At 59.8% G+C, this 56,951-nt stretch carries 51 protein-coding genes, 2 tRNA genes and 1 pseudogene (2 of these 54 cut by a window edge); 37 read left to right on the top strand and 17 right to left on the bottom strand.

Annotated elements, in window-relative coordinates; translation table 11 throughout:
• The 5 genes from rplT to AC2LD7_RS10890 all read right to left on the bottom strand — a co-directional run.
• Positions 1-27, bottom strand: the 5' portion of a protein-coding gene (rplT, locus tag AC2LD7_RS10910) for a 50S ribosomal protein L20 (RefSeq protein ID WP_019339387.1). Its footprint begins 330 nt before the window's first position; 27 of the gene's 357 nt are visible here — the first part of the coding sequence; its start codon is at positions 25-27; the stop codon falls past the left edge of the window.
• Between the two features lie 27 nt (positions 28-54).
• Complete coding sequence (gene rpmI / locus AC2LD7_RS10905; RefSeq protein WP_484597756.1) at positions 55-249, bottom strand: 50S ribosomal protein L35; 195 nt, start codon at positions 247-249, stop codon at positions 55-57.
• Between the two features lie 62 nt (positions 250-311).
• Positions 312-863, bottom strand: coding sequence for a translation initiation factor IF-3 (gene infC / locus AC2LD7_RS10900; RefSeq protein ID WP_484597755.1), 552 nt, complete (start codon positions 861-863; stop codon positions 312-314).
• The gene (gene thrS, locus AC2LD7_RS10895) at positions 863-2,785 is read right to left on the bottom strand and encodes a threonine--tRNA ligase (protein WP_484597754.1); all 1,923 of its coding nucleotides are present in this window, start codon (positions 2,783-2,785) and stop codon (positions 863-865) included. Before thrS ends, infC begins: the two co-directional genes overlap by 1 nt.
• Positions 2,786-3,012: 227 nt before the next feature.
• A tRNA-Val gene (locus AC2LD7_RS10890) sits at positions 3,013-3,089 on the bottom strand.
• Between the two features lie 170 nt (positions 3,090-3,259).
• Between AC2LD7_RS10890 and AC2LD7_RS10885 the strand changes: the two genes are divergently transcribed.
• Positions 3,260-4,543, top strand: coding sequence for an NAD(P)/FAD-dependent oxidoreductase (locus AC2LD7_RS10885; protein ID WP_484597759.1), 1,284 nt, complete (start codon positions 3,260-3,262; stop codon positions 4,541-4,543).
• A 6-nt stretch (positions 4,544-4,549) separates the two neighbouring features.
• On the opposite strand, the gene AC2LD7_RS10880 is transcribed toward AC2LD7_RS10885, so the two are convergent.
• Complete coding sequence (locus tag AC2LD7_RS10880) at positions 4,550-5,500, bottom strand: PA2778 family cysteine peptidase (protein ID WP_484597753.1); 951 nt, start codon at positions 5,498-5,500, stop codon at positions 4,550-4,552.
• Positions 5,497-5,898 carry a PA2779 family protein gene (locus AC2LD7_RS10875; RefSeq protein ID WP_484597752.1) on the bottom strand — a complete coding sequence of 134 codons (402 nt, stop codon included), beginning with the start codon at positions 5,896-5,898 and terminating at the stop codon, positions 5,497-5,499. The genes AC2LD7_RS10880 and AC2LD7_RS10875 overlap by 4 nt, the downstream gene beginning before the upstream one ends.
• Before the next feature lie 203 nt (positions 5,899-6,101).
• On the opposite strand from AC2LD7_RS10875, the gene AC2LD7_RS10870 reads away from it, so the two are divergent.
• Positions 6,102-6,407, top strand: a complete 306-nt coding sequence (locus AC2LD7_RS10870; RefSeq protein WP_484597751.1) for an I78 family peptidase inhibitor — start codon at positions 6,102-6,104, stop codon at positions 6,405-6,407.
• 137 nt (positions 6,408-6,544) lie between these two features.
• Here AC2LD7_RS10870 and AC2LD7_RS10865 read toward each other — a convergent pair whose 3' ends face one another.
• The 3 genes from AC2LD7_RS10865 to moaB all read right to left on the bottom strand — a co-directional run bounded on the left by AC2LD7_RS10865 (position 6,545) and on the right by moaB (position 9,532).
• Positions 6,545-7,576, bottom strand: a complete 1,032-nt coding sequence (locus tag AC2LD7_RS10865; protein WP_484597750.1) for an acyltransferase family protein — start codon at positions 7,574-7,576, stop codon at positions 6,545-6,547.
• Between the two features lie 205 nt (positions 7,577-7,781).
• Complete coding sequence (locus tag AC2LD7_RS10860; RefSeq protein WP_484597749.1) at positions 7,782-9,011, bottom strand: molybdopterin molybdotransferase MoeA; 1,230 nt, start codon at positions 9,009-9,011, stop codon at positions 7,782-7,784.
• Complete coding sequence (gene moaB, locus AC2LD7_RS10855; protein ID WP_484597748.1) at positions 8,993-9,532, bottom strand: molybdenum cofactor biosynthesis protein B; 540 nt, start codon at positions 9,530-9,532, stop codon at positions 8,993-8,995. Before moaB ends, AC2LD7_RS10860 begins: the two co-directional genes overlap by 19 nt.
• Before the next feature lie 64 nt (positions 9,533-9,596).
• Here moaB and mobA point away from each other — a divergent pair, with 64 nt between their 5' ends.
• From mobA to AC2LD7_RS10840, 3 genes are all read left to right on the top strand, one after another.
• The gene (mobA, locus tag AC2LD7_RS10850) at positions 9,597-10,172 is read left to right on the top strand and encodes a molybdenum cofactor guanylyltransferase MobA (RefSeq protein WP_484597747.1); all 576 of its coding nucleotides are present in this window, start codon (positions 9,597-9,599) and stop codon (positions 10,170-10,172) included.
• Between the two features lie 72 nt (positions 10,173-10,244).
• Entirely contained in the window at positions 10,245-10,466 is a 222-nt protein-coding gene (locus AC2LD7_RS10845; RefSeq protein ID WP_484597746.1) for a YgdI/YgdR family lipoprotein, read from the top strand.
• Positions 10,467-10,576: 110 nt separating this feature from the next.
• A tRNA-Pro gene (locus AC2LD7_RS10840) sits at positions 10,577-10,653 on the top strand.
• 199 nt (positions 10,654-10,852) lie between these two features.
• Here AC2LD7_RS10840 and AC2LD7_RS10835 read toward each other — a convergent pair.
• Positions 10,853-11,089 carry a glutaredoxin family protein gene (locus AC2LD7_RS10835; protein WP_484597745.1) on the bottom strand — a complete coding sequence of 79 codons (237 nt, stop codon included), beginning with the start codon at positions 11,087-11,089 and terminating at the stop codon, positions 10,853-10,855.
• A gap of 418 nt (positions 11,090-11,507) precedes the next feature.
• Between AC2LD7_RS10835 and AC2LD7_RS10830 the strand changes: the two genes are divergently transcribed.
• The 6 genes from AC2LD7_RS10830 to AC2LD7_RS10805 all read left to right on the top strand — a co-directional run bounded on the left by AC2LD7_RS10830 (position 11,508) and on the right by AC2LD7_RS10805 (position 16,711).
• Complete coding sequence (locus tag AC2LD7_RS10830; RefSeq protein WP_484597744.1) at positions 11,508-12,752, top strand: OprD family porin; 1,245 nt, start codon at positions 11,508-11,510, stop codon at positions 12,750-12,752.
• Positions 12,753-12,966: 214 nt separating this feature from the next.
• Complete coding sequence (locus tag AC2LD7_RS10825) at positions 12,967-13,380, top strand: ElaB/YgaM/YqjD family protein (RefSeq protein WP_484597743.1); 414 nt, start codon at positions 12,967-12,969, stop codon at positions 13,378-13,380.
• Positions 13,381-13,396: 16 nt separating this feature from the next.
• Positions 13,397-13,777 (top strand): phage holin family protein, encoded by a 381-nt coding sequence (locus AC2LD7_RS10820; protein ID WP_484597742.1) that lies wholly within the window; start codon positions 13,397-13,399, stop codon positions 13,775-13,777.
• Entirely contained in the window at positions 13,774-14,076 is a 303-nt protein-coding gene (locus AC2LD7_RS10815) for a hypothetical protein (protein ID WP_484597741.1), read from the top strand. The genes AC2LD7_RS10820 and AC2LD7_RS10815 overlap by 4 nt, the downstream gene beginning before the upstream one ends.
• A gap of 203 nt (positions 14,077-14,279) precedes the next feature.
• On the top strand, positions 14,280-15,611 hold the full coding sequence (locus AC2LD7_RS10810; protein WP_484597740.1) for a deoxyguanosinetriphosphate triphosphohydrolase: 1,332 nt from the start codon (positions 14,280-14,282) through the stop codon (positions 15,609-15,611).
• 5 nt (positions 15,612-15,616) lie between these two features.
• Positions 15,617-16,711 (top strand): FUSC family protein, encoded by a 1,095-nt coding sequence (locus AC2LD7_RS10805; protein WP_484597739.1) that lies wholly within the window; start codon positions 15,617-15,619, stop codon positions 16,709-16,711.
• Here AC2LD7_RS10805 and AC2LD7_RS10800 read toward each other — a convergent pair.
• Positions 16,701-17,045 carry a YggL 50S ribosome-binding family protein gene (locus AC2LD7_RS10800; RefSeq protein ID WP_484597738.1) on the bottom strand — a complete coding sequence of 115 codons (345 nt, stop codon included), beginning with the start codon at positions 17,043-17,045 and terminating at the stop codon, positions 16,701-16,703. The two genes, AC2LD7_RS10805 and AC2LD7_RS10800, sit on opposite strands and share 11 nt — an antisense overlap.
• Positions 17,046-17,280: 235 nt before the next feature.
• On the opposite strand from AC2LD7_RS10800, the gene dacB reads away from it, so the two are divergent.
• On the top strand, positions 17,281-18,789 hold the full coding sequence (gene dacB, locus AC2LD7_RS10795; RefSeq protein WP_484597737.1) for a D-alanyl-D-alanine carboxypeptidase/D-alanyl-D-alanine endopeptidase: 1,509 nt from the start codon (positions 17,281-17,283) through the stop codon (positions 18,787-18,789).
• A 93-nt stretch (positions 18,790-18,882) separates the two neighbouring features.
• Here dacB and rlmKL read toward each other — a convergent pair whose 3' ends face one another.
• On the bottom strand, positions 18,883-21,063 hold the full coding sequence (gene rlmKL, locus AC2LD7_RS10790) for a bifunctional 23S rRNA (guanine(2069)-N(7))-methyltransferase RlmK/23S rRNA (guanine(2445)-N(2))-methyltransferase RlmL (protein ID WP_484597736.1): 2,181 nt from the start codon (positions 21,061-21,063) through the stop codon (positions 18,883-18,885).
• 361 nt (positions 21,064-21,424) lie between these two features.
• Here rlmKL and rmf point away from each other — a divergent pair, with 361 nt between their 5' ends.
• The gene (gene rmf, locus AC2LD7_RS10785) at positions 21,425-21,640 is read left to right on the top strand and encodes a ribosome modulation factor (protein ID WP_021207445.1); all 216 of its coding nucleotides are present in this window, start codon (positions 21,425-21,427) and stop codon (positions 21,638-21,640) included.
• 92 nt (positions 21,641-21,732) lie between these two features.
• Here rmf and AC2LD7_RS10780 read toward each other — a convergent pair whose 3' ends face one another.
• A complete protein-coding gene (locus AC2LD7_RS10780; protein ID WP_484597735.1) occupies positions 21,733-22,773 on the bottom strand; it encodes a quinone-dependent dihydroorotate dehydrogenase in 1,041 nt (346 codons plus the stop codon).
• An 88-nt stretch (positions 22,774-22,861) separates the two neighbouring features.
• The gene (locus tag AC2LD7_RS10775; protein WP_484597734.1) at positions 22,862-23,083 is read right to left on the bottom strand and encodes a DUF2835 domain-containing protein; all 222 of its coding nucleotides are present in this window, start codon (positions 23,081-23,083) and stop codon (positions 22,862-22,864) included.
• Positions 23,084-23,259: 176 nt separating this feature from the next.
• On the opposite strand from AC2LD7_RS10775, the gene AC2LD7_RS10770 reads away from it, so the two are divergent.
• Positions 23,260-24,183, top strand: coding sequence for a DUF6685 family protein (locus tag AC2LD7_RS10770; protein WP_484597733.1), 924 nt, complete (start codon positions 23,260-23,262; stop codon positions 24,181-24,183).
• 151 nt (positions 24,184-24,334) lie between these two features.
• Here the strand turns inward: AC2LD7_RS10770 and AC2LD7_RS10765 are convergent, their stop codons facing one another.
• Complete coding sequence (locus AC2LD7_RS10765; protein WP_484597732.1) at positions 24,335-29,179, bottom strand: NAD-glutamate dehydrogenase; 4,845 nt, start codon at positions 29,177-29,179, stop codon at positions 24,335-24,337.
• Positions 29,180-29,488: 309 nt separating this feature from the next.
• Between AC2LD7_RS10765 and AC2LD7_RS10760 the strand changes: the two genes are divergently transcribed.
• The 16 genes from AC2LD7_RS10760 (at position 29,489) to AC2LD7_RS10685 (ending at position 47,788) form a co-directional block, all read left to right on the top strand.
• Positions 29,489-30,448 (top strand): AAA family ATPase, encoded by a 960-nt coding sequence (locus AC2LD7_RS10760; RefSeq protein ID WP_255959074.1) that lies wholly within the window; start codon positions 29,489-29,491, stop codon positions 30,446-30,448.
• Positions 30,448-31,419 carry a DUF58 domain-containing protein gene (locus tag AC2LD7_RS10755; RefSeq protein WP_484597731.1) on the top strand — a complete coding sequence of 324 codons (972 nt, stop codon included), beginning with the start codon at positions 30,448-30,450 and terminating at the stop codon, positions 31,417-31,419. The genes AC2LD7_RS10760 and AC2LD7_RS10755 overlap by 1 nt, the downstream gene beginning before the upstream one ends.
• The gene (locus AC2LD7_RS10750) at positions 31,416-31,913 is read left to right on the top strand and encodes a DUF4381 domain-containing protein (protein ID WP_484597730.1); all 498 of its coding nucleotides are present in this window, start codon (positions 31,416-31,418) and stop codon (positions 31,911-31,913) included. The genes AC2LD7_RS10755 and AC2LD7_RS10750 overlap by 4 nt, the downstream gene beginning before the upstream one ends.
• Complete coding sequence (locus tag AC2LD7_RS10745) at positions 31,906-32,922, top strand: vWA domain-containing protein (protein ID WP_484597729.1); 1,017 nt, start codon at positions 31,906-31,908, stop codon at positions 32,920-32,922. The genes AC2LD7_RS10750 and AC2LD7_RS10745 overlap by 8 nt, the downstream gene beginning before the upstream one ends.
• Positions 32,919-34,658: a VWA domain-containing protein gene (locus AC2LD7_RS10740; protein WP_484597728.1), complete on the top strand. Its 1,740-nt coding sequence runs from the start codon at positions 32,919-32,921 to the stop codon at positions 34,656-34,658. Before AC2LD7_RS10745 ends, AC2LD7_RS10740 begins: the two co-directional genes overlap by 4 nt.
• Entirely contained in the window at positions 34,655-36,277 is a 1,623-nt protein-coding gene (locus AC2LD7_RS10735) for a BatD family protein (protein WP_484597727.1), read from the top strand. The genes AC2LD7_RS10740 and AC2LD7_RS10735 overlap by 4 nt, the downstream gene beginning before the upstream one ends.
• 161 nt (positions 36,278-36,438) lie before the next feature.
• Positions 36,439-37,659 carry a CmpA/NrtA family ABC transporter substrate-binding protein gene (locus AC2LD7_RS10730; RefSeq protein ID WP_484597726.1) on the top strand — a complete coding sequence of 407 codons (1,221 nt, stop codon included), beginning with the start codon at positions 36,439-36,441 and terminating at the stop codon, positions 37,657-37,659.
• 14 nt (positions 37,660-37,673) lie between these two features.
• Positions 37,674-38,252 (top strand): ANTAR domain-containing response regulator, encoded by a 579-nt coding sequence (locus AC2LD7_RS10725; RefSeq protein WP_484597725.1) that lies wholly within the window; start codon positions 37,674-37,676, stop codon positions 38,250-38,252.
• Positions 38,253-38,777: 525 nt separating this feature from the next.
• Positions 38,778-40,151, top strand: a complete 1,374-nt coding sequence (locus AC2LD7_RS10720) for a CmpA/NrtA family ABC transporter substrate-binding protein (RefSeq protein ID WP_484597724.1) — start codon at positions 38,778-38,780, stop codon at positions 40,149-40,151.
• A 51-nt stretch (positions 40,152-40,202) separates the two neighbouring features.
• A complete protein-coding gene (locus AC2LD7_RS10715) occupies positions 40,203-41,192 on the top strand; it encodes an ABC transporter permease (RefSeq protein WP_484597723.1) in 990 nt (329 codons plus the stop codon).
• Positions 41,193-41,202: 10 nt separating this feature from the next.
• Entirely contained in the window at positions 41,203-41,997 is a 795-nt protein-coding gene (locus AC2LD7_RS10710) for an ABC transporter ATP-binding protein (RefSeq protein WP_484597722.1), read from the top strand.
• 39 nt (positions 41,998-42,036) lie between these two features.
• Positions 42,037-43,149, top strand: a complete 1,113-nt coding sequence (locus tag AC2LD7_RS10705) for a methyl-accepting chemotaxis protein (RefSeq protein ID WP_484597721.1) — start codon at positions 42,037-42,039, stop codon at positions 43,147-43,149.
• Between the two features lie 2 nt (positions 43,150-43,151).
• Positions 43,152-43,847: a hypothetical protein gene (locus AC2LD7_RS10700; protein ID WP_484597720.1), complete on the top strand. Its 696-nt coding sequence runs from the start codon at positions 43,152-43,154 to the stop codon at positions 43,845-43,847.
• A 123-nt stretch (positions 43,848-43,970) separates the two neighbouring features.
• Positions 43,971-44,414 (top strand): thioesterase family protein, encoded by a 444-nt coding sequence (locus AC2LD7_RS10695; protein ID WP_484597719.1) that lies wholly within the window; start codon positions 43,971-43,973, stop codon positions 44,412-44,414.
• A 360-nt stretch (positions 44,415-44,774) separates the two neighbouring features.
• Positions 44,775-45,986 (top strand): nitrate/nitrite transporter, encoded by a 1,212-nt coding sequence (locus AC2LD7_RS10690; protein WP_484597718.1) that lies wholly within the window; start codon positions 44,775-44,777, stop codon positions 45,984-45,986.
• A 128-nt stretch (positions 45,987-46,114) separates the two neighbouring features.
• Positions 46,115-47,788 (top strand): bifunctional protein-serine/threonine kinase/phosphatase, encoded by a 1,674-nt coding sequence (locus AC2LD7_RS10685; RefSeq protein ID WP_484597717.1) that lies wholly within the window; start codon positions 46,115-46,117, stop codon positions 47,786-47,788.
• Positions 47,789-47,856: 68 nt separating this feature from the next.
• Here AC2LD7_RS10685 and AC2LD7_RS10680 read toward each other — a convergent pair whose 3' ends face one another.
• Positions 47,857-48,168 (bottom strand): class I SAM-dependent methyltransferase, encoded by a 312-nt coding sequence (locus AC2LD7_RS10680; protein WP_484597716.1) that lies wholly within the window; start codon positions 48,166-48,168, stop codon positions 47,857-47,859.
• Between the two features lie 472 nt (positions 48,169-48,640).
• Between AC2LD7_RS10680 and AC2LD7_RS10675 the strand changes: the two are divergent.
• The 7 genes and pseudogenes from AC2LD7_RS10675 to nuoE form a co-directional block, all read left to right on the top strand.
• Positions 48,641-49,861 (top strand): annotated as a pseudogene (locus AC2LD7_RS10675) (NAD(P)/FAD-dependent oxidoreductase); the annotation flags it as partial.
• Positions 49,862-49,940: 79 nt separating this feature from the next.
• Positions 49,941-52,682 carry a nitrate reductase gene (locus tag AC2LD7_RS10670; RefSeq protein ID WP_484597715.1) on the top strand — a complete coding sequence of 914 codons (2,742 nt, stop codon included), beginning with the start codon at positions 49,941-49,943 and terminating at the stop codon, positions 52,680-52,682.
• Between the two features lie 75 nt (positions 52,683-52,757).
• On the top strand, positions 52,758-53,513 hold the full coding sequence (gene cobA, locus AC2LD7_RS10665) for a uroporphyrinogen-III C-methyltransferase (protein WP_484597714.1): 756 nt from the start codon (positions 52,758-52,760) through the stop codon (positions 53,511-53,513).
• A 284-nt stretch (positions 53,514-53,797) separates the two neighbouring features.
• Positions 53,798-54,205, top strand: a complete 408-nt coding sequence (locus AC2LD7_RS10660) for an NADH-quinone oxidoreductase subunit A (RefSeq protein ID WP_484597713.1) — start codon at positions 53,798-53,800, stop codon at positions 54,203-54,205.
• A 10-nt stretch (positions 54,206-54,215) separates the two neighbouring features.
• A complete protein-coding gene (locus AC2LD7_RS10655) occupies positions 54,216-54,890 on the top strand; it encodes a NuoB/complex I 20 kDa subunit family protein (RefSeq protein ID WP_484597712.1) in 675 nt (224 codons plus the stop codon).
• A 63-nt stretch (positions 54,891-54,953) separates the two neighbouring features.
• The gene (gene nuoC / locus AC2LD7_RS10650; protein ID WP_484597711.1) at positions 54,954-56,735 is read left to right on the top strand and encodes an NADH-quinone oxidoreductase subunit C/D; all 1,782 of its coding nucleotides are present in this window, start codon (positions 54,954-54,956) and stop codon (positions 56,733-56,735) included.
• 1 nt (position 56,736) lies between these two features.
• Positions 56,737-56,951, top strand: partial view of an NADH-quinone oxidoreductase subunit NuoE gene (nuoE, locus tag AC2LD7_RS10645; protein ID WP_484597710.1) — the start only. It continues 280 nt past the right edge of the window; the window shows 215 of its 495 coding nt (coding positions 1-215); it begins with the start codon at positions 56,737-56,739; its stop codon lies off the right edge, out of view.

Raw genomic sequence — 56,951 nt, 5'->3', positions numbered from 1 at the left:
GACGACGCCACGCTTAACACGAGCCATGAGTTATTCCTCTGAGTCTTGACCGAATTAACGAACGCGCAGCATCCGCGCCACTTTTGCCACGTCGGATGGGTGCAGCAATGAAGTGCCCCGCAGCTGACGCTTACGCTTGGTGGACATTTTGGTCAGGATGTGGCTTTTGAAAGCGTGCTTGTGCTTGAAGCCGTTTGCAGTCTTCTTGAAGCGCTTTGCGGCGCCACTTTTAGTCTTCATCTTTGGCATGTTCGGTACTCCACAGTGTGGGTGATTTCAAATAACCGCAAGGCCTGCCAGTGCCCTGGTGATTACTTCTTCTTCTTGGGAGCGATGACCATTATCAGCTGGCGTCCTTCCATCTTTGGATGCTGTTCGACCGAACCGTACTCAAGCAAGTCACCCTCAACCCGCTTCAACAGTTCCATCCCCAGCTCCTGATGCGCCATCTCACGACCGCGGAATCTCAACGAAACCTTGGCCCTGTCCCCGTCACTCAGGAAACGTACCAGGTTGCGTAGCTTGACCTGGTAGTCGCCTTCTTCCGTCCCTGGACGAAACTTTACTTCTTTAACCTGGATCTGCTTCTGGTTCTTCTTCGCTGCAGCGACCTGCTTCTTCTTTTCGAAGAGGTGCTTGCCGTAATCCATGATCCGGCATACAGGAGGAACCGCATCGGCGGAGATTTCCACCAGATCCAATTTCGCTTCTTCAGCAATACGAAGCGCTTCATCAATAGAGACGATGCCAACCTGCTCGCCATCAGCACCGATCAAACGGACCTCACGAGCCGAGATATTCTCGTTGATCGGGGCCTTGGGTGCAGCTCGTTTATCCTGTCTCATTTCACGCTTAATAGTCATTACTCCAATTCTTGGCGACCACGCCGGGAAACCGCTTGTGTCAGCAATCGGGCGAAGTCATCCAGGGGCATGGAGCCCAAATCGACGCCTTCGCGGGTGCGCACAGCAACGGCTCGTGTCTCGACCTCCCGATCTCCGATAACCAGAAGATAGGGAACCTTGAGCAAGGTATGCTCGCGGATTTTAAAGCCGATCTTTTCGTTTCTCAAGTCGGACTTGGCACGGAAGCCGCTTTGGTTGAGCGTTTTCTCCACTTCTGCGGCAAATTCGGCCTGTTTATCAGTGATATTCATCACCACAGCCTGCATCGGCGCCAACCAAGCAGGGAACGCTCCCTCGTAATGCTCGATAAGAATGCCAATGAAGCGCTCGAACGAACCGAGGATGGCGCGATGCAGCATTACTGGCGTCTTGCGGCTATTGTCTTCAGCCACATAACTGGCGTCCAAACGCTGAGGCATGTTCGGGTCGTATTGCAGCGTTCCGCACTGCCATGAGCGACCTAGGCAGTCGAGCAAGGTGAACTCGATCTTCGGGCCATAGAACGCACCCTCGCCGGGGAGATATTCCCATGCCAGGCCAGCCTCGTTGAGCGCATCCGCCAGCGCCGCCTCAGCACGATCCCAGAAAGCATCATCGCCGACACGCTTTTCAGGACGAGTGGACAGCTTCAGCTTGATGTCACTGAACCCGAAATCGGCATAGACCTGCATGGTCAGCCTGATGAAATTTGCCGCCTCGGCGCTCACCTGACTTTCGGTGCAGAAGATGTGCGCATCATCTTGGGTGAAACCGCGCACCCGCATGATGCCGTGCAGCGCACCAGAGGGCTCGTTGCGATGGCACGAGCCAAACTCGGCGAGACGCAACGGCAGCTCGCGATAGCTCTTGAGACCCTGGTTGAATACCTGAACATGGCACGGGCAGTTCATCGGCTTGATCGCATAATCGCGACTTTCCGATTCAGTAGTGAACATGTTCTCCGCGTAATTACCCCAGTGACCCGACTTTTCCCACAAGCTGCGGTCGACCACCTGTGGCGTCTTGATTTCCTGATATCCATTTTCGCGCTGGACAACTCGCATGTACTGCTCAAGCACCTGATATACGGTCCAGCCGTTCGGATGCCAAAACACCATGCCGGGTGCTTCTTCTTGGGTATGGAACAGATCCAGACGCTTACCAATCTTGCGATGATCGCGCTTCTCGGCCTCTTCGATGCGCTGGATATAGGCTGCGAGCTGCTTTTTGTCCGCCCAGGCGGTGCCATAGATGCGCTGCAGCTGCTCATTCTTAGCGTCACCGCGCCAGTACGCCCCAGAAAGCTTGGTTAGCTTGAACGACTTGAGGAAACGCGTGTTCGGCACATGCGGCCCACGGCACATGTCAACGTATTCTTCGTGGTAGTACAGCCCCATCGCTTGCTCGTCAGGCATATCCTCCACCAGACGCAGCTTGTAGTCCTCGCCACGAGCACGGAATATCTCGACGACCTCCGAACGAGGCGTAACCTTCTTGATAACGTCGTACTCGGTATCGATCAGTTGCCTCATGCGCTGCTCGATTGCCGCCATGTCTTCAGGCGTGAAAGGTCGTTCGAACGCAATGTCGTAATAGAAACCTTCAGCGATGACAGGGCCAATGACCATTCTTGCGGATGGATAAAGCTGCTTGACCGCATGCCCCACCAGGTGCGCGCAGGAGTGGCGAATGATTTCCAGCCCCTCTTCGTCTTTCGGCGTGATGATCTGCAGGGTCGCGTCGTTTTCGATCAGATCGCAGGCATCAACCAGTCGACCGCCCACCTTGCCAGCGAGCGTTGCCTTGGCAAGGCCAGCGCCTATTGATTGAGCTACATCGGCAACGGAAACCGGATGATCGAACGAACGCTGACTACCGTCAGGAAGAGTAATGGTGGGCATGGCGCCTCCTCTCCTAGTGGTGACCCCTACCAAAGGCCACGTGGGTTGGGATGAGCCAGGAAAGCGACCCGCCGGATAACCCACCGCACGATGGCAGGAGCCCGAAGGCTGATCCAAGCGAACCGAAGTCACTGGAGAACATAAGGAGCACGGATGCTTTCAAAAAGCCGCCGCACTGACAAGCAAGACATAAAAAAAGGGTCGCTAATCGCGACCCTTTTCGGAATTGGTAGGCACAATTGGATTCGAACCAACGACCCCCACCATGTCAAGGTGGTGCTCTAACCAACTGAGCTATGTGCCTCCGATGGACGCGCATTCTAGAGATCCGCCTGACAGAGTCAAGCGTTTTTTCGCTAAGCCACTGATATCTGTAATTTTTGAAAGCAGGAGGCTATCACCGAACTTCGCTATGGCATCAACGTGTTTGTAGCGATAGCATCGACGTCAAATATTCAGAACGGGGATAACGAAATGTCGCACACACTCTACCCCTCGTCGTATTACGCTGCCTCGGCAAACCCAGCGCCCATCCGCCAAACCTTAGACGGCGATGTCGAGACTGACGTCTGTATTATCGGCGCAGGCTACACCGGTTTATCGATTGCGTTGTTCTTGCTTGAGCACGGGTTCCGGGTCGTTATCCTGGAGGCGGCCAAAGTCGGCTTTGGCGCATCCGGGCGCAACGGTGGCCAGATCGTCAATAGTTATAGTCGCGATATTGACGCCATCGAGCGCAGCGTCGGCAGTGACGAAGCACGGCTGATCGGGGCCATGGCATTCGAAGGCGGGCGAATCATTCGCGAGCGAGTCGCGCGCTACGGCATCGAGTGCGACTTAAAAAACGGTGCCGTTTTCGCCGCTTTCAATACAAAGCAGATGCATCACCTCAGTGCTCAAAAAAAGCTCTGGGAACGCTATGGCTACAATCAGCTAGAGATGCTCGATCACGACCGCATTCGAAACGCTGTGTCCTGCGAGCGATACATTGGAGGAATGCTGGATCACGGCGGTGGCCACATCCATCCGCTCAACCTCGCGCTCGGCGAAGCGTTAGCAGTCGAGTCGCTGGGTGGCGTTATCTACGAGCAAAGCCCGGCGATCCGAATTGATCGTGGAAACAGCCCGCGAGTTCACGCTGAGAATGGTCAGGTGACGGCCAAGTTTGTGGTGGTTGCTGGAAATGCCTATCTTGGCGGACTGGTACCCGAGTTAGCGGCAAAATCCATGCCCTGCGGCACACAGGTCATCGCCACGGAACCGCTAGACCCTGAAGTTGCGGCCGAGCTGCTTCCCCAGGATTACTGCGTCGAGGATTGCAACTATTTGCTGGACTACTATCGGCTTTCCGCTGATAAGCGCTTGATCTATGGCGGCGGAGTGGTCTATGGCGCACGCGATCCAGCCGATGTCGAGTCGATCATCAGACCGAAAATGCTCAAGACGTTTCCACAGCTGCGAGGCATCAAGACGGACTTCGCCTGGACCGGTAACTTTCTGTTGACCCTGTCTCGCCTACCGCAGGTTGGGCGGATTGGCGACAATATTTATTATTCTCAAGGATGCAGCGGCCACGGTGTGACCTATACGCACGTTGCAGGAAAAGTCATTGCTGAGGCCTTACGTGGACAGGCTGAACGCTTCGACGCCTTTGCCAGCCTGCCGCACTATCCATTCCCCGGTGGACAGACATTCAGCGCCCCGTTCAGCGCCCTCGGCGCGCTGTATTACAGCCTGCGTGACAGGGTAGGTTTTTAGGCGATCTTAATGCACAGGGCACGGAGGCGGCGCTTCGCACGCAGCCGCTTCGCCCTGCCCCGCCGACAACTCAGCTGCAAATCGCTCATCTTTAGGCGCCAGCCGCACGGCGCACGCTCGCGCTTTGGATGACTGCACAGTGCATCCCCGCTCCGCCAACACTTGCGACAGATTGAACCACCCGGCGGCGAAGGACACGTCGCGCTGAATACTGGTTCGCAGCGCGCTCTCTGCAGCGCGCTTGTCGCCTTGCGCATACCAGCTATTGGCCAAGGCAAACCAGGACAAACCACCGGACCAGTGCTCTGCCGCAGTCTCGTAGGCTTGCAGGGCTGCATCGATACGTCCGGTTTGCTCCAAGTCGTTCGCAGCCTTCAGCCACACCGTTTCCTTGGCGGTCTGCGGTAATTGATCGGGCATAACCGTCACCATCGCCCAACGATCGCCCTTGGCCCAGCTCCGCTCGAACTGGCGGAAACTGCCCGTCCACCGTCGAGTAGTTCCAGAACGCAGAACAATCGTCTGATTGCTCAGGTCGTACCCCACCACAACTGCGAAATGCCACTGAGGCCAGCTATCGAACGCAAGGTTCTGCAGCACCAGAACGGGATTGCCCGCAGCGACTTCAGCTAACAATGCCTCCAGCCGTGGTTCGAGCGGATATACCAACAGATCGTGTGACCGCGCGGCGGCGACCATTTCAACCTGCAGGCTTCCTTTGCGGCCCGGAAGATAAACCCGCTCGACCAACTGCTCCGGCCCGGTATCGATACCCCGCTGGGTCAACATCGTGGCAAGGGCAGCCGGCCCGCACTGGTAGTCTTGCTGAGGAAAGAACGGGACTTCATCCAATTCAACCCTCTCGGGGAGTTCCGCAGATCCAATCGGAACGATTGGCGTCCGCGCGCACGCCCCGAGAAAGGCGACGATAACCAACAAGACAAGTTGTCGGATCAACGGTTGATACAGTTGATGAAGTTGAAGATATTAGTCGCGCAAAGCAGGTCGGTAATGATGAAGATCACCAAGAACAGCACGATGATTCCCACCACACCGGCACCTGCCGGCGCTTGATCCAGCTGCTGGTTGAACTGGGCGAGTTCTGCCGGCGTCAGGCTGTTGATCCGCTGTTCGACCTGGTCGCGCTCGACCCCCATCGACACAAGCTTCTTCTGAACCTCTTCGTCCTCGAGCATCGTCAGCAATTGCTGGCGATCCACTTGCTGCTGTTGTTCGGCAATAATCTCCGGAGTGCCGATCATCGCCGCCTGAGCCAAGGGGATTTGTGCAAATAGCATGAAATGCATCGCGGCCAGAATGCTGGCTACACGTTTCATCACGGATGAGTTGAACATGGCTGAACTCCTTATCTTTATTCGTCAGCCCAGCGCAATTTGCAAAGGGCCATCGATGCTAAGACGGCGTTGCTGTTCCGCCAGTTCCCTTGCGCGCTATCGTTTCGAGCAGCCGACCGGTTGCCTATATAGTCACTCATCAGCACCCCATAAGCGCCACGTCAGATAGTTACGCCTGACTACCCAGCCAAAAGGAAAACGCCATGCAGGCAATTCGATCAACCGTTCTGATGCTGCTCAGCTCTGCCCTGATCGGCTGCCAATCACAGCCGACAGAACCCATACAAGACTCGAACGGCACAGCAGGACGATGCAACGCCTCAGCGGTTCAAAAGTTTGTAGGCGAACAAGCGAGCCCGGAATTATTGGATCAGGCGCGCCACCAAAGCGGGGCCGCCATTGCCCGTATCCTTCGGCCTGGAGATATCGTCACGCTGGAATACAACGATCAGCGTTTGACTTTGTCGACAGACGAAACGCTAGAAATTCAACGGATTGGTTGTGGCTAGCCAGATCGCCTGTCAGCTCAGCGGCGTATTCAAGGGCTACGCCCCCGCTCGCACGACTACTTAAACCGACTGCCGTATCCGCCAGCGCCATGGCTGGCGCTAAACCAGCTCAATCATGGCGCGCGGAAACACTTCGGTCATTGCGCCGCTACTCTGCGCACTCGTCGGTGGGTCGCAGAAACCGGCTTCGGCGGGGTCAGCAGGAAGTAGAGGTCATAGCGCTTGATAATGACCTGCGCCAGCAACGGTGCCACGAGACCAATCAGAGTCCCGACCATCAAGTGGACTGGGATCGAATCAATACCCAGGAAGCGATTGAGGATTACCCGAACCCCGCTTCCGGCCAGAATATGCATCAGATAGATGGTCATCGAAGAGGCGCCGATAAACAATAACCACTCCATGCGAATCCGACCCAGCCACATCGACAAGGCGACCATGAAAAGGATCGAAACGGTTGCCAGCACAAGCACCGGCAAACCACCAACTTTCCAGTTCAAGCCAAAGGTGACATGGAATAAGTACTGGCCCATCACGAACATCGCACCGAACAACAAGGTGAGCGGAACATAACGAGCCAGGAAGAACGTTTTGACCTCGTTAAACCAGACTCCGAGCGCGAAAAATACTGCGTTGCCAAAGATGAACCAGCCGACACTACCCGCATCCAGATCCTGATTGAACACGTAGAGGACGCCGAAAATCAGCAGCATTGGTAGAAAATAGCGGCGATCAGCCTTGGCGTAAACGAAAGAACAGACCACGAAAACCAGAAACAGCGCATAGAGGAACCAGAATTGCGCGCGCGGCGACCAGAGCAACGAGAACACTTGCACCAACGTGACCTGCCCGTTGGTGTAGTTCGACAGCACCACTTCGGTTAGGCCCTGCAGCAGCGACCATATAATGAAGGGGTAAACGATGGTATCTACCTTATTGACGATGAGTCCCGTCTTTCCTCGTTTCATCAGCGAATCGTAGAAGAACAAGCCCGACAGGAAAAAGAACAGCGGCATATGGAAGGTGTAGATGATGCTGTCTACGAGACGGTAATTGCCCTCGTCCATTGGCAACCCGGCGTTAAATACCCCGCGCGCAACATGTCCATAGACCACCAGAATTATCCCAATGGCTTTGGCGTAATCGACCCAGGCATTTCTTTCCTGCATCCGCAGTTCTCCTTGTCTTTGAAGTGATACCAGACACATCTCGGCCAGACTTGGCGCAGATGGGAAAAGTAGACAGTAAGAAACGTGATCAGTTTTGTCGCCTGAGCCGACTCACTTGGATATCCGCCAGCGTCTTGCGTCGAGGCGGAAGCGCCCTATTGAACTGCATTCCCCTAACCAGAGCTTGCCAGAGGCATGAAGCTGATCAGCCGAGCAATTCGGCAAATGAAATAAAGGGCACGGGATCGCCCTCCTTCAACTGGCTGTGCTCTTGTATTTCTACCAATCCGTCCGCCCAGGCTGCACTGCGCAGGATTGACGAGCTCTGGTTGGGATAAAGCACTGCCCTACCCGCCTCGATACGGGCTCTTAAATATTCGCGACGCGTGCCGGGCTTGGTCCAACTGAACCCCGCAGGTACAGGGAAGCGCAATGGCTCTAGCTGTGAAGCACCCATGCGGCGAAGTATGTAAGGTCGCGCCAGTAGGCCGAACGTCACCAGAGTAGACGCCGGATTGCCAGGCAATCCGATAACCGCAACACCTCGATAGCTACCGCAGGTCAGCGGTTTTCCTGGCTTGATTGCCAATTTCCAGAGCGTCAACTCCCCCTCGTCACGCAGTACTTGCCCTAGGAAATCGGCTTCACCAACCGACACTCCACCCGTGGAGAGAATGAGGTCTACCTCATGCAACGCCGCCAGGCATTGGTGAACCCTCACGGGATCGTCCGGCACGATTCCTACGTCGACCACCTCGCAACCCAAGCGTTGCAGCCAGTGGCGCAACAGCATTCGATTGCTGTTGTAAATCTGTCCCGGCAGCAAAATCTCACCTGGCTCGACCAGTTCGCTTCCGGTGGAAAGCAATGCTACTTTGAGCTTCCGGCTCACGTTCACCTGTCGCACACCCAACGAGGCGGCGAGCCCCAGCTCAATCGGCCCCAGACACACACCGGCTTCCAGCACCGTATCGCCGCACCGCGCCTCGCCACCCTGCGGGCGGACGTGCTGACCTGGTCGTACCGGCTCGACGAAGCGCACCCGACCATCGTCAAGCACCTCGACATTCTCCTGCATCTCCACGCTATCAGCGCCTTCAGGCATCGGTGCACCCGTGAAGATTCGTGCGCAACAACCCGGCAGCAACGGCTGTGGCTGGGTGCCGGCAAAAATCTTCTGGCAGACCGTCATCGGTTGGCCGTCCAGGTCTGCCACTCGCAGGGCATAACCGTCCATAGCGCTGTTTGGCCATGGCGGCAGGTCCAGCTGCGCAATGAGCGGCTCAGCCAGTATCCGGCTGACCGCGTCATCGATCAAAACGCTCTCGACTGCCAGAATCGGTGCGGCTTCCGCCTGCTTGAGCAATGCTTCGAGCGCGCGCTCTACAGGCATCAACGCGGGCGACTCGACACGGGTCATGAACGGGCCTCGCATGGCGCAGTCTGCTTAAGATGAGGCACGAAATTGCATGGACGATGGCGCGCATCCAGTTGCTCCGCGAGGATGCCATCCCATGCGGTTCGACAAGCATTGGTTGATCCCGGCAGACAACAGACCAGCGTTGCATTCGCCAATCCCGCCAGCGCTCGCGACTGAACGGTGGAACTGCCGATATCGGCCACCGATATTTGACGAAACAGCTCGCCAAAACCATCAACCTGCTTGTCCAGTAAGCAGCCAACCGCTTCTGGAGTGCTGTCGCGAGCGGTAAATCCAGTGCCTCCCGTGATCAACACCACTTGCACGATATCTTCAGCGATCCAGGCAGCGACCTGAGCGCGGATCCGATATAGATCATCCTTGAGCAACACTCTGGCAGCGAGCTGGTGTCCGGCGGCAACTACACGATCGACGAGTAACTGCCCGGAAGTATCGGTTTCCAGCGAACGGGTATCGCTGACTGTCAGGACAGCAATATTCAACGCGACAAAAGACTGATCAGCGAGGTGACTCATAGAGGGTTCCGGTTGTTGGACTCAGTTCCGGGTGTTATATCACAGGCTTTTGCCGGAGCACTTGATGGACCAGAGCAGGCTTCCAGATTGCTCGATTCTCCTGCTGGCCGGGGGGCGCGGACAGCGAATGGGCGGGCAAGACAAAGGATTGATCGAGTGGCGCGGTAAGCCGCTCGTGTCCTGGCCGCATGCGATAGCACGACCGTTGACGGATGACCTGCTTGTCTCCTGCAACCGCAACCAGGAGCGCTACGCGGCCTTCGCCGACCGGCTGGTCGGTGACGATGAACCGAACTTTCCTGGTCCGCTTGCGGGTATACGCGCCGGCCTCGCGGCGGCACGCCACTCTTGGCTGATGATTCTCCCGTGCGATGCGCCGCTGATCGACAAGGCGTTGGTCGCGCAGCTCTACGCGGCTGCGCAGAATGGACCGGACACACCCATAATGGCCCGACGGGGCGATCAATGGGAGCCGCTTTTCTGCGTCATCCCGATCCGTCTTGCTTCCGCTATTGAAACCGCGTGGCACGCGGGAGAGCGAAGCAATCGCGAGGTACTGCTGGCACTTGGAGCGCGCAGCCTCGATCTGGACGAAAACGATCCCCGCCTTGCCAACCTGAACTCGCCTAACCTGCTCTGAGGCGGCTCTCCCGCAGGGAACTTAGCGCCGCCGACCGCCGTCACAGACGCAACTACTCATGAGGAGATCATCATGCACATAGGAACCGGACCCGCCTTCGCATTACTCGTTGGCCTGACCTTGCTGTCGGGCTGCTCGAGCCCTAGCGTCATCACACTCAACGATGGCCGCGAGATCCAGACGCTGGATCACCCGGACTATGACGATGAAGCTGGCTTCTATGAATTCGAGGGTATCGACGGCAAGCCAGGCAGAGTGAACAAAGATCAGGTTCGTACCGTTCAGGAGCTTTAGTGGCTCCTCTCAGCCGTTCCTGGCGCAGGAAAATCCCCCCAGGAGCGCCAAAAAAGCGCGTTCTAAGCGCTTGTGAAGCAAATGGTTTTCTGTAAAATGCGCGCCATCTTCGGAGCGTAGCGCAGCTTGGTAGCGCGTCTCGTTCGGGACGAGAAGGTCGCTGGTTCGAATCCAGTCGCTCCGACCATATCCCGGCATCAGAATTGATAAACCTGATGTAAGAAAACCGGCCATTGGCCGGTTTTTTCGTTTCTCAAGCTTGCATCGTATCTACGGCCCGAACAGCAATAACCCGTCCTCATTTCTTAATTGCCATCCAGACACTCGCCGCGCCGTACGGTGACTATCAACACTCGACTCACAAGTTGCCGGTTCTAGCGACATTGTTACCGCAAAAACCATACGACTTGTTCTATCTCAAATGGCCAGTCCAATTCGGCACCCGTATCGACTCGTCGCAGCACGGGTATACGTAATCCGTAGTCGTCGATCCATTCGGGCCTGTCTGCCACATCAAGCAACTCTACTAACAGGCCATGCTCCACCAGCGGCAAAACCACCGCCTCGGCCTGCTCACATAAGTGGCAACCCAGCGTTCCAAACAATTGACATTCAGGAAGCATAGATACGGCTCTTTGACAGTTTGGCCAAAGCAATTCTAGCAGCCTCGTCGCGATGCGATTCCCGCAATCTCGCCTTAACCTGTTGGTGTAGCTGAGCGAAAAAGTGTGACCTTGAACTCACTCAAACGACGGTTTGATTTATGGGTTCGACTAGCGGCTGGCAAAACGCTAGGATGCAGCAGCCCAAGCGGACTTAGAACTGCGGGGCCGGACGTGTCAGCGCGTATCGGTAGCGACACTCGATGCTTGCATCGAATCGGAACAAGAGCGACTACCGAGCGGATTAGCCGACATCTCTATATAGCTTAAAGCCTCAACGACTACTAAGGTCTAAAGGCTGAAACACCTATGTAGTGCTTTATTTGCATGGCGCCGTAAAGAGCGACTTCAGAGCATCATCCAACGAGGAGAACAAGAAATGCTCAAGACCCCAATCGCCCGGGGCGTGGCCCTTGCCACTCTGGGAGCAACACTGGCCATCCCTACCATGGCTCAAGCTGCATTTATCGAGGATAGCAAGGCTAATCTGGAGCTACGTAACTTCTACTTCAACGCAGATAACCGTCAAGACGGTGCCTCGAAGTCCAAGTCCGATGAATGGGGACAGGGATTCATCTTCAAGTACGAATCGGGCTTTACTGAAGGCCCCGTCGGTTTCGGTATCGACGCGATCGGCCTATTGGGTCTGAAGCTGGACTCCAGCCCAGACCGCACTGGCACTGGCCTGCTTCCCGCCGGTAGCGATGGCCGCGCGCCGGATGATTACGGACTCATTGGCGGCGCCGCGAAAGTCCGTGTATCGAAGAGCATACTGAAAGTCGGCGATCTAATCCCCAAGCTGCCGACCGTTCTGCCGAGCGACTCGCGTCTGCTGCCACAGACCTACCGCGGTGGCATGCTGACTTCTCAGGAGATCGAAGGCCTCACCGTCAACCTTGGACGTTTGACTGAAAATAGTGAGCGTAACGATGCTAGTTACGAAGACCTCACCATGAACACAAGCATCGTTGGGTTGGAGGGTGCTCAAGAAGCAGATCATTTTGACTTTGCCAGCCTGAAGTATCAGTGGAATAAGCAACTGACCACTTCGTATGACTACGGCAATCTCGATAAGAATTACAAACAGCATATTGTCAATTTGATCCATGTCCTGCCGCTGGGCGAGAAGCAGTCGTTCAAGAGTGACATTCGCTACGCCCGCTCTACTGAAGACGGTAATACCAACGTTGACAGCAAGGCATTTGGCGCCATGTTCACTTACAGCCTAGGAGGTCACGCATTTGGCGCGGCTTATCAGGATTTGAGCGGCGACACTGGCTATCCCTTTATCCAGGGCGGCGACCAATTCCTAGTCAACTACGTCATGGTCGATCCAGCTTTTGCCGATCCGGACGAAAAGTCTTGGCAGCTTCGCTATGACTACAACTTCGCCGCCATGGGCGTTCCAGGTCTGACCTTCATGACTCGTTATGTGAAGGGCACAGATACCGGTGCCGACGGCAACGGCAGCGAGTGGGAGCGTGACACCGATATCGGTTACGTCATGCAGGGCGGCGCACTGAAGAATCTGGGTGTCAAACTGCGCAACGGCACCTACCGTGGCGAGGGCCGCGAGATCGATCAGACCCGCTTCATCGTTAGCTACACCATCCCGCTGATGTAATAGCGGCTACGGCATGTAAATGCAGTAGATAAAGAAACCCGCTTCGGCGGGTTTCTTTTTAACCTCACTATCCGAATCCATTCGAAAGCTGATGCTTTGCCGACTGCACCGATAGCTAAACGACTAAACCGAAACGGGAACCTTGTGCCACTGTCACGCTCGAAATTTGAACACCGGGACCTTTCGTCCCTGCGAAACTCAAGAGGAGCTGCAGATGTCTACCGAATCCACTTTCGGCACCAGCGATAACACCCCGATTCCCGACGGAACCACTACAGGATCCGCGGGAACTACCGCACCGCTGATCGATAAATCCGCACACCGCCGCAACCTCCAGGCCGCTCAGAGCGCCCTCATTGAAGAGTTCCACACCCTAATCGGTGATACCGAACGGCTGCTCAAGCATACGCAGGACACCGCAGGCACGCAGACTGAAGAGCTGCGCGGCAAGATCAACGCCAACCTGAGCCGTGCGCGTCAGATGCTGAACGAGCAGGAAGGTTCTTTGCGCGAGCAGAGTCAGGCTGCCATCCAGTGCACCGAAGAGTACGTCCACACTCACCCATGGCAATCGATCGGCATCGCGGCGGGAGTCGGTTTTCTCCTTGGTCTGATCACGCGCCGCTGATCTGGGAACGAACCCTATGGAAGCCAAGCACTCCAATGAAGCCCCAGCACCCTCGCTGAAAAAGATGGGCAGTGCCCTTGCAGGCCTCCTGCAAGGGCATCTGGAGCTGGTCGGGATAGAAATTCAGGAAGAAAGAGCGCGGGTGTTCAAGCTGTTTCTTTTGGCAAGTATGAGCCTGATACTCGGCCTGCTGATCCTGGTGGGTCTCTCGGCAGCGATCGTCATCGCGTTTTGGGAGACGAATCCCATCGCTGCGATTCTCGTTCTCTGCGTGGTTTACGCAATCGCCCTGGCGGTATGCATCGGCCGTGCAGTCCGTCTCGCCAAAGAGAGCGCTTCGCCGTTCCAAGCGACGGTCGAGGAACTGGCTCGCAATCGGGAGCGTTTACTGCCATGAGTCTTCCCCTTAGTACTTCTAGCGACCTAACCATGCGCAAGGACCTCGTTCGGTTGCGCATGGAGATGAACCGTCAGCAGATTCTTTATCACTCGCAGCCACTGGCCCACCCATTCCAACGGATTAGGGGGATGGTAGCGAATCGCGGCGCTGCTTCCGAACATCATGTCCGGAAGGGGCCGTTGATGATTGCCACGACTTTGGCACTGGCACTCTTCAGCCGTCGCCTGGGCAAGGTGGGCAAACTCGCTCGAATGGGAATCATGCTGTACCCAGTGATCCGAAAGCTGCGTCAGTAGAAATCGCAGAGCTGATATAGCCAGTCCAGCGCCGTTGGCGGTCAAGCCACGAGATATGTCTTATGGTCTGGTTGTCAGAAAGTGCTGTAGGCTGGTGCATGCGCAAAGAATATGCATAACAGGATGCGCCGCCGCATTCGGCCGCCGCCGTTACGTCGCGCCTGCAGGCCGGTATCCACTGGCGACATCAAGGAGGTTGTTCTTTGGACTGGCACACCCTGCTCAATCGTGAACGGCTCGGGAAGTCCGTCCACAGCAATGAAGAACTTGGTCGGAGTCCGTTTCACAAGGATCACGACAGAATTATTTTCTCCGGAGCGTTCCGTCGTCTTGGGCGCAAGACCCAGGTGCATCCGGTCTCCAGCAACGATCATATACACACCCGCCTCACTCACTCGCTGGAGGTCAGTTGCGTTGGCCGATCGCTGGGCATGCGCGTGGGCGAAGTACTGCGCGAGGACATGCCGGAATGGTGCAGCCCGGCGGATCTTGGAATGATCGTGCAGTCAGCCTGCCTCGCTCACGACATCGGTAATCCGCCGTTCGGGCACTCTGGTGAAGACGCCATTCGCTATTGGTTTCAACAGGCCGCTGGACGTGGCTGGCTGGATGACATGAGCGATGCCGAGCGAGCCGACTTTCTGAACTTCGAGGGCAACGCTCAAGGCTTCCGTGTACTGACCCAGCTCGAATACCACCAGTTCGACGGCGGCACCCGGCTCACCTACGCCACGCTTGGCGCGTATCTTAAATATCCTTGGACCTCGCGCCATGCCGAAGCGCTCGGCTACAAGAAACACAAGTTCAGCTGCTACCAGAGCGAACTCCCACTGCTCGAACAGATCGCCTTGAAGCTTGGCCTGCCGAAAGTGGACGAGCAGCGCTGGGCACGCCATCCGCTGGTTTATTTGATGGAGGCGGCGGACGACATTTGCTACGGCCTCATCGATCTGGAGGATGGTCTGGAAATGGACCTGCTCGATTATTCGGAGGTCGAGTCCCTGCTGCTCAGTCTGGTTGGCGATGACTTACCTGAAACCTATCGCCAGCTGGGCCCAAAGGACTCACGCAGACGCAAGCTGGCGATCCTCAGAGGCAAGGCCATCGAGCACCTCACCAACGCCGCAGCGCGCGCGTTCGTCGAACAGAAGGAAGCGTTGCTAGCGGGCAGCCTTGCTGGAGATCTGGTCGAGCACATGCACGGCCCCGCCAAACAATGCGTCGTGCAGGCCAAAGCCATGGCGCGAGAAAAGATCTTTCAGGATAAGCGCAAGACGCTGCATGAGATCGGTGCCTATACCACGCTCGAGATACTGCTTAACACGTTCTGTGGTGCAGCGCTGGAGCAGCACGGCGGCCGCACTCCGTCATTCAAGAATCGACGCATACTAGACTTGCTTGGCAGCAACGCCCCCGATCCTGATTTGCCGCTGTATCACGCCTTTGTGCGGATGATCGACTTCATCGCCGGCATGACCGACAGCTACGCCACCGAGATGGCCGGCGAGATGACCGGACGTTCGAGCCCGACGTGAATCAGATGAAGAAATCGTTGTGGAAGATGGTCGGTTGGCAACCGGGCCGTCCCGCCTGGGGGGCAGCGGCCGTCGCGGGCCTGGGTTGCGCATTACCGCTTATGCTTGGGCTGTTCAGCGGCCACGCCGGCTTCCTCTGGGCCACGGTCGGCGCCTTCCAGGCTGCCAAGGCGAATCCATTGCACCGCCTCGGCATGCTGCGAATGCTATTGCTGATTGGCCTCGGTGCCGGTAGCGCGGGGCTCGGGTTCTGGTCTGCGACCCATCCTCTGATCAGTCTTGGCCTGTTTGCCTTCTACGGCTTGCTACTGGCATGGCTGCAACGTTACGGCAATGAGGCTGGCAAGCTTGGGATCGGTCTTGCCATCTGTCTTTGCCTTGGCCAAGGCCAGCATGGTATTGGCGACTTCAACAACCCTCAGGCAATTGCAGCGCTGTTCGCCCTGGGAGGATTGTGGGTCACACTTCTGGCGTTCGGCCTGCGCGGCATGCACGGACTGCGCATGTGGCCATATATGCCCCGCCTGTTCAGCTTGATCAAAGTCCTGCGTCGCCGAGCGCGGCGTACACCCATTCGTCAATGGCGGCTGCATGCGTTGACCTACATGCTGGCTGCGGCCGTGGGTGGCCTGATCGTCACCATCGCCGACCTTCCACGCGGTTATTGGCTGACGCTGGCCGTCTTCACGACCCTGCAAATGAATCTACAGCGCAGCCTCGTTCGTGCATTACAAGCCGGTATCGGAATTCTATGCGCAGCGGCGGTACTGATTTATATGGGCCACAGTCTGGCCGATCCGCCGATGATGGTAATGATCATGCTGCCGCTGGTGATGCTCAGTCGGGCATTCCAGGCGCATCACTATGGGCTTTTCGTACTACAGACGACGCTGAGCTTTGTCCTGCTGGCCGAAACCCTTGCGCAGGATTGGCAGTTGCCGCAGCTACGCCTGATAAATGCCGCAATAGGTGTCGGCGTAGCAGTGGCCGTTACCTTGCTGATGTATCTGCTACGTCGGCTGATCACCCGGATTGCATTGCGCAAATCCGGGCGAGCAGCCGCAACCGATCAGGACAGGAACGACTCGATCACGCCTTAGCGTTGATCTCGTTCTCCGGATACCAGACGTCCATCAACGGACTTACATTGAACTCGGATAGCTCGCTGCGGCCCTTGAGCCATGCCTCGACCTGGCCGCGCTGCTCCTCGTTGACCGAACCACGGCTGGCCAGGCATACGAAACCGTAATCCTCGCCGCCGATATAACCCAGACCGTTTGCTTCTATGGCCTCGTTGAGAAAGGCTTCCAGAAACTCATCCACCGCTTTGGTTTCAAGACCGTCACGGTAGGTCAAATTTACTTCGAAACCCAGTTCCTGGAATTCGTCGACACAGAGTTTTTTGCGCAAACGACGTGAGCGATTGGTAGCCATTGAATCGGTCCTTTTTCTAACTTGATGACGGCGCGCACTCTAACAGCAACGCCGCGCTTGTGCGATGCGGACGGCAGGCTGCAGCGCAGCTTGTCTGGAAAACACACCAATTGCTGAATTCCTTTTGCAGCGCTCCGAAGTCACCGGCTACGCTTGTCTTGATGAGAAGTACGTCACTTTTCAGGCATGGGCATAATGGCCCGTCATTCTTCCCTGAACGTAGTAGGGAACCTTCATGTCGTTGATTTCCGAAGTACCTGTCCCAGCCGATCGGGGCAGAGGTATAAGCAAGTTTCTGAGCCGTATAGCGATCGCTGCATTGGCGATACCGCTGGCCTTCCCGGCGCTTGCCGAGGAGGTCAATAAAACCCTGCCGCCGCGCGTGGCGCAGGCTCTCAAAGTGAACAAAATCGAGAGCAGCGCACTGTCGGTCGTCATGCTGCCGCTCAATAGCAACGCGTCGCCGACGTTCGTGAACGCCGACGTGTCAGTCAATCCGGCATCGACCATGAAACTGGTCACTACCTATGCCGCCCTGGAGCTGCTGGGCCCCGACCATCAGTGGAAAACGGAGTTTCATGCCGATGGACCTATTGAAAACGGCACCCTGAACGGCAACCTTTACCTCAAGGGTGGCGGTGATCCCAAGCTCAACATGGAAAAGCTTTGGCTGTTGCTACGTGACCTGCGCGCCAACGGCGTCCAGACCGTGACCGGCGATCTGGTTCTCGACCGCAGCCATTTTGTCCAGCCCACGCTGCCGGTCTTCGATGATGACGGCGATGACAAGAACAAGCCCTTCTTGGTCGGGCCAGATTCGCTATTGATCAACCTCAAAGCGCTTCGCTTCATTGCCCGCAACGATGGTGGCAAGGTGAACGTAGTGGTCGAGCCACCGATCGCCACGGTTCGCGTCGATAATCGCATCCAGGCCTTGCCAAAAGCCAAATGCCCTGGCTGGCCTGACATCCGCTACAACCCGATCGAGGATGCCGACGGTGTCACCGTCGTGGTGACCGGCAAACTTCCGGCGGGATGCAGCGGTCAGACCTACCTGTCCCTGCTCGACCATCAGCGCTACGCCGCTGGCGCCGTTCGTGCGATATGGAAGGAGCTGGGCGGCAGCATTCTTGGCACCGACCGGGTTGCTCAGGTGCCGAAGGACGCGCGAATGATCGCTCGTGCCTACTCGCCGGATCTGGTCGAAATCATCCGCGACATCAACAAGTACAGCAACAACACCATGGCGCGGCAGCTGTTCCTGAGCCTGGGCGCCGAGTTTCGCAACGAAGCGGACGCCGATGACGCCAAAGCTGCACAACGGGTGATCCGTCAGTGGCTAGCAAAAAAGGGATTGATCTCACCGCACCTGGTCATGGAGAACGGCTCAGGTCTGTCGCGTGCCGAGCGGGTCAGCGCACGTGAGCTCGCCAGCCTGCTTCAAGCCGCCTGGCAGAGCCCATACGCAGCCGAATTCATCTCGTCGATGCCACTGGCGGCGATAGACGGCACCATGCGCAAGCGTCTGCGCAACACAGGCGTTGCCGGCAAAGCGCACATCAAGACCGGAACCTTGAACACGGTGCGGGCAATCGCCGGTTACAGCCGCGATAACGACGGCAACACTTGGGCAGTCGTCGCGATACTCAACCACCCACGTCCTTGGGGCGCTTCCTCGGTACTGGATCAGGTACTGGTCAGCCTTTACAACCGCCCGAGCAACGAAAGCACGGCGCAACGCTAATCGGAGACCGCCGGCGGTCCGATGCCGCCGGCGTAGCCCACCTCGCAGCATCACCATCAAGGCTATGGCTGCCGACCTGCCCTCGCCTACCCGTCAGCGCGCCTGGAGCTTCCAGGCCCGATGAATCTTGCTGTTACGGCGGAAGTCCTCATCCAGCGTGGTACTGGTAATTTCCTCAACGGCGTAACGCTCGGCAATGCCTGGGTCGAGCACGAATTTGCGGAAGTTGTTGGAAAAATACAGCGTGCCACCTGTAGCCAGCCGCGCCATCGCTAGGTCGAGCAAGGAGACATGATCGCGCTGTACGTCGAAGACACCTTCCATACGCTTCGAGTTGGAAAAGGTCGGCGGATCGATGAAGATCAAATCGTACTCACCACCGTCCTCTTCCAGCCATGCCATTACGTCCGCTTGCTCCAGACGCTGCCGATCGGACAGACCATTCAGCGCCAAATTGCGCCGCGCCCAATCCAGATAGGTTTTCGACAGATCGACGCTGGTGGTGCTACGAGCCCCGCCCTTGGCGGCGTGCACCGTAGCCGTAGCCGTATAGCAATAGAGGTTTAGGAAACGCTTGCCGGCGGCTTCGCGCTGGATGCGCAGGCGCATCGGCCGATGATCGAGGAATAATCCGGTGTCCAGGTAGTCGGTGAGATTCACCAGAAGCTTGATGCCGCCTTCGCTCACCTCGAGAAATTCTCCCTGGCTGGCCTGGCGCTCGTACTGACGCGTTCCGCTCTGGCGCTCTCGGCGCTTGACCACTACCCGGTCACGGGAAATACCCAAAGCTTGAGGTATAGCGCCCAGCGCGTCGTACAGGCGCGCCTGGGCTTTCTCCGGATCGATCGAACGTGGCGGCGCATACTCCTGCACATGCACCCAATCACCATACAGATCGATGGCCAAGGCGTACTCCGGCATATCCGCGTCATACAAGCGGTAGCACTCGATACCTTCCTTGCGCGCCCATTTGCCAAGAAGACGCAGGTTTTTCTGCAAGCGATTGGCAAACATCTGGCCACCTTCGCTCAGGCGCGCCAGTTCTTCCGCTGGTTGCGGATCAGCTTTACGCTCAGAGGAAGTGGCGCGCTGGCCAGTGACGAACTGATCCAGTTCGACCTTGATCAACAACAGCTTGCAGGGCAGCGCGCCGTTCCAGAAGGCGTATTGCTTGTGACTGCGAATACCCATGCGCTTGCCGAGGTCCGGTGCCGAAGTCAACACTGCAGCCTCCCAGCCAAGGCAGGCCTGTCGCAGCCGCTCGCCGAGATTCTGATAGAGATAGACTAGGCTCGCTTCGTCACCCAGGCGCTCGCCATAGGGCGGATTGCAAATCACCAAGCCTTTCTGATTCTGATCGGGCCGAGGCTCGAACGTCGCCACATCGCCTTGATACACGCGAATCCAGTTCGCCATACCGGCGCGCTCGATATTGTTCTTGGCTGGCTGAATCAGGCGCGGGTCCGCCTCGTAACCGCGTATCCACAGCGGCTTTCTGGCCAAACCCGCCTCGGCGCGCGCCTGCGCCTCAGCATGCAAACGGCTCCATAAGGCTGGAACGTGCCCGAGCCAGGCACTGAAGCCCCAACGCTCACGGCGCAGGTTCGGTGCAATGTCCGCCGCCATCATGGCGCCTTCGATGAGAAAGGTGCCGACGCCGCACATGGGGTCCGTCAGGGCGCCACCAGCAGCGGCGATGCGAGGCCACCCAGCACGAATCAGTACGGCGGCAGCAAGGTTTTCCTTCAATGGCGCAGCGCCCTGCTGCAAGCGATAGCCGCGCTGGTGCAAGCTGTGCCCGGAAAGATCCAGGGAAAGAATCGCCTGTCCACGATCCAGACGCAGATGAACACGCAGATCCGGATTCAGCTTGTCGACGCTAGGGCGCTCACCGGTCGCCGTGCGAAGACGATCGACGATGGCGTCCTTGACCTTCAACGCGCCGAAGTGAGTGTTATCGATCCCCGATCCATGACCGCTAAATTCCACCGCCAGACTACCGGTCGCCTCGAGGTGCTCCGACCAGTCGATCCGGTGGACTCCGTCATACAGCGTTTCGGCGTTTTCAGTGGCGAAACGATTGATCACCAGCAGCACTCGATTGGCCAATCGCGACCAAAGGCACAACCGATATGCAACCTCCATGTCGCCGAACCCGCGAATCGCTGCGGTCTGTTCACGCGCCTCTTCGAGCCCGAGCCCAACGGCTTCTTCAAGCAATAGACCTTCGAGTCCCTTGGGACAGGTGAGGATAAGTTCGTGGCGATCAGTCATGGTATGTCCAGAAATAATTAGATTCGGCTGGGGCTTGGCGCGAACCCGACGGCTTCAACATTTTGTATCGAATCCCGACTGTCTTCCGTCGGAGCGCAGGCGTAACAGGGTCGCAATCGGGTCCCACGGGCATCACGGTTCGCGGGCCTTATGGGCAGCAGCATGGTTTGGTTACTTACTTATGACAAAACGATCATTCCCGCCTCGGATCCATTGGGTTAGAACTCGACTCAGTCCGGCATCGCAACGATGTTCGGTTAGAAACCCGCCACGCCGGCAGCGGGTTTCGCTGGCAGTCGATCTGCCCGACCTCGCCATGAGGTCAACAGGAACACCAGTCAACCACTGAGGGCAATACCCAATGAGAAGACTCAAGCGTGATCCGATGGAACGAGCATTTCTACGCGGTTATCAGCATGGCATACACGGTAAATCTCGCGATCTCTGTCCTTTTTCCCATCCCGAAGTACGCCAAGCCTGGATTAACGGCTGGCGGGAGGGTCGCGGCGACAACTGGGATGGTCTGACCGGCGCCGCCGGTCTTCATCGACTGAACGAACTACACGCGGTCGGCTGATTCAGGATCACACCGACTTCAACTGGCACGCCCCACCCGGGCGGCGGGCTTGAAGCCCGGGGCTCCCTCAGGGAGCCCCACCGGGCAACAGATTAACGATCTACGTCCTTCCGAGATTGCAGCGCCGCGATGGCATCCACAGCCTCACGTATCAATGCCGGCCCCTTGTAAATAAAGCCCGTATACAACTGCACCAGGCTCGCACCGGCTTCGATTTTTTCCGCCGCATGCCGCCCCTCGGTAATGCCACCGACTGCGATGATCGGCAGACGGCCTCTCAGGGTTTCAGCCAGCACCTTAACGGTGTGAGTACTCTTCTCGCGCACCGGCGAACCAGAAAGCCCCCCCGCCTCGTCTGCGTGAGCAAGACCGGCGACGCCTTCACGACCAAGCGTCGTGTTCGTCGCGATGATGGCGTCCATCCCGGCCTGCAATACAGCTTCGGCAACCAGCACGGTTTCTTCGTCAGTCATGTCCGGCGCGATCTTGATTGCCAACGGCACGCGCTTACCGTGCAACACCTCCAGATCTTCCCGGCGCAAACGAAGCGCGTCGAGTAATTGCTTGAGCGAATCGCCGAACTGCAGGCTGCGCAGCCCCGGTGTGTTAGGCGAGCTGACGTTCACGGTGACGTAGCTCGCCTGGTGGTAAACCTTGTCCAGGCACAACAGGTAATCGTCCTGGGCACGCTCGACCGGGGTATCGAAGTTCTTGCCGATATTGATGCCCAGAATGCCCTTGAAACGGGCTGCATCGGCCCGCTCCAGCAGCGCATCGACACCATGGTTATTGAAACCCATGCGGTTGATGATCGCTTCGGCTTCCGGCAGGCGAAAGATGCGTGGCTTCGGATTGCCTGGCTGCGGCCGGGGCGTCACGGTGCCCACTTCGATAAAACCGAACCCCAACTGAGACATGCCGCAGATCGCCTCGCCATTCTTGTCCAGCCCGGCTGCCAGCCCCACAGGGTTGGGGAAGTCCAACCCCATCACCCGCACCGGCAAACTCGCCGGCGCTTTGCTCAACATGGCGTTAAGCCCCAGACGGCCACCCGCACCGATAAGGTCGAGCGACAGCTCATGGGAAGTCTCAGGGGTAAACTTGAACAACAACTGGCGGGCCAGGTTATACATACGCAGCCTAGATCCTGGAAAGTGTGGCGCCGGAGTATAGCAGGAGAGAGCCATTTTCAGCGGCGCGGAACCGCCACCGGAAAAGCGTCTAATCGAGCCGACGCAAGCGAATCAGCTTGCCCTCTTGAGCGAATTCCATCTCAAATGAACCAAACACACCCGCTGTTGTCAGAAAGGGTCGCAAATGGTGTGCCGGTAAGCTGACGCTCGTTCCTTCCCGGCTCTTGATCAGGATACGATTGGCACGCCCCTGATAGACAGCCAGCAGCCTGTCGGCAGGTAACGCGATATCCAGCACGAGGTTTGGCATGGAGGCTCCTCATTGATCAGTGCAGCGATTTTGCAATTGTGGCATCCCACCAGTAGCACGCGGCCTTTCGTAGACACGCCTATGTGTTATATCCGCAGGCAAAAGCTCGGCAAAGGCAGTGCGCGACGTCGCCGGCTCTGCCAAACTTCGGCCGTAGCCCAACGCGTTCATCCACAATGATGAGCCTGCCCGAGCCGATGCCGTCCGTGACCTCCCGAATCGCCAGATTTGCCCAACGCCTTGGACTGACCGGCAAATCGCCGCGTCATATCCTTGAGCACGCCAGCCAAATCCGATTGCCCTTCGCTCCGCTCTCCGAGCCAGCGCCGAGTATCTTCTGGCATGACGGGCCCTGCCTGCAACGATTCGTCGATCTGCCAAGGGGCGCACTCTCCGGCCCAATCCAGGAGGACAAAGCCAGAGCTCGCGCAGCCTTGACCCGCCTGGTGCGAGAGGAAGTTAGCAGTTATCCGTCACTTGATCTGCGGCAGGTAGACGGTCTCGGGGGGCAGAGCACGGATGGAAAAATCTATCCAACGTTCGAAGCCTTTGCCGCTACACCGGCCTGCCGGCAGCTACGCGTGATCAGCTACAAGGATTTTGTGCGAACCATCACCGCTGCCCTACCCGACTTCCAGACCAATACCCCGATCGAGCTTCGCCAAGCCAGCTGGCTTGGCGAGCGGACTTACTGGTCAGGCGAGCATCATGCAGAAGCCTTCGCTTGCGCCATTGCTTATGCGCGACTGCGGGGGTTGGAGGTATCACTGCCGTGTGAGCTGACCGACTACCGGCTCGATGCAGGCGGGTTGCAAGCGCTGGACAATGAATACCATGCCGTCACCATGCCGGCGCAGGCCTGGAACGATCGCGAATTCATGGGCCTGCTGCTCGATACCAAAGTCCCTTATGCTCGCTTAACGCTGTTGCGCAACGTCAATAACTCCGAGTTGCTGTTGCTGGACAAGCGGGAGCCCGCCGCCAATGCGCTGGGTGAAGGACTCAAGTACGCTGGCGCGCCAGACATGGTCCGTTATCTGCGTGACCTGCCCCAGATCACCCGCTTCCGCCTCGGCCATCGAGCGGCACAGCCGGATTGATTTCGGCTTGGACGTTCCGCAATTCATCGTCCACGACGCCCGCAGTGACTTCACTGCGCAACTGCAGACCAATAGCTGAATGCAAAACGCCGATGCACATGCACCGGCGTTTATCGTGAAGTCGCCAGAGAAATTGGCGATTCAGCATGCCCTAGCGTCGCGCGCTCTCCAACGCCAAGTCCTGCAGTTCGCGTCCGGCAACTGCATACATGGCATAGTCGACCGTACTAGCGCCACGCAACTCGACCAGCATCCGCCGCCAACGCTCGACCTGATATTCGCGCTGTTCCAGCCAGAGCTGAACGCGAGCATCCAAATCCTCAGGCGCGTCGCTCATCTGCAACACCGAAACGGTGATGGCGCGCTGTTGGCTGTCGAGATCATCGCGAAAGCTTTCTCGCGCCAGCGCCTGCCAGTTGTTCTCGACCGGTAGACCGGTGACCTGCTGCAAATACCAGGGCAACTCCAGTGCGCCGCCGACGGCGAAGTATGCAGCCGCGACATCAGCCGGCGGTTGGCCGGTTTCGTCAGCCGCTTCCAGAATCGGCAGTAATGTGTACAGATGGTTGGTACCGGCTACCATCCGCGCCAGCAATTCAGGAACGCCTGCCTCGGTGTAGCGTTCGTAACGGGCCTGCCAAAGCTCACGCGTGCCGCCCTGCAGCAGCGAATCGAGTTTCAACCCGAGTGCCGCGACACGCGGACCGAAATGTCCAACGTCGCGCGCCGCATCCAGCTCGCTACGACGGTTGCGCAAGAACCACCGAGTAGCGCGACGCCCTAGCCGCATGAGCTCTTCCATGAGGTTCAGCTGCAGTTCGGCCGGCACCTTGTAGTCCAGCGCCTCGATCTGACGGAACCAGTGCGGCAGATGAAAAATGTCCCGCACGATCACATAGGCACCCGCAACATTCGCCGCGCTCAGCCCTGTGGCCTCTCTGAGCCGCTGCACGAAGGTGATGCCCATGTTGTTGATCAGATCGTTGGCGATCTGCGTGCTGACGATCTCTCGCTTCAGACGATGCTGCAGCATCGCACCGCGATACTGCTCGGCCAACAGTTGCGGGAAGGCGCTTTCCATCTCCCGCGCCAGATAGGCATCGTCCGGCACGCGCGATTGCAGCAGATCCTCCTTCAGGTCGATCTTACTGTACGAGATCAAAACCGAGAGTTCCGCGCGCGTCAGGCCTTTGCCCAGCGTCGCGCGCTCGGCCAGCGCCTCGTCGGTAGGCAGAAATTCCAACGCGCGATCCAGCAGCCCGTCGGCTTCCAGCGTGCTGATCAGCCGCTTGTACTCACCGCCGCCCTCTCGCGCACGATGTTCGGCCTGCGACAGCGCCTGGGTCTGCTTGTAGTTGTCATGCAGCACCAGCTCGGCCACTGCATCGGTCATCTCGAACAACAGCTGGTCGCGCTGCTTGCCGGTCATATCGCCCGCGCTGACGGTTTCGTTGAGCAGAATCTTGATATTGACCTCATGGTCGGAGCAGTTGACTCCACCCGCGTTATCGATGAAGTCAGTGTTCGCCGCGCCGCCATGCAGGCAATACTCGACTCGCCCCAGCTGGGTGATGCCAAGGTTGCCTCCCTCACCGATGACCTTGGCCCGTAGCTCGCTGCCATTGACGCGCAGCATATCGTTGGCCTTGTCGCCGACATCCGCGTGGCTCTCCAGGCTGCTCTTGACGTAGGTGCCGATGCCACCGTTCCAGAGCAGATCCACCGGTGCCTTGAGCAGCGCATGGATGAGTTCGGCCGGGGTGAGCTGATCCGCTTCGATCTCGAAACGCGCCTTCATCTGCGGGGTGATTTCGATGCGTTTGGCCGAGCGCGGGAAAATGCCGCCCCCTTGGGAAATCAGCGAAGCGTCGTAATCAGTCCAGGATGAGCGCGGCAGATCGAACAGGCGCTTGCGCTCGACAAAACTGCGTACCGCATTCGGCTCCGGGTCGATGAAGATGTGCAAGTGGTTGAAGGCGGCTACCAGTAGCAGCGTCTCGGACATCAGCAGGCCGTTGCCAAACACATCCCCGGCCATGTCGCCGATGCCGATCACGCTGACCGGATCGCGCTGTACGTCTATGCCGCGTTCGCGGAAATGCCGTTGTACCGACACCCAGGCACCCTTGGCAGTGATGCCCATCTTCTTGTGGTCATAGCCGGCCGAACCGCCGGAGGCGAAGGCATCACCCAGCCAAAAGTCGTACTCGGCGGCGATGCCGTTGGCAATGTCAGAGAATGTAGCGGTGCCTTTGTCGGCCGCGACGACGAGATAGGGATCGTCTTCGTCGTAGCGCAGCACGTTGGCAGGCGGCACCACGTTGCCATCCTTGAGGTTGTCGGTGATATCCAGCAGCCCGCTGATGAAGATCCGATAGCAGGCGATGCCCTCGGCCAGCACCTCATCGCGCGAGCCGCTGGTCGGCAGCCGGCGCGGCACGAAACCGCCCTTGGCGCCGCCCGGCACGATGATCGCGTTCTTCACCTGCTGCGCCTTGACCAGGCCCAGCACTTCGGTACGGTAATCCTCCTCACGATCGGACCAACGCAAGCCGCCACGGGCGACCTTGCCGCCGCGCAAATGCACGCCTTCGACACGTGGCGAATAAACGAAAATTTCGAATTTCGGCGCCGGACGCGGCATCTCCGGAATCGAACGTGGATCGAGCTTGAAGCTGAAGTAGCTCTTTGGTTTTCCGCTGGCGTCGGCCTGATAGAAGTTGGTCCGCAACGTTGCCTTGATCAGCGCCAGATAGCGCCGCAGGATCCGGTCCTCGTTGAGCACGGCGACATCATCCAGCGCGGTGATGATGGCTTGTTCCAACCGAGCCTGCTTATCGGCCAGGTCTTCTTCGCCAAGCTTGCGCGCCAGGTAGAAGCGCATCTTGAACAAGCGCACCAGCTCACGCGCAATGTCGGTGTGGTTGAGCAGCGCGCTGGCGATGTAGCCCAGGTCGAAACCCATGCGAATCTGCTTGAGATAGCGACCGTAGGCGCGCAGCAGCGCCACTTCGCGCCAGGTCAGCCCGGCGGTCAATACCAGTCGATTGAAGGCGTCGTTCTCCGCCTGACCGTTGTGGATGGCAATGAAGGCATCCTGCAGCGGCTCGTTGATCTCCATCAGATCGATTTCGAGCCCCTCGGCATAGGTGAACGCGAAATCGTGAATCCAGTATTCGCGACCGTCCTTACGTCGCAGATGGAAGGGAAATTCACCCAGCACACGCAAGCCAAGATTTTCCAGAATCGGCAGCATGTCTGACAGCGGTAGCGGTGTGTTCAGGTGATAGAGCTTGCAGTGCAGACGATTTTCCACCGCCGTGATCGGCTGATAGAAGCTCATCACCAAGGGGCGCTCTTCGCTCAGACTCAACACGTGCTGCATGTCGACCGCAGCCGAGTGAGGGGCGAAGCGCTCGCGGTAACCGGCCGGGAAGCCCTTCGGGAAATCGCCGAGAATGCCGGTGCCCTTGCCTTCGCCGAAGCGTTCGATTACCACGCTGGAATAGTCGTCCTGCCAGGTCCGGCAAGCTTGCACCACTTCCTGTTCCAGCTGGGCCGGATCGAACTGCACCTGCTTGTTCGGATCCAGACGCAACAAAAACTGCACGCGAATCAGCACTGACTCGGAGAAGTAGGTCGAGAACTCACAGCCGCTGGCCTCGAGCCTGTCCACCAGCACCTGCTGAATGCGCAGTCGCGTTTCGGTCGAGTAGCTGTCTCGCGGCACATAGGCCAGGCAATAGCAGAAGCGACCGTAGGGATCGATGCGCAGGAACAGCCGCAGCTTGTTGCGCTCTTGAATCTGCACGATGGCGATGGCGGTGTCGAAGAGCTGATCGATGGTCATCTGGAACAGCTCATCGCGCGGCAGCACTTCAAGTACCTGAATCAGTTCCTTGGCCAGATGCGCGGAATCCTCGAAATGGGAGCGTTCCACCACTTCGGCGACCTTGCTGCGGATATAGGGAATCCGCCGCACGCTCTGGGTGTAGACAGAGGAGGTAAACAGGCCGAGGAAGCGGCACTCCTTGGTTACCCGCCCCTGCTCGTCGAACTCCCGAATGGAGACGAAATCGGGATACGCCGGCCGATGCACCCTGCTCGGCGTCGCCGCTTTGGCGAACGACAGCAGTAACGGCTCGCGCAAATAAGCCAAGGCGGGCGGCATGATCAGCTGTTCACTTTCTTCGAGACCCGTGCGTAAGGTGCGCGACAAGCCCAGTAGCGACGATTCGTCATAGATGATCCGGCCACCGTCGCCCTGATCGATGACGGTGAACTCTTCATAGCCAAGGAAGGTGAAATGATCGTCGGCCAGCCAGTGCATGAAATCCATGCTCTCAGCAAGCTGGGCATCGTTCTGCTGCAGCGTACCCAGACGGGCATAGTGTTCTTCGGCCTTCGCCTTCATCGCCGGGAAATCGTTCACAGCCAGACGGACTTCAGCCAGAACACCGTGAAGCGACTGCTCCAGTTCGCGCAAAGCAGCGGCGCTGGCGCAGCGGTCTATTTCGACAAAGATCAATGACTCGGCATCGCTGCCCTCGACAGAGCTGCCCTTGGGCAGCAGCTCAAGCAAACTGTCATCGGCGTCCCGACGGACCTGCAACACACTGTTCTGCAGCGTGTGAATCGCATAACCGCGGCGGGTCAGCTCCATCCGCACCGAATCGACCAGAAACGGCATGTCGGGGTGCAGCACCTCGACCACGCTGTGCGTCGACTGCCAGCCGTGCTTCTCATAGTCAGGGTTGAATACGTGAACTTCCGGACTGCCCGGATCGAAGCGCTCCAACAGGCGCCAACTGGCCAACGTCGAGCCGACAAGATCGGTCATGCGTCGCTCGGTGAGTTCGGATAGAGCGACGATTCCGAAGAACTGCTCGGCGAAAAGTCCTACTTGTGGCAAGAGTTTCTCGTCGACATGCTGCGCCAGGGCCACTTGCAGTTGTTGCTGAAAGTCGGCTTTGCTGGCAGCTGTAAAGAACGCCATTTTTTCGCTCCATTCTGGCTTGGAATTCGACTAAGGCAGTCGCGGGACCTGACTGGCAACGCCACGCGTAAGTTCAACGTTAGTTCAGCAAAACAGTGATTGCATGAACGCGGCCTACCCTTGTCTGGCGATGCCAGTGACCCAACCGTCACATTTAATTCGTGAACATGACGACCAGCTTACGGACTCGCCTGGCGCGTCCTGGAGTGACGAAGTTGCCGAGCCGCGCATAGCCTGTGCCTCGGCAATGAATTAAAGTCTTAGCCGTCGAGCGCCCGCCCCGACACGCCCCTTCAGAAGAGCTCAGCGATGGACCACCGTGAAGCAATAGTCGCGTTGCGACAGTTTCTTTCAACCCAGATTCTTGGCCAGGAACGGCTGATAGAGCGACTGCTGATTGCATTGCTAGCCGACGGCCACCTGCTCGTCGAAGGCGCCCCGGGTCTGGCCAAGACCCGGGCCATCAAAGAGCTGGCAGGCGGGATCGAGGCTGAGTTTCACCGCATCCAATTCACCCCCGACCTGCTCCCGGCCGATATCACCGGTACGGAAATTTATCGCCCGGAAACCGGCAGCTTCGTCTTTCAACAGGGGCCTATTTTTCACAATTTGGTACTGGCAGACGAAATCAACCGTGCTCCGGCGAAAGTCCAATCGGCGCTGCTCGAAGCCATGGCCGAGCGCCAGGTCAGCGTCGGCCGCAGCACCTATGACCTATCGCCGCTGTTTCTGGTGATGGCAACCCAGAATCCCATCGAGCAGGAAGGCACCTATCCATTGCCCGAAGCGCAGCTCGACCGCTTTCTGCTGCACGTGAAACTCGGCTTCCCCGATGCATCGGTGGAGCGTCGCATCCTTCAGCAAGCCCGCGGCGAAGCCATCAACGGCGAAACCCCTCCCGAGCATCGCGTTTCGCAGCAAGCGATCTTCGCTGCGCGAAAAGAAATTCTCGGCTTATACATGGCCGATGCGGTGGAGGAATACCTGGTGCAACTGGTCATGGCGACCCGCACTCCCGCCAAGTTCGACGCCGAGTTGGCCGGCTGGATCGCTTATGGCGCCAGCCCGCGTGGCTCGATATCGCTGGACCGCTGCGCCCGTGCCCACGCCTGGCTGGCGGGTCGTGATTTCGTCAGCCCGGAAGATATCCAGGCCATGCTGTTCGACGTACTGCGCCACCGCCTGATCCTTTCATTCGAAGCGGAAGCCGCCGGCATCGATCAGGATCGCGTTCTGCAGCGCATCCTCGACGTGGTGGCGGTGGCCTGATGCAACCTTCGCCGACCGCCGGCAACGGCCATGCGCCACACTCGCCCGGTGACGGAATACGTGTGAGTCTGGCCGAGCTGATCGACATTCGCCATCGAGTCAGAGAGGTGCCCTTGTTTTCAAGTCCGCACCGGCGCAGCCAACTGGTCGGCCTGCACCACTCCAAGCTCCGCGGGCGTGGTGTGGACTTCGATCAAGTGCGTATCTATCAGGCCGGCGATGATGTTCGCACCATCGATTGGCGAGTAACGGCGCGAACCCAGGAGCCCCATACAAAGCTGTTCCACGAAGAGCGCGAACGACCTATTTACATTCTCGTGGAGCAAAGCCCCCGGTTATTTTTCGGCAGCGGCATGGCCTTCAAATCGGTGCTTGCCGCCCGAGCTGCCAGCCTTGTCGGCTGGGCCGCGCTGAGCCATAACGACCGTGTCGGCGGCTTGGTCTTCGGTCACGGCGAACAGCATGAGATCAAACCGCGACGCAGCAAGCAGAGTCTGCTGCAGCTGCTTGATCGCCTAGCCCGGGCAAACGCCGGACTGGATGCGGACCAGAACAGCGACCCGGATTCGTTCGGCCTGGCGTTAAGACGAGCCCGCGAAGTGTTGCGTCCCGGAAGTCTGGCGGTAATTGTCTGTGACGAGCGCGCCCTTGGCGATGCGGCCGAACAACAGCTGACATTGCTCGCGCGCCATGTCGATCTATTGCTGATGCCGGTTTTCGATCCCCTTGACCATGCCTTGCCGGCCGCCGGCCTGCTGCGTTTTGCTCAGCTCGGCGCGCGGTTGGAACTGGACACCCATGATGAGGCCCTACGCCAGACCTACCGTCGCCAAGGCGAGGCCCGCAGCGCACGCTGGCAGCGCTTGGCTGATCGCCTGCGATTGCCGTTGATGCCGCTGAATGCTCAGTATGAATTGGTCGATCAACTGCGCGATCACCTCAGCGTGCAGCATCCCGGAGCGCGCCGATGAGCACGCTCGATCAACTCGAACCCTTGATCACACCGGCGCCCATTATCTGGTGGCCACCAGCGCCCGGCTGGTGGTTTCTTGCAGCGCTGAGCCTCAGCATTCTGTTGCTGATGCGCTTGCGGCCTTGGCGGCGCTGGCAACGAGACGAAACCGCCGACGGCACAGAGGCTGCCATCGAGCCTCAGCGCCATGTCGCGCTGATCGAACTCACCCAGTTGAACAAGCCCTACGATGGGCAGCCGGCAAACCAGTGGTTGCAGCAGCTCAACGCGCTGCTCAAGCGCCTGTGCCGCATCCGCTATCCGGACGATCACCCGCACACGCTCAGCGGTCGCGCCTGGCTGGCGTTTCTCGACAGTCGCTGCCCAGCCGCCGGTTTGACTCGCTGGATGGTACTGGTCGAAGGCGTTTACCGCGCCGAATGCCGGCTGGATGACAAGGCCATTCAGGGCCTGGAACAGGCCGTGCATATCTGGATTCGCAAGCATGTTTGAACTGGCGTGGCCGTGGGTTTTCCTGCTATTTCCATTGCCCTGGCTGCTGCGCAGGCTGCTGCCGGCCGTCGACAGTGGCGATGCCGCCTTGAAGGTCAGCTTCCTCGGCGAACTGGAATCGCTGGCGGGTCGCCGCGCTGCCGTCGCCCTTCCCTCGTGGCGTCAGCAACTGCCGTACCTGGTGGTCTGGTCGCTGCTGCTGTTTGCCGCCGCCAGGCCACAATGGCTCGGTGAACCATTGCCGTTGCCCACCAGTGGCCGTGATCTTCTATTGGCGGTAGATGTATCCGGGTCGATGGACTACCCCGACATGCAGTGGCAGGGAGACGAGGTCAGCCGCCTGGAGCTGGTCAAACATCTGCTCGGCGATTTCATCATCGAACGTCGCGGCGACCGTGTCGGCCTGATCCTTTTCGGCAGCAAGGCTTATCTGCAAGCGCCGCTGACCTTCGACCGCCAAACCGTGCGCACCTGGCTCGACGAGGCCGTCATCGGCATCGCCGGCAATAACACGGCCATCGGCGACGCCATTGGGCTGGCGGTCAAGCGCTTGCGCGAACGCCCCGCTGAAAGCCGAGTGCTGGTATTGATCACCGACGGTGCCAACAACGGCGGCGAGATCGAACCGTTGCTGGCTGCACGCCTGGCAGCAGGTGAGAGCGTAAAGGTGCATACCATTGGCATCGGCGCCGATGCGCAGACCGATGGCGCGCTCAGTCGTTTCGGTTTCAACACCGGCGCCGAACTGGACGAACCGACACTGCGAGCAATCGCCGAGCAAACCGGCGGCAAATACTTTCGAGCGCGCTCGAGCGAGGAGTTGAAGGCCATCGGCGCCACCCTCGATCAACTCGAACCCGCCGCGCAACAGCCGGCAAGGGCACGCGTCGCCGAAGCGCTATATGTCTGGCCACTGGCGGCAGCCCTGCTGATCAGTCTGCTACTGGTTGCAAGCAGACTTTGGCATCTGTCACCTCAGCGCCTCGGCTGGCGTGGAGAGCGCTCGTGAGTGAGTTGCTGCCACATTTGCTTCGGCCGTTCTGGCTGTTGATCCTGCCTCTGCCGATCTGGTTGCTGTGGCGTCTCTGGCATCGTCAACGGCAGATCGGTCGCTGGCAGCGCCTGTTGCCCGAAGCCTTCCATGCGGCACTGCTGACCCGCGGCAAGCTGCGCAACAGCAGGCGGCCATGGTTACTGCTCGGCTTGGCCTGGCTGCTTGCTTGCCTGGCGTTACTGGGGCCGAGTTGGCAGCACGCCGAACAACCCAGCCTGACGCGCACCGACCCGCTGGTGGTGCTGCTGGACACAACGCCCGCGATGCTCGCTGCCGATGTACGCCCCAACCGCCTGGAGCAGGCCAAGCGCAAAATTCTCGATCTGCTGCATACCCGTCAGGATGCCCAAACCGCCGTTGTCGTGTTTGCCGGCAGCGCCCACACGCTGGTGCCGCTGTCCAACGATATCGCCACGACACAGAACCTCCTGAGCGCGCTGCAGCCGGAGCTGATGCCGGAACCCGGACACCGAGCGGACCTGGCGGTGGCACAAGGCATTGAGCTACTTGAGCGAGGCGCCCGCGGACGAGGCCGACTGCTTCTGATCGGTAGCAGCCTGGACGAACAGGAACGCTCAGCGATCCGCACGTTGCTCGACGATAGCGACCAGCAACTGCTGATTCTCGGCATCGGCACCGAACAAGGCGCTCCAATCGCCAAGGAAGACGGCAGCTTTCTCAAAGATGACAAGGGCAGCATTCTGATCCCGCGTCTGGACGGCAGCGCGATGCGCCATTTCGCGACCGACATCGGTGGGCGCTATCAGCAGGCACGGATCGACGACACGGATTTGCGCAACCTGGGATTACTGGAGCGCAGCGGGACGTTGCTAACCAAGGACGACACGACCCGGCTCGACACGTGGCTGGATCAGGGCCACTGGCTGATATTGCCGCTGCTGTTGCTGGCAGCCTGCGCCGGGCGCCGCGGCTGGCTATTCTGCCTGCCCCTGATCATCTTCATGCCGCAGCCGGCGAATGCGCTGAGCATGGAGGGCCTATGGTTACGGCCGGATCAGCAAGGCATGCGCCTGCTGCAATCCGAGCGTCCAACCGAGGCCGCCGAGCGGTTCGAAGATCATCAATGGCAAGGGTTAGCTCGCTATCAGGCCGGTGACTTTGCAGGTGCCGCCGAGCAGTTCTCCAAAGGCGATACCGCCGCGGATCACTACAACCGCGGTAATGCGTTGGCGCGCAATCAGGAACTGGAGGCCGCCATTGAAGCCTATGATCAAGCGCTGGCATTGGATCCGGAGCTAGACCCGGCCCGTCGCAACAAGGCCACCGTCGAAGAGATCCTCCGCCAGCGCCAGCAACAGGCACAGCAGAACGAAACCTCAGCAGTTCAGCCCCCGCAGGATGCCCCACCAGATACCGGGCAAACGCAACAGACGCCTTCGACCCAGGGCTCAGCTGGCTCCTCGCCTGAAGCAGCTGAAACCGCCGAGCAGGACGATGCCAGCGGTGACGCGAGCCAAGACGCCAATCCGGCGCCAGACACTACGCCCGCCGAGACGAAGCAGAACGGCGATGCAGACGCGACGCTGGCCCAGGCCCAAGAGGCTTCTGCCGATCCCGAGCAGGATCAGGCGATGAATCAGTGGTTACGCAAAATTCCCGACAACCCCGGCGAACTGCTGCGCCGCAAGTTTCTCTACGAACAACGCAAGCGCCAGGAAATGAACCAATGATGCGGCTGATGACACTGGTGTTTCTGCTCCTGCTCGGCTGCCAGGCGAGCGCCTCCACACTGGTCGCACGGGTCGACCGAACCCAGCTGAGCCTGGACGAAACAGTCGAGCTGACGCTTGAAACCAACGACGCCACCGTATTCAGCAAACCGGATCTGCAACCGCTCGATGGCCTGTTCAAGGTATTCGGCACCCGTCAGGTCAATCAGTTGTCAGGCGCCAATGGCGAGGCGCGTGCCATCACTCAGTGGCTGATCACGCTGCAGCCGCGGCAGGCCGGCTATGTCGTGATCCCGCCGCTACAGCTGGGCGATTGGCGCAGCGAACCCATCACCCTGCACGTCAGCGAATCCAGCGCGGACGGTGGCGACAAGCTTGCACCTATATTCATCGACGCCAGCCTCGATCAGGACAGCGTCTACGTGCAGGCGCAGGTCGTCCTGACCCTGCGCATCTACCATTCGGTTTCGCTCTATGACGACAGCACACTTTCGCCCTTGCAGATGAGCGATGCGCTGGTCGAGCGGTTGGGCGAACCGCGCACTTATGAAAAAGACATCAACGGCATTCGCCACGGCGTGATCGAGATCCGCTATGCGTTGTTTCCGCAAAAGAGCGGCACGCTGACCATCCCCGCGCAGCTGTTCAGCGCCACTACGGCCACGCCCTCGAACGGTGACTACTACGGCTCGCGCTTCGGTAAGTCCATGCAGGTGAAATCCCCCACCATTCCGCTGCAAGTCAAACCCAAACCGGCCGAATATCCCGCCGATGCGCCCTGGCTGCCGGCGAGCAATCTGACCCTGGTCGAAGCCTGGAGCCCCGACCCGCAGGACGCGGAGCTCGGCGAAGCGCTGACGCGCAGTCTGCTGTTGAAGGCGGAAGGTCTGTCCAGCACGCAGCTGCCCCCAATCGAATCGCCGCAGGTGCCGGGGCTGCGCCACTATCCCGATCAACCGAGCCTGAGTAACGAGGTCACCAACAACGGGGTCAACGGCAGCCGCGAGCAGCGCGAGGCCCTCGTGGCAACGCGAGCCGGAGATTTTCTACTGCCGGCCGTGGAGCTGATCTGGTGGAACACCACCGAGGATCGACTGGAGCGCAGCACTCTGCCCGAGCGAGCGCTGCACGTGGCAGAAAACCCCGACCTTCAACAACCGGCGGTCGAGTCTGCCGATACGCCGCAATCGGGCAAGCAGGTGCAGCTGTGGCCCTGGCAGCTGAGCAGCGCAGTGCTGGCCCTGAGCACCCTGCTCGGCTTCGGTTTGTGGCTGCGCGCGCGCAACCAGCCGGCGGTAATCCGCCCCCCGCAGACCGGCCCCACGCCGCGCAGCCTGCTCGATGATCTCAAGCGCGCCTGCCTGGCTAATGACACCCAGACGACGCGCCACGCGCTCGATGCCTGGGCACGCCAACAACCCGAGACGCTGGCTGATATGGCCGCGCGCTTCGTACCGCTGTCCGACGCCCTCGATGGGCTCAATGGCGCGCTTTACAGCGAGACCGGCCAGCGTTGGCAGGGCGAGGCGCTGTGGCACGCCATCCAGAGTTTGCCGACAGCGCAACCCACCGACGTTGAGCAAGAAACAGGCGCCCTACCGCCGCTCTATCCACGCTGAAGCTCACTGCGCTTTCTCGACTGCCTACAGTCGCCGCCGGATTGTCGGTGACGGCATGGAGGCGTTTGGCATATGGCTTGCTATGCCAACCCATGTTCTCCAGCGCGTCCAGCCGCTTCATACAGCGACGACGCGCGTTCGCATGGCAAAGGTTTTTCAGCATGACCGATCCCAACACACCGCCCCGCTCCAACGCCCTGGCTTGGGTAGCCGGTAGCGACGCGCCAGAAAAGCACGTCGTCAATCTCGGTTTCATGGCCCTTACCGACGCCGCGTCGTTGATAGTTGCGGCGACTCAAGGTTTCGCCCAGCCATACGGGCTCACGCTTAACCTGCGCCGGCAGAGTTCCTGGTCGAACCTGCGCGACAAGCTGGTCGAGGGCGAGCTGGATGCTGCGCAGGGTCTCTACGGACTGATCTATGCCATGCACCTGGGCATTGGCGGCGGTGCACCCGTGGATATGGCCGTGCTCATGGGGCTGGCCCAGAATGGCCAGGGCATCAGTCTTTCCAACAGCCTGAAAGGGCTTGGCGTGACCGATGCCGAGGCACTCGGTAAATGCGTGCGCCAGAGTGGTGCGAAACTCACACTGGCCCAGACGTTTCCCACCGGCACCCATGCGATCTGGCTCTACTACTGGCTGGCGGCCTGCGGCATCCATCCCTTGAAGGACGTACGCACATTGGTGGTGCCGCCATCGCAGATGGTCGCTCATTTGCGGGCGGGGCGTATCGACGGCTTTTGCGCGGGCGAGCCGTGGGGAGCACAGGCCATTGAAGACGAAATAGGCTTTACCTTGGCCACCAGCCAGTCAATCTGGCCCGATCATCCAGAAAAGGTATTGGGCTGCACCCGCGCCTTTGTCGAGGCATACCCCAACACCGCCCGAGCGCTGGTCATGGCCGTCCTTGAAGCCAGCCGCTTTATCGATGAAAGCCAGGAGAACCGACGCAGCACCGCACAGCTGATCGCCGGCAGCGATTATGTGAATGCGCCTTTGGCCGCCATCGAACCGCGCTTCCTCGGCCAATACGAAGACGGTCTCGGGCACGCCTGGCAGGACAAGCATCCTCTGCGTTTCTTCGGCAATGGCGAGGTGAACATGCCCTACCATTCCGACGGCCTCTGGTTCATGACCCAACTTCGCCGTTGGGGCATGCTGCGTGAGGATCCGAATTACCTCGCCGTAGCGCAGAGCGTGCAACAGAGCAGTCTTTATCGCGACGCGGCGACGGCCCTGAACATCCCCGTACCCGACTCGCCCATGCGTAGCACCGTATTGATGGATGGAAGCCACTGGGACGGCAGCGACCCGGCTGGATATGCACGCAGCTTCGCCCTGCACGCCGTGGCCGGTACCGCCACGCTCGACGTTCTTTGACAAGGGAGACAGCCATGCTTCGCGTTCTCCTGATCGACGATACCCCACGCAAAGTCGGCCGCCTGCGCGCCGCTCTGATCGAAGCTGGTTTCGAGGTGATAGAAGAATCCGGCCTGACTATCGACTTGCCCGAGCGGGTTGAGTCCATACGCCCCGACGTGGTGCTGATCGATACCGACTCCCCCGGCCGCGACGTGATGGAACAGGTCGTCATGGTCAGCCGCGATCAGCCGCGCCCTATTATCATGTTCACCGATGACAACAATCCCGACGCCATGCGTCAGGCGATCCGCGCCGGCGTCAGCGCCTACATCGTCGAAGGCATCCAGGCCCAACGCCTGAAGCCGATCCTCGACGTAGCCATGGCACGCTTCGAAAGCGACCAGGCGATCCGTGCGCAACTGCACGCACGCGACCAGCAACTGCTCGAACGCAAGCGCATCGAACTGGCCAAGGGCATGCTGATGAAGATGCGCAGCTGCAACGAGGAAGAGGCCTATACACTCATGCGCCGCCAGGCCATGAGTCGCCAGCAGAAGCTGATCCAGGTCGCCGAACAGATCATTGCGATGAATGACCTGCTGGGTCAGTGATTCGCAGCACTGGCCTCGTTCGCCCCTTGGCCGGATAAATTCAGCCATAACGCGATTGATCGCTACCGGTCCAATCTATTACCTGGCGCCCGACCTGCAGGGGCGACTTGTTCGCCACTCGCCCATTCCCGCCCCCCATTGAATCGAGCCTCAATTATTAATTTTGGCATCGCCTCACCCTGCCTATCGAAACGAACCAAAACAGAGCCAAACGGTGCAACGGTCGCACGCGAATCGCGCCGCCGCGCCGACGGCGCATGCAGATCCACGCTGAATCACGTTCACCAACGACTCAATAAATCCCTTAACTAACTGTAATAATTAGATTTTTTCAGTTTCAGCAGCGTTAGCTCCGCCGCGTCTGCAAGGTTGGCAAGCGCCTTGCAATTCTTCCCATACCACGTCTTCGGGTCGCCAACGGCGGTGATCGGGACGAATTGACAAAGGCGTCAACGGTGCTCGCTCTGCTTATGCAGAGGGGCGTCCGTTGCGCCTTTTTTTCGTTTCGCGATTGAGGGATAAATCATGCGCAAGACTCGCCGTACGCTGCTGAAAACGATGGTCGCCAGCATTGGCTGCGCCGCCCTGCTGCAGCTGGCACCGCTGGCCGCCTGGGCTGCCGAACCGGAAAAGGAAGAGCTCAAACTCGGCTTCATCAAGCTCACCGACATGGCCCCCCTGGCGATCGCCTACGAGAAGGGCTTTTTCGAAGACGAAGGGCTCTACGTCACGCTCGAAGCCCAGGCCAACTGGAAGGTGCTTTTGGACCGAGTGATCGATGGCGAGCTGGACGGTGCACACATGCTCTCCGGCCAACCGATCGGCGCCACCATCGGCTTCGGCACCAAGGCCGAGATCATCACCGCCTTCACCATGGACCTCAACGGCAACGCCATCACCATGTCCAACGCCATCTGGGAGCAGATGAAACCCCAGGTGCCCATGGTCGACGGCAAGCCTCAGCATCCGATCAAGGCCGACGCGCTGAAGCCGGTGATCGAGCAACTCAACGCCAGTGGCAAGTCATTCAACCTGGGCATGGTCTTCCCGGTCTCCACCCATAACTACGAGCTGCGCTACTGGCTCGCCGCTGGCGGTATTCACCCCGGCTACTACGCGCCGAACAAAGGCGACATCAGCGGGCAGATCGACGCCCAGGCGTTGCTCTCGGTCACCCCGCCGCCGCAAATGCCCTCGACCATGGAAGCCGGCACCATCCATGGCTACAGCGTGGGCGAGCCGTGGAACCAACAGGCGGTGTTCAAGGGCATCGGCGTGCCGGTGGTGGCTGACTATGCGATCCGCAAGAACATGTCGGAAAAGGTTTTCGGCGTCTCCAAGGCCTGGGCCGAAGCGAATCCGGAAACCCACAAGCGCCTGGTCAAGGCGCTGATCCGCGCCGGCAAGTGGCTTGACGAAGACAACAATGCCAATCGCCAGGAAGCGGTAGAAATTCTCTCTCGCCCCGAGTATGTCGGTGCCGATGCCAAGGTGATCGCCAACTCCATGACCGGCACCTTCGAGTTCGAGAAAGGCGACAAGCGCGAGGTGCCGGACTTCAACGTGTTCTTCCGCTACCACGCCACCTACCCCTATTACTCCGATGCGATCTGGTACCTGACGCAGATGCGCCGCTGGGGCCAGATCGCCGAAGCCAAGCCGGACAGTTGGTATCTGGACATGGCCAAGCAGGTCTACCGCCCGGATATCTACCGCGAGGCCGCCGCCGAGCTGATCGCCGACGGCCTGCTCGCCGTTGAGGACTTCCCCCCGGCCGACGAAGACGGCTTCCGCGAGCCGCTGGCCGACACCATCGATGGCATCACCTACGACGGCCACACGCCCAACGCCTACCTCGAACAGTTCGCGATCGGCCTGAAAGGCGATACCACGCTCTGATACCGCCCATGGGAGCCGTTGCGGCTCCCGATACCCGGAGAGGACATGCCGATGAGCAACCCTGCCGTCGCAAGAAACATCAAGGCAACCCTCGAAGCTGGCCGTCAGGCCCGGCTCAAGCGCTGGCTGCCGCAAGTGATCATGCCGCTGGTGGGCATCCTCGCCTTCCTGCTGTTCTGGCAGCTCGTGGCGACCAACATCCAGACCAGCCTCGGGCAGTTTCCCGGCCCCAGCCAGGTCGCCGAGCAGTTCAACGGACTGGTCGATGCGCATCTCCAGTCGCGGGAGAAAGCCGAGGCCTTCTACCAACGCCAGGAAGAACGCAACGCCGCAAAGCTGGCGAAGAATCCCGATGCCGAGATGAAGATTCGCCCCTACACCGGCAAGCCGACCTTCTTCGAGCAGATCTTTACCAGCCTCTACACAGTCATGACCGGCTTCGCCATCGCCTCGCTGATCGCGGTGCCGCTGGGTATCGTCTGCGGGCTAAGCAAGCCGGTGTACAGCGCCGTAAACCCGCTGATCCAGATCTTCAAGCCCGTGTCGCCGCTGGCCTGGCTGCCGCTGGTGACCATGGTGGTCAGCGCCGTGTACGTCAGCGAAGACCCGCTAATGGCCAAATCCTTCGTCACTTCGGCGCTGACTGTGGCGCTGTGCTGCCTGTGGCCGACCGTGATCAACACCACCGTCGGCGTCGCCAACCTCGACAAGGACTTGCAAAACGCCAGCCGCGTGTTGCGCCTGTCGCCGCTCAGCCATGTGCGCCGCATCGTCCTGCCTGCCGCAATCCCGATGATCTTCACCGGCCTGCGTTTGTCGCTCGCGACCGGCTGGATGGTGCTGATCGCCGCGGAAATGCTGGCGCAGAACCCCGGCCTGGGAAAATTCATCTGGGACGAGTTCCAGAACGGCAGCTCCAACTCGCTCGGCCGAATCATGGTCGCGGTGATCGTCATCGGCCTGATCGGCTTCGCCCTGGATCGCATCATGCTGATGCTCCAGCGCCGCGTGAGCTGGGACAAGAACGCAGACCTGCGCTGAGGAAATTACGATGAACAATACCCATCTCGAACTCACCAGCGTCGGCATCAGCTTCCCCACCGACAAGGGACTCTACTGCGCGCTGCAGAACGTCAACCTGCGCATTGCCAAGGGCGAATTCGTCTCGCTGATCGGCCACTCCGGCTGCGGCAAGTCGACGGTGCTGAACATCGTTGCGGGGCTGTATCAGGCCACGACCGGCGGCGTGATCCTCGACGGCCGCGAGGTCAACGAGCCCGGCCCGGACCGCGCCGTGGTGTTCCAGAACCACAGCCTGCTGCCGTGGCTGTCCTGCTACGAGAACGTCGAGCTGGCGGTGCGCCAGGTGTTCAAGGGCCAGAAAAACGGACGCGAGATGCGCGACTGGATCGAGCACAACCTCGACCTGGTGCACATGACCCACGCCCGCGACAAGCGCCCCAGCGAGATTTCCGGCGGCATGAAGCAACGCATCGGCATTGCCCGTGCGCTGGCTATGCAGCCGAAGGTGCTACTGATGGACGAGCCCTTCGGCGCCCTCGACGCACTGACTCGGGCGCACCTTCAGGACTCGCTGATGGAGATCCACGCCGACCTCGGCAACACCGTGATCATGATCACCCACGACGTCGACGAGGCCGTGTTGCTCTCCGACCGCATCGTAATGATGACCAACGGCCCGTCCGCGACCATCGGCGAGATCCTTCGGACCGAGCTCCAACGTCCGCGGGACCGCATGGCACTGGCCCACGACGCGCAGTACCACGCCTACCGGGCGCAGGTCCTGGAGTTTCTTTATCAGCGTCAGCAGCGACCGGCGGCTTGATAGCGGACCAGGAAGGCAACCAAAAGAAGGAACATGAACATGGAAAGAGTATCGAGCGGCACGCGCCCGACTGAATCACGAAAGGCCGCTATCGACCTGAACCCGCAGCTGGACTGGCTGCTGCTCGCGGCATGGGCATCAGCTTGTATCGCGGCGCTCTGGCAGCAACAGTTGCTGGCGCTGGCTCTAGGCTGCATCGCCGCAGGCCTGCAACTCACCCAACAGCGCAAACGCCGCGCGAGCCAGCGCCATAGCGATCACTTGCTATCACGGCTTGGCCAGCAACTAGGGCTCAGCGAGCCCCGCGAAGATCTGGTCGCGGCCTTTGGCGCCCGTTCACTGCGCAGCGAACGTTTGCGCAGTGAAGTGCAGTTTGCCAGCGATGCCTTGGAGCGCATGGCAGGGACCGCCGAGCACAGCAGCATCGACCAGGGCCAGCGGGTCCTGGCAATCAGCGAAGCCAGCGAGGCGCTGAGCGAAAACCTGGAGCGAGTCGAGACGCTGGGACAGCAAGCCATGCACGCCTTTGCCGAAACCCATAGAGAAGGCCAGGCCGGTCGAGACAGTGCATCGGCCGTCAGCCACACCATGACCGAAGTGCGCTCGAGCATGCAGCGCACCTCCGATGCGGTCGGCCAGCTGCTGCAGGACACCGCTGCCGTCGGCAACGCCGCGCTGAGCATCCAGAACGTGGCCAAACAGACTCAGCTGCTGGCCCTCAATGCCTCCATCGAAGCAGCGCGGGCGGGTGAACACGGTCGCGGCTTCGCCGTGGTCGCCGACGAGGTCCGCCAGTTGGCGCTGACCAGCGACCGCGCCGCCCAGGAGATCACCCGCGTCGTCGCTACGATAGGCCACGCGGTTCGCAGCGTCGAAGTTGAGGTCGTTCAACATCAGCAATTGCTCGAGCAAAGCGGCGAGCTGAGCAGCGCGCTGGCGACCGAACTCGATCAGTTGGCGCGGCGAAGCCAACAGAGCCTGGCCGAACTCGATCATCTGCAAACCGCGCTCGAGGAGCAGCGAGAAGGCAACCGCCTGCTCCGCAGCCAGCTCGAGCACGTCGAAACCGGCGTCGAGCGCCAACGCACCCAGGCTGAAGAACTGCACAGCCTGACCCTCTACCTCACCCGTCTCAGCCGTACGGAAGCCTGACCATGGAAGTATCGATCGCACTGACTCTGGCCGCGTGCTTGGTCCTGTTTGGCAACTACCTCAGCCACATCGCTGCCGACCGACATCGCAAACGCGTCAGCGCAACCGATGTTCAGGCGCTGCAACAGGCGCTGGAAGTGCTGCAGTTCGCGCAGAAGCATCGCGGCCTCGGCGGCCAACCCGATGCCGCAGCCGCGGCGCAACGGCGGGAAGTCGCGAGCCGTCTCGACCGGCTCTGGCAGAAATGGAAAGGTGAGGAAAACCGCCCCGCCATGCGCGCGCTGTGGCAGCAGATCAAGCAGAACCCGGCAGAATTCGAACCGCACTGCATCCTCATCGAGCAACTGCTCGAAAGCATTCACGTGCTGGAGCTGCGCCTGGCCTTCCAGGGCAATCCACAGGTGACCGGCATGTGGGAAGCGTGCCGCGCACTGGAAGATCTGGGACGACTGCGCGGGCTGGCAGTACGCGCAGCCAACTTCGAAAAGTGCCCGCTGGATATGCAAATTCAGATGCGCTATCTGTGCCAACGCCTCGCCGACCCTATCGGTGGCAACACCTTGGGCAACCTCATCGAACATCTGGAGCGCAACCTCATTAGTGCGCCGCGGGTCAACCTGGCGCCGGCCGAGTGCTATGCGTTGATCACGCCGATCATCGACGAGCGCTTGCTGGGCATTCGCCAAAGCATCGCTTGATTCCAGGCAGCAGGCATCAGCGGGCCGGATACAGCTTGGACCGTGCGCGGGCGCGTACAATTCGCGTCCGTTCGCATCCGCGCCTCGCGCTCGGTACCCAGCATTCATCCAACGAGAAGCACCATGGCCCGCCTGACCCTGCAGTTTCCCGAAGACCAGTTCTGCTTCACCACCCAACTGACCGTACGCATCACCGATATCAATGCCGCTAACCATTTGGCAAACGATTCGATGATCTCGATGATTTCCGAAGCCCGGGCGCGCTTCCTGTTCGCCTATGGCATCGCCGAGTCCCGCAAGGGCGGAAGCGGCATCATCGTCACCGATCTGGCCACCACCTATAAAGCCGAGGCCCATGCGCGCGACATGCTGCTGTTCGAAGTCGGGGTAATGGATTTCAACCGGTACGGCGGCGATATCACCTTTCGCATCACCCGCCCCGTCGACGGCACGCTGATCGCCATGGCCAAATCAGGTTTCGTTTTCTACAACTATCTGGATACCAAGGTCGTGCCGATGCCTGCCGAGTTCGAGGCGAAATTTCCCAAGGTCAATCGCATCGGCTGATGCGCCCTAGTTCGAAGCACAGCGCACCAAAGGTGCGCGCTTCTTATCTGCTCGAACCCCCTTTGCTAACTTGCAGTCCTCGAAACTTGTAGATCGGCGGGCTTGGCACAGCTTCTGCTTAAGGCAAGCCAGGTAGCCAAAGGCGGTTGCTCACAGACATGACAAAGGCGTCGCGTTGCCCCGTTAGAGATGACGGTGGTTTCGCGGCGCTTTTTTTTGCCCCAAGGACCGGGGCGCGAGCGGCAACGACCCAGCGGCTCGCAACAGCTTCACGCGACGCACACCGAATCGGTTCGCGTCCATCGCATTCTCCGTCGTCCGCTTCGGCGCGTCGGTTGCCCTTGTCTAGTGAGGTGTTCGATGAATACGAGTTTCTGGAAATCCGGCCATACGCCGACGCTGTTCTCCGCCTTTCTCTACTTCGACCTGAGTTTCATGGTCTGGTACGTGCTCGGCCCCATGGGCGTACAGATCGCGGCTGACCTCGGCCTGACCACTCAACAGCGTGCCTTTATGGTCGCCACGCCCATTCTTTCCGGAGCTGTCCTGCGTCTGGTGTTAGGCATGCTGGCCGACCGTACCTCGCCAAAGACAGCCGGGCTTTTCGGCCAAATCATAGTTATCGCCGCGCTATTCGTGGCTTGGTTGAATGGCATCCACAGCTATGAACACGCATTGCTGCTCGGCCTGTTTCTCGGCATGGCCGGCGCTTCCTTCGCGGTTGCACTGCCCCTGGCCTCGCAGTGGTATCCACCGCAGCATCAGGGCAAAGCGATGGGCATCGCCGGTGCGGGTAACTCCGGCACTGTGCTCGCCGCGCTGTTCGCACCGGTGCTGGCAACGATGTTCGGCTGGAGCAACGTCTTCGGCCTGGCGCTGATCCCGCTGGTACTGACGCTGATCATCTTCGCCAGCCTGGCCAAGAACGCACCCAACCGTCCGGCGCCCAAGTCCTTCGCTGATTACATGAAAGCGCTGGGCGATCGCGACAGCTGGTGGTTCATGTTTTTCTACAGCGTGACCTTTGGCGGCTTCCTCGGCCTGGCCAGCACCCTGCCCGGCTACTTTCATGACCAGTACGCCTTCGACCCGGTCAAAGCCGGCTATTACACCGCCGCCTGCGTGTTCGCCGGGAGCTTGTTGCGTCCACTGGGCGGCGCGCTGGCAGACCGTATCGGCGGCATCCGTTCGCTGCTGGTGATGTACACAGTCGCGGCCGTCTGCCTGTTCATCGTTGGCTTCAACCTGCCGAGTTCTACGGCCGCATTGGCCTTGTTCGTCGTCGCCATGCTCAGCCTCGGTGCCGGCAACGGTGCGGTGTTCCAATTGGTGCCGCAGCGCTTCAACAAGGAAATCGGCGTAATGACCGGACTGGTCGGCATGGCGGGCGGCATCGGTGGCTTCCTGCTGACCGCAGGTCTGGGCGCCGTCAAACAGACCACTGGCGACTATCAGCTGGGCCTCTGGCTGTTCGCCAGCCTGGGTGCGCTGGCCTGGTTCGGTCTCTATGGCGTCAAGCGGCGCTGGAGGACTACCTGGGGCTCGGCTGCAATGACTGCTGCACGGGTTTAAAGGCAGCGGCAGGCGCTTCAGGCTTCAGGCTTCAGGCTTCAGGCTTCAGGCTTCAGGCTTCAGGCTTCAGGCTAAGAGCAGTAAACAGTGCAGTGTGTTTAGCAATTGCTGTAGCCAGGAGCCCGTTTATGCCTTTACAGCTGTCATTCGGCGAAGCCACCGCAACCGGTCCACGCGCTGATAATCAGGACGCGTTGCGCATCGTCACGCCGACACCGGGGCTCGCGGCGAGCAAGGGTGCACTGTTTGCCATCGCCGACGGCGTCAGCCAATGCGCCGATGGCGGCCTCGCGGCACGCGCTACGCTGCAGGCATTGGCCACCGATTACTACGCCACACCGGAAACCTGGACGGTCGCGCAGTCCCTCGATCGGCTTTTGGTTGCGCACAACCGCTGGCTGCAGGCCAACGGCGGCGGGCAGCCATTGCTGACCACGCTGACGGCGTTGGTGTTACGTGGTCGTCGCTTCACGCTTGCGCATGTCGGTGATTGCCGAGCCTACCGCTGGCACCACGGGAATCTGCAGCGGCTGAGCGAAGACCACGTCTGGGAACAGCCAAATATGCAGCACGTGCTCAAGCGTGCCATGGGGCTGGATCAGCATTTGGTGGTGGATTATCTGGATGGTGAGCTGCATCTCGGCGACTGCTTTCTGTTGCTCAGCGATGGCGTCTGGGCAAGCATCACCGAAGGCGATATTCAGAACGTACTCCGCGACCAGGCGGACCTCTCAAACGCCGCGCAAACTCTGGTCAATCTCGCCCATCAGACTGGAAGCCAGGATAACGCCAGCGCCTTGTTGTTACGCGTCGAGGAGCTACCCAACGCGGCACTGGCCGATTCTCTCGCACAACTGAGCGACTGGCCGCTGCCGCCCAGGCTGCGTCCGGGGCAGATGTTCGAGAGCTGGATCGTCGATGCGCTGCTGGCTGAATCGCGGCAGTCGATGATCTACCGTGTCCGCGATCAGCACGCCCAGCCCTGGCTGTTAAAGACGCTGCCACCCAGCCGACATGACGAACCCGAGGCCGGACCGGCACTGCTTCAGGAAGAATGGTTTCTGCGTCGGGTCGCCGGCAGGCATTTCCCTGAGACCCACGGTTTGCCGCAGCGCCAGCATCTTTATTACGTCCAGCGCGAATACCACGGCGCCACCCTTGCCGAACATTTCCGCCGACAAGGGCCGTTGGAGCTGGCCGAATGGGTGCAACTGGCGCCACGCCTGGTCCGCGCACTGGGCACGCTGCATCGGCGCAACATCCTGCATCGCGACATAAAACCGGAAAACCTTCATCTGGACGACAACGGCGAGCTGCGGCTGCTGGATTTCGGTCTGGCGCACTGCCCCGGCTTGTCGCAGGACCAACCGCACAGCCTGCCCGGAACCCCGAGTTACATCGCACCGGAAGCCTTCGCCGGGGCCCAGCCGAGTCGCGAGCAGGATCTTTATGCAGCCGGGGTTACGCTCTATTACCTGCTCACTGGCCACTATCCCTACGGCGAAGTGGAAGCCTTCCAGCGTCCCCGTTTTGGCAGTCCGGTGCCGGCCAGCCGCTATCGCCCCGATTTGCCGGCGTGGCTGGATGAGATGCTCAGGCGCGCCGTTGCGGTCGATCCGAAGCAGCGATTCGAGACGGCGGAGGAGTGGTTGTTGACGTTGGAACAGGGCGAGCGGCTGGCCGTCGGTACACCGCTACGGCCGCTACTCGAACGCGAACCCTTGAAGGTCTGGCGAACCCTGGCGTTGATATCGCTGCTGCTGAACCTGGGACTTCTGGCCTGGCTGGGCAAAGGGGGATAGTCGCCATCGGCGGCGCGGGCATTGCCTGTGCAATCCAGTCTGCAACCGTGGCGCTGATCTTGGCTGCCTCAGCGCCGAACGATCAGTCCCTGGCGCGCCACACGCGTCAATTCACGCACGCACTCATCGAGACGCTCGGCAGTTGGCGCCTGGACAACAGCGAGATCGAAGCTGTCCGCAGCGAAATGGGCAAGTGATTCATCGGCGCCAGTGAACTGGACGAGAAAGGCCCGAGGTCTTACCCAGCGCTTCGGCCAACCGTCGAGGTAACGCAACAGCGATGGCTGATGATTGCCGCCAAGAAGAATTTTCGGATTGCTCCGGACAAACCCACTGGTGATCGGGGCCAGACGGATAGGGGTGCGCAGTGGTGCATTCATGCTGGAAATTCCGCCTCAAGGATTCCGCTGGGCAGCGGTGGGAGGCGACACCGAACCAGCGCTTTAGCGGTATTTCGAAGCTTTCGGCTCCAGGCGCCCCGCAAGTAGCTGACTAAATCGGCGCATGGGCAAAACAATAGGAAAGCCCGGCGGCCACTGTCAATGAAAAAAGGTCCTCGCACCTACGAGGCTCTGCACCAGCGATGCGCGAGCCGCATCATATGAGTGCATGAAAAGGCCGTAGCGCCCTCATCACAAGGCTTCAAGCCCTTGAATTCCGGCAGGATCGGAATTGGCATATCCCCTGCAAAGACAAACTCAACATAAAGCACGACCTTCAACGGAGAAGGTCAGGCTGCAAGCAAATACAGGACAAAGGCGTCCTCACTGGGAGACCAGTGGGACGCCTTTTTTTGTTGGAAATTTTCTACAGCCAGGCGTGACTGGCCACTGGCTCGACGCGGAGACTCGTATGAAGAAGCTCAAGCTCGTGATGATAGGCAATGGCATGGCCGGGGTACGTACCTTGGAGGAATTGCTCAAACTCGCCCCCGAGCTCTATGACATCACCGTATTCGGCGCCGAACCCCATCCCAACTACAACCGCATTCTGCTTTCGCCCGTGCTGGCTGGTGAACAGGCTTTCGATGAGATCGTCCTCAACGATCTGGATTGGTACACCGGCCACGACATCCATTTGATGCTCAATCGCAAAGTGACGCAGATTGACCGGCTCAGACGTCGAGTCATTGCTGAAGATGGCAGCGAAGCCGAGTACGACCGACTCCTTATCGCCACCGGCTCGAGCCCGTTCATCCTGCCGATTCCTGGCAATCAACTGGAAGGCGTGATCGGTTACCGCGATATCGCTGACACTCAGGCCATGATGGAAGCCGCCCGGACTCACAGCCACGCGGTGGTGATCGGCGGAGGTCTGCTTGGGCTGGAAGCCGCCAACGGGCTGAAGCTGCGCGGTATGGACGTCACGGTGGTGCATCTCGGCGAATGGCCCATGGAGCGGCAACTCGACAAGACCGCCGGGCATCTGCTGCAAGGTGCGCTCGAGGCGCGCGGCCTGAACTTCAGGCTGAGGAAGCAGACGTCTGAGCTGATCGGCAATAACCAGGGTCAGGTAGTCGCCGTGCGCTTTGCCGATGACGAGGTAATTCCGGCTGATCTGGTGGTCATGGCGGCAGGCATCAGCCCCAACAGCCAATTGGCGGAAGCAGCCGGCATCCCTTGTCGCCGAGGCATTCTGGTTAACGACACGCTGCAGACATTCGATCCGCGAATCTATGCGGTCGGCGAGTGCGCCAACCACCGAGGCACCGCCTACGGACTGGTCGCGCCGCTGTTCGAGCAGGCCAAGGTCTGTGCCAACCACCTGGCGATGCTCGGCTTCTCACGCTATCTGGGCTCGGTGACCTCGACCAAGCTAAAGGTCACCGGCATCGACCTGTTCTCCGCTGGCGATTTCATGGGCGGTGAAGGCACCGAGACCATCACCCTTTCCGACCCCATCAGCGGCGTCTACAAGAAGCTGGTGATCAAAGACGACGTTCTGGTCGGCGCCTGCCTCTACGGCGACACCGCCGACGGCGGCTGGTATTTCCGCCAGGTTAGCGAGAGCCAGAACGTCAGCCGAATCCGTGACCATCTGATGTTCGGCGCTGCCGGCTTAGGTGCAGCTGGTCTTGGCGAGTCTATGGCTCTCCAACCGGCCCATCTGTAAGCAGTTGCAACCCGACACGCCAATCTGAGGAAACAAAGCCATGCGCCAGACAACCGCGTCCACCTGCTGCTATTGCGGCGTCGGCTGTGGCGTGCTGATCGAGCACGACGGCCAGGAGATCCTCAATGTAGTCGGCGACCCGAGTCATCCGGCCAATTTCGGCAAGCTATGCAGCAAGGGCTCGACCTTGCACCTGACCGGCGACCTCGATGCCCGTGCGCTTTACCCTGAGCTGCGCCTGGGCAAGCAGCTGGCGCGCACCCGTACCGACTGGGACAGCGCGCTCGAGCACGCCGCTAATGTGTTCGCCGACACCATTGCCGAACATGGTCCCGACAGCGTCGCGTTCTACATTTCCGGCCAGTTGCTGACCGAGGATTACTACGCATTCAACAAGCTCGCCCGAGCATTGGTCGGTACCAACAATATCGACTCGAACTCGCGCCTGTGTATGTCGTCCGCCGTGGTCGGCTACAAACGCAGCCTCGGTGCCGACGCCCCGCCCTGCAGCTACGAAGACATCGAACAGAGCGACTGCGTGCTGATCGTCGGCAGCAACATGGCCTACGCTCATCCGGTGCTGTTCCGCCGCCTGGAAGAAGCCAAGGCGAAGCGCCCGGAGATGAAAGTCATTGTCGTCGACCCACGGCGCACCGACACCTGTGAACTGGCCGATCTGCACCTGGCGATCCTGCCGGGCACCGATGTCGCATTGTTCCACGGCATCCTGCACATCCTTCTCGAAGCTGGCCGGATCGACCAGGATTTCATCGACGCCCATACCGAAGGCCTGGACGAGCTGAAGCAACTTGCGCGTGGCTACAACCCGACCACGACGGCGGCGCTATGCGGCATCAGCATCGAGGATCTGCAGACCTGCGCTCGCTTGATTGGTGAACCCAGAGCGAGTGAGAGCGCAGTCGCTCTCGATCGGTCTGGAGCGCCGAGATTTCTGTCGCTGTGGTGCATGGGCGTGAACCAGTCCACCGCTGGCAGCGCCAAGAACAGCGCGCTGATCAACTTGCATCTGGCGACCGGTCAGATTGGCAAGCCCGGCGCCGGGCCCTTCTCGCTCACCGGCCAACCGAACGCCATGGGCGGCCGCGAAACCGGCAGCCTGTCCAACCTGTTGCCCGGCCATCGCGACGCCGGCAACGCAGAGCATCGCGCCGAAGTCGCCGCTTACTGGGGAGTCGAGCAGTTGCCGGCGACGCCGGGCCTGTCGGCCATTGAACTGTTCGACGCGGTGCGCAGCGGCAAGATCAAGGCCCTGTGGATCGCCTGCACCAATCCTGCGCAATCGATGCCGGATCAACAGAAAATCCACGAAGCACTGGCAATCTGTCCTTTCGTGGTCGTCCAGGAAGCATTTTTCACCACCGAGACCTGTCGCTACGCCGACCTGCTGCTGCCCGCCGCCAGCTGGGGCGAAAAGGAAGGCACAGTGACCAATTCCGAGCGCCGCGTCAGCCATGTGCGGCGCGCCATTCCCGCACCGGGCGAGGCACGTGCCGACTGGTCGATCACCTGCGATTTCGCTCGAAGGCTCGAGCGGCATCTACGACCCGGCCGCCCCAGCCTATTCACTTTCGACGCGCCGACGGCGTTGTTCGACGAATACAAGATGCTCACTGGCGACCGTGACCTGGACCTTTCCGGCCTCAGTCACGCGCTGATCGACCAACTCGGGCCACAGCAGTGGCCCTTCCCTGCCGGCAGTCAATCGGGCACAACGCGGCTCTACGGTAACGGCGTATTTCCTACCGAAAGCGGCCGCGCGCGTTTTCTTGCCGAGCCGTACCAGGCACCGAAGGAGCAACGCGAAACGCGCTTTCCGCTCACGCTGAACACCGGACGTCTGCGCGATCACTGGCATGGCATGAGCCGCACCGGCACCGCCGCGCGCCTGTTCGGTCACGTGAAAGAGGCCGTGCTCAGCATGAATGCAGACGACATGCGCTGCCGTGGCCTGCTGGACGGCGAACTAGTCCGGATCAATAGCCGTCGCGGCAGCTTGCTGCTGCCGGTGCAAAAGGATGACGGCCTGCGGATCGGCCAGGCATTCATGCCGATGCACTGGGGCGACCGCTTCCTCAAGGGACTGGGGGTTAATGTCCTCACCCTGCCCGCGTTCGATCCGCTATCGAAGCAGCCGGAACTGAAACACGCCGGTATCGAGGTGGAAAAGGCCGAATTGCCCTGGCAGTTCTTCGCTCTAGCCGAAGGCTCGGTGCAAAAGCGCTTCGAGGCCCTGCGTCCGTTGTTCGACGGTTTCGCCTACGCCAGCTTCAGCCTCACCGGCCGTGAGCACTCCGCCCTGGTCATCCGCGCAGCCAGCAATGAAGCGCCGACCGCGGCGCAAATGACGCAGCTAGCACAGCTCCTGGGACTCGATGACGGCCCGGTGCTGGCCTACGACGATCCACGTCGTGCGGTCGGTAAGCGAGTACGGATTGAAGATGGCCGCATCGTCGCCCTGAGCCTGTCCGGCGAAACCGCGGCGCGCGATTGGCTGCAGCAACTCTGGCAGGACGGCAAGGCCGATCAGGCACTGCGCCGCTGGCTGCTGGCGCCGCTGAGCAAACCACCGGGAGGCAGCGACATGCGTACCAGCAAAACCCTCTGCAACTGCATGAATGTCAGCGAGAACGCGGTTTGCGCCGGCATTGAACGCGGTCTCGATCTGAACGGCCTGAAAAACGAGCTGGGTTGCGGCACCAGCTGCGGCTCATGTGTGCCGGAGATCAAGCGGTTACTGATGAAGCAACCAGCAGTCGCGTGAAGCTGCGCAAGGTAACGGGCAACTCTACAGAAACGCATCGCTGCTGAGCGATCAAAGCAGTACGAGAGGTGGAACATGAGCGCAAAAGTCTGGCTGGTGGGCGCAGGCCCTGGCGATCCGGAACTGCTGACCCTCAAGGCCGTGCGAGCTATGGGCGAGGCGCAGGTGGTGCTGATCGACGATCTGGTCAATCCCGCCGTGCTCGAACACAGCCCACATGCGCGCGTGATTCCTGTGGGCAAGCGCGGCGGCTGCCGCTCCACACCGCAGGCGTTCATTCATCGTCTGATGTTGCGCTATGCGCGTCAGGGTAAGTGCGTGGTGCGTCTGAAAGGCGGCGATCCCTGCATCTTCGGCCGTGGCGGTGAGGAAGCCGAGTGGCTCGCCGCGCGCGGCGTCGAAGTCGAAATGGTCAACGGCATCACCGCTGGGCTGGCAGGCGCCACGCAGTGCGGCATATCGCTGACTCAACGCGGTGTTGCGCGTGGCGTGACGCTGATCACCGCGCATACCCTCGATGGCAGCAGTCCCGAATGGCACGCCCTGGCTAAAACCGGCACGACGCTGGTGGTGTATATGGGCGTGAGCAGCCTGCACCAGGTACAGGCAGGTCTGATCGAAGGCGGCCTGCCAGCAAGGACCCCGGTCGCGATGATCGAAAGCGCTTCCCTGCCGCAGCAGCGCGAATGCCGCTCGGACCTCGGCGCCATGTGTGACGACGCTACGTCGTTTCAGCTGAAAAGCCCGGCCATTCTGGTAATTGGTGAAGTTGCAAGGCAAGCGTCCACGTCGCTACTCGAAGCAACGGTGGTGCAACACAGCGTCGCCTGAACTTCCCTGCACTACCAGCACCAACATCGCTTACTTCTCCAAGACCCGCATTCCCGCGCGAGGGCAGATATACGCGACGCCAGCAACAGCGAAACCAAGAGCGATCTACTGTTGCGAATGGGCTAAACCCTACCGGGCGTCGCCAGGTTGTATCCCTGCCGGTAGAATTTCTCAGAAACATATACTTACCATTCCGATAGGCATAGAATCTTCGGCCATCGAAAACCGCGACGCATCGCCGCAGTCGCGAACTTGCAATAAGCCGTTCCGCTAAGGAGCCCGGCATGTTTGACCTATCTTCGCCTCATCATTGGGGCTTCGCAGTATTTCTTCTTGGAGTCGTGGGGCTGTGTGCCTTTATGCTCGGCGTTTCCAGCCTGCTTGGCAGCAAGGCGTGGGGGCGCAGCAAGAACGAGCCTTTCGAGTCCGGAATCGTGCCCACTGGCGGCGCCCGGCTGCGTCTTTCCGCAAAATTCTATCTGGTCGCGATGCTGTTCGTGATCTTCGACGTTGAAGCCCTATATCTCTTTGCCTGGGCCGTATCGGTGCGCGAAAGCGGCTGGGCGGGCCTCATTGAAGCTACCGTATTCATAGCAATTCTGTTGGTGGGTCTTGTCTACCTATGGCGGGTGGGTGCGCTCGATTGGGCGCCCTCCTCTCGTCGCATGCGACAGGCGAAGCCAAAACAATGAGGCTTTATCCATGCAATACAAACTCACCCGGATCGATCCGGATGCGGTCAATGACCGTTATCCGATCGGCAAGCAGGAGACTGTTGCCGACCCGCTAGAAGGACAGGTTCATCGCAACATCTACATGGGCAAGCTGGAAGACGTGCTGAACGGTGCGGTCAACTGGGGGCGCAAGAATTCCCTGTGGCCTTACAACTTCGGCTTGTCCTGCTGCTACGTGGAGATGACGACCGCCTTCACCGCACCCCATGACGTTGCCCGCTTCGGTGCCGAGGTCATTCGAGCCTCGCCGCGCCAGGCCGATTTCATGGTTATCGCCGGAACCTGCTTCATCAAGATGGCGCCGATCATCCAGCGCCTGTACGAACAAATGCTGGAACCCAAATGGGTCATTTCCATGGGTTCCTGCGCCAACTCCGGTGGTATGTACGACATCTATTCGGTCGTTCAGGGGGTAGACAAGTTTCTGCCCGTGGACGTGTACATACCCGGCTGCCCGCCCCGCCCCGAGGCGTTTCTGCAAGGCCTGATGTTGCTGCAGGAATCCATCGGCAAGGAGCGTCGACCGCTTTCTTGGGTCGTGGGTGATCAAGGCGTCTATCGCGCCGAAATGCCCTCACAGAAAGAACAGCGACGCGAACAGCGCATCCAGGTTACCAACCTGCGCAGCCCCGACGACGTGTGATTGCCTTGCATTGCTTTGCAAGGCCCCTTCACGCCCCCACGTTGACCGAGAGCGACCGAAATCATGACTGCAGACAGCGCTCTGTATATTCCGCCTTACCAGGCTGACGACCAGAATATCGTCGTCGAACTGAACGCGCGCTTCGGCGCCGAAACCTTCGTCATCCAGCCGACCCGCACCGGCATGCCGGTACTCTGGGTGCCACGCGACAAGCTGATCGAGGTGCTTGGCTTTCTGCGCCAGGTGAGCAAGCCGTACGTCATGCTGTACGACCTGCATGGCGTCGATGAGCGCCTGCGCACCCATCGCCAAGGATTGCCCGCCGCCGACTTCAGTGTGTTCTATCACCTGATGTCGCTGGAACGGAACAGCGACGTGATGATCAAGGTAGCGCTGTCGGAAGGCGACCTGAATCTGCCGACATCCACTAGCATCTGGCCGAACGCCAACTGGTATGAGCGCGAAGTCTGGGACATGTACGGGATCACCTTTACCGGTCACCCGTTTCTGCACCGCATGCTGATGCCGCCCACCTGGGAAGGCCACCCGCTGCGCAAGGACTACCCCGCGCGCGCCACTGAGTTCGACCCCTACAGCCTCACCGCCGCCAAGCAGGATCTGGAGCAGGAAGCCTTGCGCTTCAAACCAGAAGACTGGGGCATGAAGCGCGGCAGCGAGCACGAGGACTATATGTTCCTCAACCTCGGCCCGAACCATCCCTCGGCCCATGGCGCTTTTCGCATCATCCTCCAGCTCGACGGCGAGGAAATCGTCGATTGCGTGCCCGAGATCGGCTATCACCACCGTGGCGCCGAAAAAATGGCCGAGCGGCAAAGCTGGCACAGCTTCATCCCTTACACCGACCGCATCGACTATCTCGGCGGGGTGATGAACAACCTGCCCTATGTGCTGGCGGTGGAAAAGCTGGCTGGGATCACCGTGCCGGATCGGGTCGACTTCATCCGTGTGATGATGGCCGAGTTCTTCCGCATCCAGAACCACCTGCTGTATCTGGGTACCTATATCCAGGACGTCGGTGCCATGACGCCGGTGTTCTTCACCTTCACCGACCGTCAACGCGCCTATCAGGTAATCGAGGCCATCACCGGCTTCCGCATGCATCCAGCTTGGTATCGCATCGGCGGCGTTGCGCACGACTTGCCGCGTGGCTGGGACAAGCTGGTTCGCGAGTTCCTCGACTGGATGCCCAAGCGCCTGAAGGAATACGAAAAAGCGGCGCTGAAAAACAGCATCCTGCGTGGCCGCACCAAGGGCGTCGCCAGCTACAACACCAAAGAAGCGCTGGAATGGGGCGTCACCGGCGCCGGCCTGCGCGCTACCGGCCTCGACTTCGATTTGCGCAAAGCGCGCCCTTATTCGGGCTATCAGCACTTCGAGTTCGAGGTGCCGCTGGCAGTCAATGGCGATGCTTATGATCGCTGCATGGTCAAGATGGGCGAGATGCGCGAGAGCCTGCGCATCATCGAGCAGTGCCTCAAACACATGCCGGAAGGTCCTTACAAAGCCGACCACCCGTTGACCACTCCACCGCCGAAAGAGCGCACCCTGCAACATATCGAGACCATGATCACGCACTTCCTGCAGGTGTCCTGGGGCCCGGTAATGCCTGCCAACGAGAGCTTCCAGATGATCGAGGCGACCAAGGGCATCAACAGCTATTACCTGACCAGTGACGGCAGCACCATGAGCTACCGCACGCGCATCCGCACGCCCAGCTTCCCGCATCTGCAGCAGATTCCTTCGGTGATCCGCGGCAGCATGGTCGCGGATCTCATCGCCTATCTGGGCAGTATCGATTTCGTCATGGCCGACGTGGACCGCTGATATGAGCACTTTGATCAAGACTGACCGTTTCGTCCTCAGCGAAACCGAGCGCTCGGCCATCGAGCACGAAATGCATCATTACGAAGACCCGCGCGCCGCTTCCATCGAGGCGCTGAAGATCGTTCAGAAAGCGCGTGGCTGGGTGCCGGACGGAGCCGCCGATGCCATCGGCGAAATCCTGGGTATTCCCGCCAGCGACGTCGAAGGCGTGGCGAC

The organism is Stutzerimonas sp. (genome assembly GCF_982611455.1).
Note: the sequence above shows the minus strand (reverse complement) of the source record. Positions and strands in the feature narration are given on the sequence as shown.

Excerpts from the sequence above, each read along its gene's own strand:
- AC2LD7_RS10750 (WP_484597730.1), top strand. The coding sequence starts at position 31,416 with ATGAGCACGCTCGATCAACTCGAACCCTTGATCACACCGGCGCCCATT.
- AC2LD7_RS10695 (WP_484597719.1), top strand. The coding sequence starts at position 43,971 with ATGGCCCGCCTGACCCTGCAGTTTCCCGAAGACCAGTTCTGCTTCACC.
- AC2LD7_RS10760 (WP_255959074.1), top strand. The coding sequence starts at position 29,489 with ATGGACCACCGTGAAGCAATAGTCGCGTTGCGACAGTTTCTTTCAACC.
- AC2LD7_RS10730 (WP_484597726.1), top strand. The coding sequence starts at position 36,439 with ATGACCGATCCCAACACACCGCCCCGCTCCAACGCCCTGGCTTGGGTA.
- AC2LD7_RS10655 (WP_484597712.1), top strand. The coding sequence starts at position 54,216 with ATGCAATACAAACTCACCCGGATCGATCCGGATGCGGTCAATGACCGT.
- AC2LD7_RS10835 (WP_484597745.1), bottom strand. The coding sequence starts at position 11,089 with ATGCTTCCTGAATGTCAATTGTTTGGAACGCTGGGTTGCCACTTATGT.
- rmf (WP_021207445.1), top strand. The coding sequence starts at position 21,425 with ATGAGAAGACTCAAGCGTGATCCGATGGAACGAGCATTTCTACGCGGT.
- dacB (WP_484597737.1), top strand. The coding sequence starts at position 17,281 with ATGTCGTTGATTTCCGAAGTACCTGTCCCAGCCGATCGGGGCAGAGGT.
- AC2LD7_RS10830 (WP_484597744.1), top strand. The coding sequence starts at position 11,508 with ATGCTCAAGACCCCAATCGCCCGGGGCGTGGCCCTTGCCACTCTGGGA.
- moaB (WP_484597748.1), bottom strand. The coding sequence starts at position 9,532 with ATGAGTCACCTCGCTGATCAGTCTTTTGTCGCGTTGAATATTGCTGTC.
- AC2LD7_RS10780 (WP_484597735.1), bottom strand. The coding sequence starts at position 22,773 with ATGTATAACCTGGCCCGCCAGTTGTTGTTCAAGTTTACCCCTGAGACT.
- AC2LD7_RS10725 (WP_484597725.1), top strand. The coding sequence starts at position 37,674 with ATGCTTCGCGTTCTCCTGATCGACGATACCCCACGCAAAGTCGGCCGC.
- AC2LD7_RS10660 (WP_484597713.1), top strand. The coding sequence starts at position 53,798 with ATGTTTGACCTATCTTCGCCTCATCATTGGGGCTTCGCAGTATTTCTT.
- thrS (WP_484597754.1), bottom strand. The coding sequence starts at position 2,785 with ATGCCCACCATTACTCTTCCTGACGGTAGTCAGCGTTCGTTCGATCAT.
- AC2LD7_RS10690 (WP_484597718.1), top strand. The coding sequence starts at position 44,775 with ATGAATACGAGTTTCTGGAAATCCGGCCATACGCCGACGCTGTTCTCC.
- rlmKL (WP_484597736.1), bottom strand. The coding sequence starts at position 21,063 with ATGACTGATCGCCACGAACTTATCCTCACCTGTCCCAAGGGACTCGAA.
- AC2LD7_RS10710 (WP_484597722.1), top strand. The coding sequence starts at position 41,203 with ATGAACAATACCCATCTCGAACTCACCAGCGTCGGCATCAGCTTCCCC.
- AC2LD7_RS10680 (WP_484597716.1), bottom strand. The coding sequence starts at position 48,168 with ATGAATGCACCACTGCGCACCCCTATCCGTCTGGCCCCGATCACCAGT.
- AC2LD7_RS10670 (WP_484597715.1), top strand. The coding sequence starts at position 49,941 with ATGCGCCAGACAACCGCGTCCACCTGCTGCTATTGCGGCGTCGGCTGT.
- AC2LD7_RS10860 (WP_484597749.1), bottom strand. The coding sequence starts at position 9,011 with ATGCGAGGCCCGTTCATGACCCGTGTCGAGTCGCCCGCGTTGATGCCT.
- AC2LD7_RS10775 (WP_484597734.1), bottom strand. The coding sequence starts at position 23,083 with ATGCCAAACCTCGTGCTGGATATCGCGTTACCTGCCGACAGGCTGCTG.
- rpmI (WP_484597756.1), bottom strand. The coding sequence starts at position 249 with ATGCCAAAGATGAAGACTAAAAGTGGCGCCGCAAAGCGCTTCAAGAAG.
- AC2LD7_RS10875 (WP_484597752.1), bottom strand. The coding sequence starts at position 5,898 with ATGTTCAACTCATCCGTGATGAAACGTGTAGCCAGCATTCTGGCCGCG.
- AC2LD7_RS10805 (WP_484597739.1), top strand. The coding sequence starts at position 15,617 with ATGAAGAAATCGTTGTGGAAGATGGTCGGTTGGCAACCGGGCCGTCCC.
- AC2LD7_RS10700 (WP_484597720.1), top strand. The coding sequence starts at position 43,152 with ATGGAAGTATCGATCGCACTGACTCTGGCCGCGTGCTTGGTCCTGTTT.
- AC2LD7_RS10820 (WP_484597742.1), top strand. The coding sequence starts at position 13,397 with ATGGAAGCCAAGCACTCCAATGAAGCCCCAGCACCCTCGCTGAAAAAG.
- AC2LD7_RS10815 (WP_484597741.1), top strand. The coding sequence starts at position 13,774 with ATGAGTCTTCCCCTTAGTACTTCTAGCGACCTAACCATGCGCAAGGAC.
- cobA (WP_484597714.1), top strand. The coding sequence starts at position 52,758 with ATGAGCGCAAAAGTCTGGCTGGTGGGCGCAGGCCCTGGCGATCCGGAA.
- AC2LD7_RS10685 (WP_484597717.1), top strand. The coding sequence starts at position 46,115 with ATGCCTTTACAGCTGTCATTCGGCGAAGCCACCGCAACCGGTCCACGC.
- AC2LD7_RS10720 (WP_484597724.1), top strand. The coding sequence starts at position 38,778 with ATGCGCAAGACTCGCCGTACGCTGCTGAAAACGATGGTCGCCAGCATT.
- AC2LD7_RS10705 (WP_484597721.1), top strand. The coding sequence starts at position 42,037 with ATGGAAAGAGTATCGAGCGGCACGCGCCCGACTGAATCACGAAAGGCC.
- nuoC (WP_484597711.1), top strand. The coding sequence starts at position 54,954 with ATGACTGCAGACAGCGCTCTGTATATTCCGCCTTACCAGGCTGACGAC.
- AC2LD7_RS10745 (WP_484597729.1), top strand. The coding sequence starts at position 31,906 with ATGTTTGAACTGGCGTGGCCGTGGGTTTTCCTGCTATTTCCATTGCCC.
- AC2LD7_RS10845 (WP_484597746.1), top strand. The coding sequence starts at position 10,245 with ATGCACATAGGAACCGGACCCGCCTTCGCATTACTCGTTGGCCTGACC.
- AC2LD7_RS10870 (WP_484597751.1), top strand. The coding sequence starts at position 6,102 with ATGCAGGCAATTCGATCAACCGTTCTGATGCTGCTCAGCTCTGCCCTG.
- AC2LD7_RS10735 (WP_484597727.1), top strand. The coding sequence starts at position 34,655 with ATGATGCGGCTGATGACACTGGTGTTTCTGCTCCTGCTCGGCTGCCAG.
- AC2LD7_RS10770 (WP_484597733.1), top strand. The coding sequence starts at position 23,260 with ATGATGAGCCTGCCCGAGCCGATGCCGTCCGTGACCTCCCGAATCGCC.
- AC2LD7_RS10825 (WP_484597743.1), top strand. The coding sequence starts at position 12,967 with ATGTCTACCGAATCCACTTTCGGCACCAGCGATAACACCCCGATTCCC.
- AC2LD7_RS10885 (WP_484597759.1), top strand. The coding sequence starts at position 3,260 with ATGTCGCACACACTCTACCCCTCGTCGTATTACGCTGCCTCGGCAAAC.
- AC2LD7_RS10765 (WP_484597732.1), bottom strand. The coding sequence starts at position 29,179 with ATGGCGTTCTTTACAGCTGCCAGCAAAGCCGACTTTCAGCAACAACTG.
- AC2LD7_RS10755 (WP_484597731.1), top strand. The coding sequence starts at position 30,448 with ATGCAACCTTCGCCGACCGCCGGCAACGGCCATGCGCCACACTCGCCC.
- AC2LD7_RS10865 (WP_484597750.1), bottom strand. The coding sequence starts at position 7,576 with ATGCAGGAAAGAAATGCCTGGGTCGATTACGCCAAAGCCATTGGGATA.
- infC (WP_484597755.1), bottom strand. The coding sequence starts at position 863 with ATGACTATTAAGCGTGAAATGAGACAGGATAAACGAGCTGCACCCAAG.
- AC2LD7_RS10715 (WP_484597723.1), top strand. The coding sequence starts at position 40,203 with ATGAGCAACCCTGCCGTCGCAAGAAACATCAAGGCAACCCTCGAAGCT.
- AC2LD7_RS10800 (WP_484597738.1), bottom strand. The coding sequence starts at position 17,045 with ATGGCTACCAATCGCTCACGTCGTTTGCGCAAAAAACTCTGTGTCGAC.
- mobA (WP_484597747.1), top strand. The coding sequence starts at position 9,597 with ATGGACCAGAGCAGGCTTCCAGATTGCTCGATTCTCCTGCTGGCCGGG.